Annotated in this window: 29 protein-coding genes and 5 pseudogenes; 29 read left to right on the top strand and 5 right to left on the bottom strand. The window is 36.9% G+C overall.

All coding sequences use genetic code 11. The annotated features are described in order from the left end of the window. The 5 genes and pseudogenes from FNK51_RS25300 to FNK51_RS25280 form a co-directional block, all read left to right on the top strand. On the top strand, positions 1 to 238 hold a 238-nt coding region (locus FNK51_RS25300), incomplete at its 5' end, for an excalibur calcium-binding domain-containing protein (RefSeq protein WP_181762345.1). Between the two features lie 270 nt (positions 239 to 508). Beyond that, positions 509 to 1,495: pseudogene (locus FNK51_RS25295) on the top strand (IS1595 family transposase). A gap of 210 nt (positions 1,496 to 1,705) precedes the next feature. Next, positions 1,706 to 2,191 carry a DUF2975 domain-containing protein gene (locus FNK51_RS25290; RefSeq protein WP_098372987.1) on the top strand — a complete coding sequence of 162 codons (486 nt, stop codon included), beginning with the start codon at positions 1,706 to 1,708 and terminating at the stop codon, positions 2,189 to 2,191. A 211-nt stretch (positions 2,192 to 2,402) separates the two neighbouring features. Continuing rightward, a complete protein-coding gene (locus FNK51_RS25285; RefSeq protein WP_141995112.1) occupies positions 2,403 to 3,029 on the top strand; it encodes a major tail protein in 627 nt (208 codons plus the stop codon). Further along, positions 3,029 to 3,472: a head fiber protein gene (locus tag FNK51_RS25280; RefSeq protein WP_141995111.1), complete on the top strand. Its 444-nt coding sequence runs from the start codon at positions 3,029 to 3,031 to the stop codon at positions 3,470 to 3,472. The genes FNK51_RS25285 and FNK51_RS25280 overlap by 1 nt, the downstream gene beginning before the upstream one ends. Positions 3,473 to 3,769: 297 nt before the next feature. Here the strand turns inward: FNK51_RS25280 and FNK51_RS25275 are convergent, their stop codons facing one another. Then, the gene (locus FNK51_RS25275; RefSeq protein WP_141995113.1) at positions 3,770 to 4,396 is read right to left on the bottom strand and encodes a hypothetical protein; all 627 of its coding nucleotides are present in this window, start codon (positions 4,394 to 4,396) and stop codon (positions 3,770 to 3,772) included. Between the two features lie 465 nt (positions 4,397 to 4,861). Here FNK51_RS25275 and FNK51_RS25270 point away from each other — a divergent pair, with 465 nt between their 5' ends. The 4 genes from FNK51_RS25270 (at position 4,862) to FNK51_RS25255 (ending at position 8,053) form a co-directional block, all read left to right on the top strand. Continuing rightward, positions 4,862 to 5,206, top strand: a complete 345-nt coding sequence (locus FNK51_RS25270) for a YolD-like family protein (RefSeq protein WP_141995110.1) — start codon at positions 4,862 to 4,864, stop codon at positions 5,204 to 5,206. A gap of 971 nt (positions 5,207 to 6,177) precedes the next feature. After that, positions 6,178 to 6,726 (top strand): GNAT family N-acetyltransferase, encoded by a 549-nt coding sequence (locus FNK51_RS25265; RefSeq protein WP_141995109.1) that lies wholly within the window; start codon positions 6,178 to 6,180, stop codon positions 6,724 to 6,726. Between the two features lie 231 nt (positions 6,727 to 6,957). Then, complete coding sequence (locus tag FNK51_RS25260; protein ID WP_141995108.1) at positions 6,958 to 7,314, top strand: toprim domain-containing protein; 357 nt, start codon at positions 6,958 to 6,960, stop codon at positions 7,312 to 7,314. 34 nt (positions 7,315 to 7,348) lie between these two features. Continuing rightward, positions 7,349 to 8,053: a hypothetical protein gene (locus FNK51_RS25255; protein WP_141995107.1), complete on the top strand. Its 705-nt coding sequence runs from the start codon at positions 7,349 to 7,351 to the stop codon at positions 8,051 to 8,053. A 443-nt stretch (positions 8,054 to 8,496) separates the two neighbouring features. Here the strand turns inward: FNK51_RS25255 and FNK51_RS25245 are convergent. Then, positions 8,497 to 8,876 (bottom strand): annotated as a pseudogene (locus FNK51_RS25245) (VOC family protein); the annotation flags it as partial. A gap of 411 nt (positions 8,877 to 9,287) precedes the next feature. On the opposite strand from FNK51_RS25245, the gene FNK51_RS26815 reads away from it, so the two are divergent. From FNK51_RS26815 to FNK51_RS25185, 13 genes and pseudogenes are all read left to right on the top strand, one after another. Further along, the gene (locus FNK51_RS26815; protein WP_181762344.1) at positions 9,288 to 9,464 is read left to right on the top strand and encodes a hypothetical protein; all 177 of its coding nucleotides are present in this window, start codon (positions 9,288 to 9,290) and stop codon (positions 9,462 to 9,464) included. Between the two features lie 1,084 nt (positions 9,465 to 10,548). Then, positions 10,549 to 11,664 carry a GerAB/ArcD/ProY family transporter gene (locus tag FNK51_RS25240; protein WP_141995106.1) on the top strand — a complete coding sequence of 372 codons (1,116 nt, stop codon included), beginning with the start codon at positions 10,549 to 10,551 and terminating at the stop codon, positions 11,662 to 11,664. Positions 11,665 to 11,982: 318 nt separating this feature from the next. Beyond that, entirely contained in the window at positions 11,983 to 12,780 is a 798-nt protein-coding gene (locus FNK51_RS25235) for a DUF4046 domain-containing protein (protein WP_141995105.1), read from the top strand. Between the two features lie 583 nt (positions 12,781 to 13,363). After that, positions 13,364 to 14,959 (top strand): spore germination protein, encoded by a 1,596-nt coding sequence (locus tag FNK51_RS25230; RefSeq protein WP_141995104.1) that lies wholly within the window; start codon positions 13,364 to 13,366, stop codon positions 14,957 to 14,959. 222 nt (positions 14,960 to 15,181) lie between these two features. Beyond that, positions 15,182 to 15,415: a hypothetical protein gene (locus FNK51_RS25225; RefSeq protein ID WP_141995103.1), complete on the top strand. Its 234-nt coding sequence runs from the start codon at positions 15,182 to 15,184 to the stop codon at positions 15,413 to 15,415. Positions 15,416 to 15,903: 488 nt separating this feature from the next. After that, entirely contained in the window at positions 15,904 to 17,115 is a 1,212-nt protein-coding gene (locus FNK51_RS25220) for a Ger(x)C family spore germination protein (RefSeq protein ID WP_141995102.1), read from the top strand. Between the two features lie 403 nt (positions 17,116 to 17,518). Further along, a complete protein-coding gene (locus tag FNK51_RS25215) occupies positions 17,519 to 18,640 on the top strand; it encodes a GerAB/ArcD/ProY family transporter (RefSeq protein WP_141995101.1) in 1,122 nt (373 codons plus the stop codon). Positions 18,641 to 19,896: 1,256 nt separating this feature from the next. Then, positions 19,897 to 20,082, top strand: a complete 186-nt coding sequence (locus tag FNK51_RS25210) for a hypothetical protein (RefSeq protein WP_141995100.1) — start codon at positions 19,897 to 19,899, stop codon at positions 20,080 to 20,082. Continuing rightward, complete coding sequence (locus FNK51_RS25205) at positions 20,079 to 20,585, top strand: hypothetical protein (RefSeq protein WP_141995099.1); 507 nt, start codon at positions 20,079 to 20,081, stop codon at positions 20,583 to 20,585. Before FNK51_RS25210 ends, FNK51_RS25205 begins: the two co-directional genes overlap by 4 nt. A gap of 23 nt (positions 20,586 to 20,608) precedes the next feature. Beyond that, a complete protein-coding gene (locus FNK51_RS25200; protein ID WP_286178884.1) occupies positions 20,609 to 20,962 on the top strand; it encodes a hypothetical protein in 354 nt (117 codons plus the stop codon). A 1,373-nt stretch (positions 20,963 to 22,335) separates the two neighbouring features. Next, positions 22,336 to 22,437 carry a COG4315 family predicted lipoprotein gene (locus FNK51_RS27665; RefSeq protein WP_141995098.1) on the top strand — a complete coding sequence of 34 codons (102 nt, stop codon included), beginning with the start codon at positions 22,336 to 22,338 and terminating at the stop codon, positions 22,435 to 22,437. Positions 22,438 to 22,547: 110 nt separating this feature from the next. Then, positions 22,548 to 22,664, top strand: a pseudogene (locus FNK51_RS27660) (hypothetical protein); the annotation flags it as partial. An 82-nt stretch (positions 22,665 to 22,746) separates the two neighbouring features. Beyond that, complete coding sequence (locus tag FNK51_RS25185) at positions 22,747 to 23,250, top strand: hypothetical protein (protein ID WP_141995096.1); 504 nt, start codon at positions 22,747 to 22,749, stop codon at positions 23,248 to 23,250. Positions 23,251 to 23,661: 411 nt separating this feature from the next. Here the strand turns inward: FNK51_RS25185 and FNK51_RS25180 are convergent, their stop codons facing one another. From FNK51_RS25180 to FNK51_RS25170, 3 genes are all read right to left on the bottom strand, one after another. After that, positions 23,662 to 24,489 carry a glycerophosphodiester phosphodiesterase gene (locus tag FNK51_RS25180; RefSeq protein WP_141995095.1) on the bottom strand — a complete coding sequence of 276 codons (828 nt, stop codon included), beginning with the start codon at positions 24,487 to 24,489 and terminating at the stop codon, positions 23,662 to 23,664. A 585-nt stretch (positions 24,490 to 25,074) separates the two neighbouring features. Continuing rightward, positions 25,075 to 26,250: an MFS transporter gene (locus FNK51_RS25175; protein ID WP_141995094.1), complete on the bottom strand. Its 1,176-nt coding sequence runs from the start codon at positions 26,248 to 26,250 to the stop codon at positions 25,075 to 25,077. Positions 26,251 to 26,601: 351 nt separating this feature from the next. Next, positions 26,602 to 26,913 (bottom strand): ArsR/SmtB family transcription factor, encoded by a 312-nt coding sequence (locus tag FNK51_RS25170; RefSeq protein ID WP_098373782.1) that lies wholly within the window; start codon positions 26,911 to 26,913, stop codon positions 26,602 to 26,604. 123 nt (positions 26,914 to 27,036) lie between these two features. On the opposite strand from FNK51_RS25170, the pseudogene FNK51_RS25165 reads away from it, so the two are divergent. From FNK51_RS25165 to FNK51_RS25135, 7 genes and pseudogenes are all read left to right on the top strand, one after another. Next, a pseudogene (locus tag FNK51_RS25165) lies at positions 27,037 to 27,402 on the top strand (IS4 family transposase); the annotation flags it as partial. A 725-nt stretch (positions 27,403 to 28,127) separates the two neighbouring features. Beyond that, entirely contained in the window at positions 28,128 to 31,316 is a 3,189-nt protein-coding gene (locus FNK51_RS25160) for a discoidin domain-containing protein (protein ID WP_141995093.1), read from the top strand. Between the two features lie 394 nt (positions 31,317 to 31,710). Beyond that, positions 31,711 to 31,875 (top strand): annotated as a pseudogene (locus tag FNK51_RS25155) (response regulator transcription factor); the annotation flags it as partial. Positions 31,876 to 32,220: 345 nt separating this feature from the next. After that, a complete protein-coding gene (locus FNK51_RS25150) occupies positions 32,221 to 36,411 on the top strand; it encodes a S8 family serine peptidase (protein WP_141995092.1) in 4,191 nt (1,396 codons plus the stop codon). 477 nt (positions 36,412 to 36,888) lie between these two features. Continuing rightward, positions 36,889 to 38,748, top strand: a complete 1,860-nt coding sequence (locus FNK51_RS25145) for a GAF domain-containing sensor histidine kinase (RefSeq protein WP_141995091.1) — start codon at positions 36,889 to 36,891, stop codon at positions 38,746 to 38,748. Further along, on the top strand, positions 38,723 to 39,364 hold the full coding sequence (locus tag FNK51_RS25140; RefSeq protein WP_098373780.1) for a response regulator: 642 nt from the start codon (positions 38,723 to 38,725) through the stop codon (positions 39,362 to 39,364). The genes FNK51_RS25145 and FNK51_RS25140 overlap by 26 nt, the downstream gene beginning before the upstream one ends. A gap of 272 nt (positions 39,365 to 39,636) precedes the next feature. Continuing rightward, positions 39,637 to 43,785 (top strand): S8 family serine peptidase, encoded by a 4,149-nt coding sequence (locus FNK51_RS25135; RefSeq protein WP_141995090.1) that lies wholly within the window; start codon positions 39,637 to 39,639, stop codon positions 43,783 to 43,785. Positions 43,786 to 45,454: the final 1,669 nt, after the last annotated feature.

Below are 45,454 nucleotides of genomic sequence, written 5' to 3'. Positions count from 1 at the left end.
ATTAGCTGAGGAACAAAAGAAAAAGGAAGAAGCAGCTCGATTAGCTGAGGAACAAAAGAAAAAAGAAGAAGCAGCTCGATTAGCTGAAGAAAAAAAGGAACAAAAGGCGGTCAACAGTGTTTATTATGAGAACTGTGATGCCGCACGATCGGCAGGTGCAGCACCTGTATATAAAGGAACTCCTGGTTACGACAAGCATCTAGACCGTGATGGCGATGGAATTGGTTGTGATAAGTAAAGTAAGCTAACGGGTGCTTGAGTTCCATAGGATGCACTAATGAAGACCACTTATTAGGTGGTCTCTTTTATTTGTTCAAAAATCATCATTAATCTTTAACAAAGCTTATTTTAAATAAAGGCTATGTTAAATCTTGTTGTTGATAATTGAATATTCCGAACAAAAATGGGCATAATAAAAGATATAATGATGGTTCGGAGATGATATAGCGTGGAGTTAAAGGAAATAAAGAAGCTCGCCGAAGCATTAAATGAAAGCGGTAACAGGAACTTGTATATTTCTTGCAGTCTCGAACGAAACCGATGTCGGCTCCTATTCGTGCAATTGATGAAATCCAGGAACAAAAGCATAAAGCTGGTCTTGTCTGCCCACATTGCGACAGCCATTTTGTTGTGCGATTTGGTAAATACGTTATCAAAACACGTGCTGGAGAGGTGAAACAGCAGCGTTACCGCTGTAAAGCCTGCCATCAAACCTTCAACGACCTCACAAACACGCCTCTTCAACGCACCAGAAGACCACATCTTTGGGTTCGGTTCATCGAATGCATGATTGAGGGCTATTCGTTGAGAAAATGTGCCGAGCAATTGGGTAATGAGGTGACGCATGTAACCTTGTTTTACTGGCGGCATAAAATTCTTTCGGCTCTGAAGCAAATCCCAACTGAAGCGTTCCAAGGAATCGTCGAGATGGACGAGACCTATTTCTTGTACTCTGAGAAAGGGAAAAGAAACATCTCTGAACGTAAGTCGCGTAAACGCGGTGGTAAAGCTAAATATCGCGGCATCAGCAATGACCAAATATGCGTATTGGTCGCCCGCGACCGCCAGAAGATGACTTTCTCTGGCGTTCTCGGACGTGGGCGTATTCGGACTTCAAAATTGGGTGAAGCGATTGGCGGTCATTTATCAGATTCGAACGTACTTTGTACGGATTCATGGCGGGCATTTAGTTCCTACGCCAATTCGAAAGGGTTAGACCATTACCGCTTCAAGTCCGATGGGAAACAGGGTGTGAAGGGCGTTTACCACATTCAGAACGTGAACAGGCTACCATAGCCGACTGAAACGCTGGATTGACCGCTTTAACGGTGTTGCAACGAAGTATCTGCAACATTATTTGGCTTGGTTTCGTTATGTAGACAGCAAGGAATATGAGAATACTTCATCGAATAAGAAAAATATGTTGGTCAAATCGTGCCTATTTACTGTGACCGACACGAATACCAAACTTCGGCTCTCTGCTTATTCTTGTTAAGCTAACGGGCAGTTTTGTTGAACAAGTTGTAAATTTAACATTTTAAAGTAAGAGCATTTCTTTGTAATGAGAAGTGCTTTTTATTTTTGTCAAAATTAAAAGGATATTTAAATAACAATAATAATATAAATAAAAACAATATAAATTTATTGTAAAACGATAAATATTATGCTAAAATCATGTTGTCATTAAATAAGTGAGGTCTTTTAAATGAATGTTAAACGAGGTTCAACCACTTTCTTAAAGGTAATTATTTTTCTGGCTGGAATTGCAGTGCTTGCTTTGTGTATCTGGTTGCCTGAGATAGCCGTTAGAGATGCAAGGGTACATCCAGATACGGCTTACTTCCTAATCCCCTTTTTAGTATGTGCATACGGATTCTGTATTGCGTTTTCTGTTGCGTTGTATCAAGCATATAAACTATTAACCTACATCGAAAAGAACAATGCTTTCTCTGAATTATCCCTTAAATCTTTGAAGATTATAAAGAAATGCGCTTTTACAGTCATTTTCCTCATTTTGTTAGGAATAGTAAGCTTAAGGGTGCTTGCTAAAGTTACAGGTAGTGATGATGCAGCGGGTCCTACATCATTATGTCTAATGGGTATTTTAGCAACAAGTATCATCGCAGCCATTGTGGACGCACTTCAAAAGCCATTAAAAAATGCCCCAGATATAAAGTCAAAAAATGAATGATTAACGGATATGTAAGACTTTGGATTGTCAGCCAGGTGATTTTTGGAGTACAAAAGCGACGAAGACACTCAATAAAAACAGACACAACTAATTTATTTAACTACGGGGACGATAGCTCAATGAACCGCCTTTTCACCAAGGCGGTTTTCTTATGGTCAAATATCAACATTAGAATTTAACATAGCCATTATTTTAAATAGGAGTTATTAATTTGGCAGAAGAGAAAAAAAGCTATAGATCATCTATCGGTGTGAATGAATTTTATTATGCGGTTTTAACAGATGACGATGACCATTCATTTACGGCTGGTGAAATTACCCGGATTAAATTTCTGCAAAATATTGAGGTAGTAATGCCGCAAGAAGCGATGAGGGCGTATGGGGATAATGGTACAGCTGAAATTGCTATTTCAGGTGGAAATGTAACAGTATCCACTCAATTTCACAAAGTACCTATTCAGGATAAGAATATTTTATTTGGTCTAGAAACAGTGGACGGACTTTCGTCCATTGGCGGTGAGGATGTGCCACCTTATGTGGCAACGGTATTTACTAAGACATTTGAGGACGGTTCTAAAGAGTGGGTGGGGCTTACAAAAGGAATGTTCATGCGTTCTAAAATTTCCGGTAAAACCAAAGAAGAAAACAAAGAATTTGATAATGAAGAAGTCACTGGAGAATTTATGGAGCGTTATGTAGAAGGAACCGAATCTGAAAAATCTGTTCTTTTCGGAGCTGACAAAAAAGGTGAAACAGACAGCCGGGATTCTCTATTCCAAAAGATATTTGGCAAACCTTATCCAGGAACAACTGGAGAGCAAGGTGGTGTGGAAGGATAATGACAAACTTTAAAGCTGTTGTAATTGAAGATATCCAGGTCAACAGATTAGTAGTATTAGCAGTCAAAGAAAAAGAAAATGAAATAAATATTCGTTTAGCCCAAGAAGGCGAAGTCCCTGACTTTTTAGCAACAAGAGCGATCACAGAAGGTGAAGAGGTCTATGTGACTATTAAGAATAGAGAAACATGGAAGGTCGAAGCGGGAGCAGACATTCAGGCAGGTGTTCCAGTAGGGACTGGTGAAGATGGGAAAATCGTTGAAGCTCTTGGAGAAAATGCACCAGCTATCATCGGATATTATATAAATGCGGCAAAAGCTGGGGAAGTTGTTAGTTATGTCCGGAATGTAAAAGGTGGAGGAGAAGGTATTCCGGGTCGCAAGGCTCAAAAGGCGACAAGGGTGCTGATGGATTCCCGACGGAAGAACAGTGGAACGAATTAGTAGCGAGAGTAGAGACACTAGAAGGATAAAGAGCAGGAATATTCCTGCTTTATCTTAATTTTTACTTTTAGTGAAGGTTTTAAAGAAACAATTTATTGTCCTTGACACTTCTTTCAACTGGTGAATTACTTTCATTAAAGGCTGTTTATTTAATGAAGTAAATCTTTTTGTTTCTGGGTTCAATTTTGTAATTGGTAACCAAATGGAAATATTTGTTTTTATGAGAATAAGTCGAAAATATATAAGGGTGAACAAAACCTTGTATATTTTCGACTTGATGCAAAAGTACCAGTTTTATCATTGACAACTGTACTTGAACTTAGGCTCTGTCTGAATATAAAAGGCATTTCTTACTTGCGCACTCCAATTTGCAAAGGCTGATCTCCATTCAGGAGTGTTAAAGAATTGATCTACAGTTTGAGTTTCAGAATGCCAAACTATAAATAGGTTGAGTGGGGCAATTCCTCCTGCCCAAATTCCATTATTTGCGTCAGTATCTTCTTCCCTTACTAATAATAAGGGTAGACCAAATTGAAAAGCCATTGAAGGTTCTACTTGTGAATAAACTGATCCTTCCCAGAACGGAGTGGATGGTGGAAGGGGTCCCTCATTGACGCCAACTGTCTTAATTTGAAAACGACGGAGGTTTACTGCTAACATTCCATAGCTTGATGAAACTAACCGACGAATATCGGTTAAAATGGCTTCGGGATAACTTTCGCTTAAAGGTAATGTACGTGGAAAAAGCAAAGCATTCTCAATCTCAAAAATTAGACGGTTTAGAAACTGTTGTTGGTTATCATTTAAATGAGTTGTCGTACTTAAAAATATGGGAATACGATAAGCACGGTCAATACACTCTTGGTGTGCCGATCCTATTTTTGCTTCATCTTTGCTTAAAGAGCTATGCTCATTATTACTCACTTTCTCTTCATCTTTGCGAAAAGAGCTATGCTCATTATTACTCACTTTCTCTTCATCCTTGCGTGAAGAGCTATCCTTATTTTTACTCACTTTCTCACCTTCTTTTTTATTAATTCTTCATAGTTTATGTAGATTAGTTTTTAAAGAGCTTATCTCTACTAAATATAGGCGGTTTGCTGTTTTACAAATCAATTCTGCTGTAGACTCAGAAAGCTATCACCTATAGAGTATCCGAAATTAATGATTGAATAAATTGGAAAATTTAGGGGGAGGTTAAAAACCTTCTTCAACTACCGGGTGCTTTAGTTCCATAGGGCATAAAGGAAGACCACAAAAAAGTGGTCTCTTTTATTTGTTCAAAAATCAACATTTCTCTAGCCCGAAATATTTGGGGAAGGAATTTTTTTCTGTCTTTTATAAGAACGTTAGTTCGTATATAATGGATGTAAAGGAGGGATCTTTCTGATGAGTACAATTCGTGATAGATGGCTCGTTAAATGGCAAGCAGCGTTGATTATTCCAGAACATAAAGCTTTAAATAAAAAAATGGGTGAGGTTGATTGCTTCCTTAATAAAAAACCTGTCCTTGATGAATACCAGGTTGAAGAGTTTGAAAACAACATTCATTATGCGATGGAATATCATTTACGGCTAAGTTTTTCATTGCATAACGAGGGAAGTCCTTATGATTTGCACGGGTATTGTGTGTACATACATCCTGTCACGAAAGAGTTACGTATTCAGAAGAAAGATAGTTCCTTTGAGTATATTCAATTTAATGAGATTATTGATGTGATTGTAGAGGATTAAAAAAAGCCCACCTTAAAATACAGGAGGGCTTTGTAGTGTTTGAAGAATAAACAAAAAAGGCATATAGATTTAGGAGTATACAAATGGAGATTCAGATTGGGGTTCAATTGTTTGCGAACGGTGCTAAGTTCTTACAGTCTTTTGAGACCATTTCAACACAAACTCCTCCAAAACAGTTCACACCTCCTTCCCTAGTTATAGACGATTGTACTTATAAGAAGGTTTTCTGTTTTTTAAAATTATCCCTTTGTTACTATGAAGTACAGCTAAAAATATAGAAAACATTTTAAGAATCAGTGCAGCAATAGTAGAAAATCCTTGCCTGACAACTTCCGATCAGTAAAGGTAAACCGTTTATAAACATGATAAACCGAAATCATTACTAATTTTGGTTTTTTGTCGCGTTTATACTTTTTTCAGTCTATGAATACCTTAACACTCAGAAAAGGATAGAACAGAGCCGAGCATTTATGGAAGAAAGCAAAGAGTTGGATAAGGAATATTATATTATAGCAATCGGAGTACATAACAAAACGATTAAAGTCCATGTGACGATAGAGGGAAAACCGGAATGAACTCGCCTATACTATGACTCAAATCGCCCAAAAGCATGATGGAGGATTATGAAATCATAGTTAGAGCTATAGGAGGACACCCAGTTTCCAATTGAAAGCCTTGACAACTAACTTATACATTACTGTTGTTTTTTCTTAAATTACCGATCACATTTCTCCAATAAGAAAGGTATAAAGGTCGGTAATAATCTGCTGGCTATGTCGCTCCAGATGGGGTTCAAGAAGCATACTGTAAACGTGCACTGTAGTGAAATGTTATGCTATATGTTAATAATAAAGTAGTTTAAGAAGTAATAAAGTCCTTTTAAAAATAGTTGTTTAAAAATAGAATATTTTGATATTAACCTAGGTGAAAATGTTATTATTTACATATTACGGATAAAGAGGGATGATCGAATGGGTTATGTTCGTGAAAAATTAATAATTACGACAGAAAGGCTGGTCCTTAGATTATTTCAAACATCCGATGCGGCAACAGTTGTGACTCTTTGCAATAACTATAATATTTATAAAAATACATTGTACCTGCCTTATCCGTATAGTTTAAATGATGCATTATCGTGGATGGAACACCATTACGATAATTTTATGGCGGATAATAATTATGAGTTTGCGGTGACAGACAAGGTAACCGGCGAAGTATTTGGAGCAATTGCGTTATCTAACAATAAAAGTTTTAACCAAGGTGAAATAGCCTATTGGATTGGCGAGCCATATTGGGGAAATGGCTATGCGACAGAGGCAGCACAGTCGATTTTACAATTTGCTTTTGAAGAAAAGAAACTGCACAAAGTGTTTGCACGATATTTTTCATCGAACCCTGCTTCAGGGAAGGTTATAGGAAAGATTGGTATGAAAAAAGAAGGGATTTTAAAGGAACATGTAATAAAAGACGGTAAATATGAGGATTTAGTATATTACGGAATTATTAATGAAAATGATTAATAATTAACATGCGAAACGAAGAAATGGGGGCTATAGTTGACTAAACGCCTTCCCAAATTAATAACCATATTATTCTTAATAAAAACAGAGAGTGAACGAGAAACATAAATTGTAAACAACTTTAATAACCTTCAATCGAGGTTACTTTACTTGAATGAAAAAAGTAAAAAGATAAAATGATATTCCTATCTTAATGCTATCTTATCAAAATAAGAATATCTAGAAAGTCAGATTGATATTCTCTACTATTGGTCAATAAGACAAAATGAGGTCAAGGATGCCCGAATGGTTAGCATGAATGGTGTTAAGCCTAAAACAATCGCACAAGCCCATTTGGAAGCAGCCCAAGAAGGATACAGAATTGAAAAATGGGTGCTTGCTGTTGATAATGACCAGGGCGGTTTAAATTTTATTGATAAGATGAAAACTTTAGTAAATGAGGATATTTTAGAAGTGGACATACCAGATATTAAAGATTCTGATTGGAACGATCAATTAAAAAAGCAAGTTGCTAATAAATCAGAATCCAGATATGAATATGTTTCTTCTCAATATAAAATACAAAGTAGCGCAGCTTTAGAAAGATAAATCTAATCGAAACTTGATTGTAGGAGAATATGCCATGCCCAGAGAGGATTTATTCGAAAAATGGGAATCGTTAAATGAAGATTTTTTTAATTCTCTTCGAAACGATTATGTTTATCAAATCAGAAAAAAGATAAGTAAATATAATAATTTTATATGGATAGGTACGATTATTCTAATTGTCATAACATCAATATTGTTAAATTTAATCGAAGACCAAGCTGAGTTAATACTACTTTCAAGGGGAATGCTGTTGCCTATTAGTGCAGGTTGTTTGGGGTTACTAGGATTTCTTATTGCAGCCGTTTCTTTATCTACAGATTTTAGTAAGGATACTAATGATAAATTAATTAATGAATTAACAATAATAAAATTAGAAAAAATGAAACTTCTTGCGATAAACCTTGTAATGACAACTATTTTAACGACTATTTTATTTATAGTTACCTATATACCTAAAGATTTTAATGAATTTCTTTTCGTTTTTTTCTCAATAATTTTAACATTATCATTTTACTATTCATTACTTTTTATAATACTAATCTTTGTGTTAACTAATATGTCTTATTATCTACTAAAGGATTATAGAGATAAAGTATTTAAAAAGAAGAAAGAAATTATTGAATCCAGCCAGATAACATTCCCTACGGGGATATTTTCGAAGAACGTTTCTGTAGGAGATGTTTTCACTATTGATAAAAATGGAGATGAAATTACAATTCGCTCGAAAGATTTCAATTGAATGTTAAAGGCAAGCCTTTTGGGAGGCTTGCCTTTTATTTAGGGGTACAGCCAACTATGAATTGAACATAGTCAAAAGTATGGAATGGGGTAGCGTCAGGAAAATGCGGATTTACAACGTTAAGGAAATTACCATATTAAAAAGCCCAATTTCTCAGCATTTATATTTGAGAAATTGGACTTTTTATAAAACGTCACATACTTATTTGTTACCGAGTTGTTCCGCCAAACCTATTAGAAGTCCTTCGGTTCCACGAATGTAGCAGAGCCGATATGAGTCATTATATGCAATAAACTGATGCGAAAAATTTTTAGTCCTTCCAGAACCATTTACGAATCCATTTGGCAGGAATGGCAACCAATACAGCAATTACAATAAGAACTACTTTAAGTATAAAAAATCGTTCATCTAAAGGTATCAAAATATTTCCTCCACATGTATGACGTATCCTCGTACTGAACCACTTCGCCAACGAGCTGAGCACCATACTTAGTGAGTCTGGATACCATTTCGTCAATGTCTTCAACGGTGAACATGACGCGTAGATAACCGAGGGCATTTACAGGAGCAGTCCGGTGATCTGATTAGTAGGTGGGGTGAGAAATCGCGAAAGTTCAAGTCGGCTGTGGCCATCTGGGGTAACCATCATAGCAATCTCTACGCACTGAGAACCCAATCCGGTTACGCGACCAGCCCATTCACCTTCGACAGTGGCTCACCCTTCGAGGTTCAAGCCAATCTCCTCGAAGAAAGAGATTGCGTCATCAAGGGATTCTACAACGATGCCGACATTGTCCATTCTTAGTAATTTGTTTTTTTCCATAGTTTTATCTCCTTATGTGTAAAAATTTATTATCTGATCATCTCCTTCCTGTCTGGCTTTATAAAAGTTACTTTTATGGTAGTAAACATTTATTTATGATGATTAGTAAAAAATGCAACAATAGGGAGTAAAAGATATAGTATACACCAATAATTGAAAGCGTTTTCAATAATGTTTGAACGTTGTGTGAAAATATCAATATTTTTCTGTTGGATATTTTAAACTCACATAATGGTCTTAAGCCGGGAGGAGTTGTTTCAGTTAAACAATTCGCAAAATATCAAAGGTTATATTGTAAAGTGACAAATTACCGATATGTTCTTCAACTAAATGTGAAATTTAGTTGAAGATTGATTGTATTTATTTTCATGAGAGAGAAATATATAACTAAGAACGAGAAGGAGGGAACAAATGGAAGTAAATATGAGTGTTGAAGAAGTCGTGAATCAAATTTCTGAATTAGTAGAAAAAGAAGGGAAGCTACCTAGGAAGAAAGAGGTAAAGAAGTCAGATCCTGAGTTAATGAAAAACGCATTGTATTACTTTCCTAGTTGGGATAATGCAGTAGAACATAGCATGGGATCTTAAACATAAACGATATAAACAATTAATCAATAAACGTAAAAACGCTAAAATGTTTTAATACATTGTTCGTTCCTTCTTCCGTAATGCCGATATAGCACAAGGGGACAGAAGGATGGGAATGGTTCAATTGTATCCGTAAAATATTTGGGCGTATTTAAAATTACACTGATATATATAGCTTGTACGAATTTCACCCGTGTTTTTTGGGTGTATTTAGTTGTAGAAAAGAGGTTTAGACTTTTTTTCGTAAACTTTATGACAGTAATGGATGAAATAGAACCCTCAATTATTCATAGTCGATGAATCATATTTGGAGGAGAAAACTATGACACCATTTTGGATTATCAAACTTAGATTATACTCCTTTTTAAAGTGTTCGAGCCTAATTTAATAGGGGAAAGATTGTCTACAAGAGAAGTTATCCAATCTCATTATTGAACGACTTTATGTTGAAGAATAAGAAGGGGGACTTCTAAATACAGGAAGTCCCCTTATTTTAATGCTGATAATCAATACATTTCGAAAAAGGCAAAGGAACACTGGGAATGAAAATTCTTAAATACATAGCACGAACAATAATAGAAAAGATTGGCGTTATAAGTGTGACTGTAAAATAAAATTGAACCGTTTGTAAAAAAGATGCACGGTTTAGAATACAGTTTGATCAAAAGATCCTCTCTCTTAAACCATTATTGATTTCTCAATGATAGGAGCTGATTCTGATCGAACTTTTATTAAAAACAACAAATGCAATAGGCTGTTAGGTGGCGTAGTTTGCTGCCTGTTTTTGTTTAGAATATTAAATAGATGGTGATAATTACCTAAAAGGAGAAAAAAGAAATGTTAAGAGCTGTAATGAAACTCAATATTCCTGGGTAGTCGGACTTTATTTTACGTTTCGTTTGGTAAACAAGGGCTCTTTATGTCGAATTTTAATGTTTCCATCAATTCGCTATTCCTGATTGTGACAGCTAGTTTGAATGGGATTACTCAATCCTATAATTTGGTTTGTTCAAAGGGAGTCTTTAAGGAATAAGTGGTAGCGACTCGTGATTCTTCAGTCGATATTTGCAAGGAAGTGTAGAATATGGTAAAAAACGTTAAAATCAGCCCTCGTCAATTTTGTATTTTGGTGATTTTATTTTCTATAGGAACGACCATCTTAATTATTCCAGCTGCTATCATAAAAACGGCACAACAAGATGCCTGGATCTCAGCTTTACTCGGTATAGGACTAGGTTTATTACTAGTGGCGTTAATCATTACCTTAGCAAACCGTTATCCGAATATGACATTAGTCGAAATTAATGAAAAACTTCTCGGAAGATGGTTAGGCAAGACCGTTTCTCTTGCGTTTGTTTTCTTTTCATTTATCTCTGCAGCAGGACTTTTATTCCAGGTTGGGACTTTTTTGACGACACAAATGATGCCTGATACACCCGTATTAATGATCAATATTCTTTTTGCGTGCGTTGTGATCATGGGAATTCGCCTTGGACTTGAAACCTTGGCTCGTTCGGCCGAGATTTTCTTTGCTTTTTTCATTATCCTATTTATCATTTTGGTAGTTTCTGTTGCTCCTCAAATCGATTTTCAGAACATACAGCCTGTATTCGAAGTAAGAATGAAACCCATTATATGGTCAAGCCTCATTTTTGTCAGCATTTTTTGTCTACCCTCTGTTGTATTATTAATGGTTTTTCCCGTGTCTGTAAATCAGCCAAAACAAGCCAAACAAGCCTTTTTTTCAGGAATAATCATTGGGGGCCTCTTTTTAACCATCATTATCGTTTTAGGCATTTTGGTTTTAGGTATTGATGTTGCTTCGAGACACATGTATCCAAGTTATGCGATAGCCAGAAGAATCAATGTAGGGGGTTTTATACAACGGATTGAGGCAGTAATGGCTATCATGTGGTTTATTTCAATGTATTTTAAATTGATATTTTATTTTTACGCAGCGATTACAGGTCTTGCCCAAACATTAAATGTAAAAGACTATCGACCACTTACTTTACCATTAGGGATGATTATGGTTGTCATGTCTGTGACCTTACATCCTGATATTCTTGATTATAATCAATACAATAAAGGCATTTTTATGGTACATGCTTCAACCTATGGGCTATTTCTTCCTCTACTATTGTTAGGAATAAGTGCCTTTCGAAAAAAGGAAGAGACCAAACAGAATGAAATTCCCTAAGATACCACCAAAAGATGTTGAATGACAATAAGGTGTTTAAAAACAATAAAGTCGATTAAGTGTTTTAAGTAACAAAAAAATGGTTTAAAAAAGGGTAAATCCATGAATCTCAAGAGTTTTACAGTCCAATTTTAAACAACTTTATTATCATATTTTTATGTGCAGCCGTTTTACCTCTTTCTTGTCACAGTAATCCCCCTATATCTCAAGTGGTTAGAACAAGATATGAGATGGTAAGGCCAACGCATTAGATGGAGTTAATTTGGTATTATATTAATTTTTGGATATAGTTTGCAATAGAGAAAGGAGCGATTTCCTATGGAAGAAAAAGAAAAACTAATCCAAATTTATCGGGATGTATTAGATGGAAGAAGAGCACGATTTCCTAACCACTTTTTTGTAGGAGATCAGGGAATGAAATATTTAGCCTTCCTAACATGTTACCTCATTGAAGAGTACTTAGGAATTCCTATAGAAGAAATTCCTCGAAAAGTCAAAGCGGAAACCCTTTGGAATCACCGTTTACGACCTCCTTCTCATGTTCATGGATGGAAGGGTTTTATAGTGGTAATTGAAAATGCTTACCCTGGAAAGTTTCAACCTTGGGAATTCAATCAAGTTTCCAATAATTATTGGAAAGGGGAAAACGGAAGAAAAAGGGCAATTGAAGTCGTTCGATTCGTGATTGAAGAAAAATGCAAGATACCCCATCAAGAAATCCCTTTGAAAATCAACCATCGCTTCTTTAAAGATCAAAAACTTAATGGTATTTTTCGTTCTTTTGATTATTCTCCTTATCAAGTGATTAATGCTGTGTATCCTGGTCATTTTCAACCGTGGGAATTGGCTAACGTTCCAGTTAATTATTGGAAGAACCCTGAGAACATCAAACAGACGTTAGATTGGTTTCTTTTTCAAAAGCTCTGCTTTTCTTCTTATGAAGATGCTCTTATGAGACTCAAGAAAAAGGACTTCTTCCAATATCGGTTGACTGGATTACTTCAAAGGGCCTTCGACTTTCGATTGTTTAGGGTACAACAATGGATAAGAGAACAAAACACTCATGACCATCTAACATTAATAAACGATAGGGTACAGAAACGATTTGAGGAATGAGAAACTGTATGAAATTCCTTCAAGTATAGACGGATTTAGCTCCCCTTTAACAAAACGTACTGGATATTGAAAAAAGAAAAATCTTCCTCTAATGTTATCGTGACCAAACCAAAACATTGATAGCAACTTCTCAATCCTAATGTATGTCCGCTATGTTTTAAATTGAGTAAGATCATGCCAGTTCTAACCATCGAATGCTCCGCCATGTCTGGGTTTCGAATGGAGGAACCCTCTATATTCATGTACCTGTTTACAGTCAACGGTGTGAGGACTGTGACTTCACTTGGACGGTGGAATTCCATATATTCCTGTTCAATAAAAGGTTACCCTGCACTTTATAACGATGATCGCTCATAAATGTTTCGGGCAACCGTTTGAAGGCGTAGCTTGTGAAAGGGAGGTTCCTGCTTCTCTACAAACACGTTTTATTGTGGAGAACTATTTATTTCCTTAATGTATTAAAAATTGGAAAATAGGCAGGATAATAATGAAGACATCAAACACTTCACTTCATTCGGTAACACAATAACTTCTAATAAGTCTACCTTTTAAAGAATCAAAATACTGAGTGAGGGAAAAATGTATGAGTTTTTTTAAGAAAAAAAGAAAAAACAACGGTAATCGCTTCTTATTCGAGCAAAGCGATCAAAATAAGGAAACGAACAAAGACTTGTTAAAAACAAGTCTCCAAGGAAACATTCAACATGTAAAGCAACAGCTTGGAAATAGTGGCGACATCGTGATTAGAGAAATACAAATTGGCAAAGAGGGAATCGTTAAGGCATGTATTTTTTATACCGATGGTTTGGTGGACACTAATGCCATTCAGAACTTTATCATGGAATCACTCATGTTAGATATTCATCCCGATCAGGAGCAAATGATATCGTCTCAACAGAATGTTTTACAAGTATTGAGAGATTGCATCCTTGCGGTTGGAGACATACAGGATGTTACGGAATTCAGTTCTTTATTGACTTCCCTGTTATCAGGGGATGTTATTCTCTTATTGGATGGATATGCACAAGGTTTTACAATCGGTATGCGCGGTGGAAAAGACCGTGGTGTAATGGAATCCACCACGGAAACCGTCGTTCGGGGGCCAAAGGAAGGTTTTACGGAGAACTTGCGTACCAATACGGCGTTAATTCGCCGAAAAATAAAAACCCCCCGACTTTGGTTGGAATCGAAAAGAATTGGTAAATTGACCAAAACCGATGTAGCGATCATGTATATCGATGGAATTGTGAATGACAAAGTCGTCGAAGAAGTGCACAAGCGTCTGGATCGAATCGATATCGATGGAATCCTAGAAAGTGGTTATATTGAGGAATTGATTCAAGATGAAACAAACAGTCCCTTTCCGACTATATATTATTCGGAACGCCCTGATGTGATTGCCGCCGAGCTTTTGGAAGGGAAAGTTGCCATACTAGTGGACGGAACGCCGATTGTTCTAGTCGTCCCAGCACTGTTCATCTCCTTTATTCAGTCTGCGGAAGATTATTATCAGCGTGCAGACATTAGCACCCTTATTCGTTTGCTTCGTTTTTTTTCTATTTTTATTGCTCTACTAGGACCATCCTTATATATCGCTATCACCACGTACCATCAGGAAATGTTACCAACTCCACTGCTGATCGGTCTAGCCGCTCAACGAGAAGGGGTTCCCTTTCCTGCATTTATTGAAGCTCTCATAATGGAAGGGGCGTTTGAAATCTTGCGGGAAGCTGGTTTACGAATGCCAAAAGCTATTGGACAAGCTATATCTATTGTAGGGACATTGGTGATTGGAACAGCGGCAGTAGACGCTGGAATCGTATCTGCTGCCATGGTAATCGTTGTTGCAATCACGGCTATTTCAAGCTTTGTGCTTCCTGCGTTTACCATGTCCATGTCGATTCGAATGCTCCGTTTCCCGATGATGGCGCTTGCCGCTTCTTTTGGCATATTCGGGTTAATCGTTGGCTTCATCGCACTTGTTCTTCATTTGTGCAGCTTGCGTTCCTTTGGGGTTCCCTATATGAGTCCTTTTGGTCCTTATATCCGTGAAGACATGAAGGATACGTTTATTCGGGTACCTAGATGGGGGATGTTTTCTCGGCCCCGTTTAATCAGCCAGAAAAACAATAAACGCGAACACGATTCGGCACCGAAACCACCGCGGAATAAAATGTAAGATTGATAACAAAGTTTTCTAAATGGTATCAAAATACACAAAATGCTTCTATTTAGATTGGATGAAGTCATTTATCATTGCGATTCTAAGCTACCAAAAAGGTATAAGAAGGATTGGAATAAACAATTTTGACTTGTCTGTGAATGTATAGGTAGATACAAAGATTGGACGGTACCGTATCCCATTCTGTTATAAGGAAAGTAGAGAAAGGAGTAGTCGAAAGTGGTGGCTGTTGCAGGAATCCTTGTCATCGTCGCTGTGATTATCGCGATCGATGTTCCTCATCTGTTGAGGAATAAATTAAAAAAGGAATTATGGATATTTTCCATTCTTCTACTATTCGGAACCGCGTTAAGCATTGCCCAAGCGCTGAATATCAAGATTCCCAATCCACTAGATGGGATTACAGCTATTTATAAACCGCTTTCCGACATGATTGAGACATTATTAAAGTGAAAATGGAATAGGCAAAAATGGGTATGTGATCATTTACTTTATAGATTATCGTATATAAGGTTGGCGGTTCCGTTCCTGTTCCCCCGTCCGGCCAACGACTTTTAAAACCTTGAAGGTTGTTATTTTTTTAGAAGCAATTACGTAACATGTATTCTATCTTTTATGTGCGAATTTATTCTCCAATCAGATTTACTTTTTTTTTCGAACGATCGCTAGCCCTAATAATATTAGAGAGAAAACAAGCCTACAAGTTAGAGAATAAGGAATCAATATAGTCTTTAAAGATGCTTGGAAATAAACTATATTTGGAAAACTGAAAAGAGATACGCTGATGATGATCATCCCTAGGGGAAAAGTCAACATGCGGTAGTTCTTTAATTTCAACGATTGGGCAAGAGCGAAGATGGATCATAAAAATGAAATCGTCACTTTAAAATAATCCGTAATAAACCAAATAATAGAAAAATCGAGTGAAAGGAGTTTAACCTATGAAACGGAGCTTTACAATGCTTATCATGCTGATTGTATTTCTATTATTTACTACGGGTTGCTGGAATCGTCGTGAATTAAATGAACTTGCTATAACGCTGGCCATAGGGCTAGATAGTACAAGGGATGGTCAATATCTTGTAACCGCCCAAGTGGTAAATCCAGGAGAAGTATCTCAGGGAAAGGGGGGTGGAGGTTCCGGCCTTTCACCGGTCGTCATCTATCAGGCGAAAGGGAAAACCGTATTTGAAGCTGTCCGAAAAATGACAAAGGAATCCCCAAGAAAAATATATCCCTCACATCTTCGAATGCTCGTGATTGGTGAGTCATTAGCAAAAGAAGGAATTGGAAAACCAATAGATTTTCTCTCTAGGGATTGGGAAATGCGCTCAGATTTTTATATCACCGTAGCTAAGGGAATGAATGCAGAAGATATCCTGAAGGTGCCCACAGCTTTAGAAAAAATACCTGCCAATAATTTGTTTGCTACCCTTGAAGTCTCGGAAAAAGCATGGGCAGGTACAAGTGCCGTTACATTAGATGAATTGATCGCGGATATGGTAAGTGACGGAAAAAGGCCAGTGTTAACAGGAATCCATGCAGATATAAAAGGTGATGAAGAAACATCTTTGAGCAAACAGAATGTAGAAATGATTAATCCCCCTGCTCGAGTAAAGTATGGTAACTTAGCTGCATTCAAAAAGGATAAATTAGTCGGTTGGTTAGATGAGAAACAAAGCAAAACGTATAACGTCATTACAAACAAGGAGAAAAGTACAGTTGTGAATATACCGTGTCCTAAAGGCGGAAAAGCTGTGTATGAAGTGAAAAAGTCAAACACGGAAATGAAAGGTAAGATAAAGAATGGAAAACCTGAGATAGATCTAAATGTTCGTGTAGAAGGCAATGTAGGTGAAGTAGAATGCCATATCGATTTGACAAAACCAGAAACGTTTGAAAAATTAGAGGAAATTTATGAAAAAGAAACGGAGGAAATGTTCAAAAAGGCAATAAAACAGGTACAGGAAAATGAAAAAGTAGACATTTTTGGATTTGGTGAGGCGATTCATCGAGCTGATCCTAAAGCCTGGGGAAAACTCAAAAAAGATTGGGATAAAAATTTTGAGAACTTGCCTGTAAATATAAAGGTACAAGGAGAAATCCGACGCGTCGGTACGGTTGGTAATTCATTCCTGAAAAAAATAAAATAATTGGTTGGGTTTATACAAGGAATGGGGTTACATTTGTTGTTTCCAATCGCTCGCACTTGAAGGGCAATTTCGAATGCCCCCTCCCGATCAATCTAGGGAGCAGCCATTCTCAATCCTTGTGTATTTGGTACCCAAATATAGATTGTTGGGGAGCCCCAATCGCTTCGCTACCCCTATAAGACCGTGGGCTACTCGCCCACGACCCAGCCAACGTAGCACGTTGGATTGCACTAAAAAAATCAACCTCCCTCTTGGATAGATGAGTCCGTTAACTCCTTAATGTTCCCGTCGGTCCGCTTACCATTGACAGACGCCAAATGTAGCAGCACTCCTAAGGCTAGAGTTTATTCTAACAAAACAAGGTCAACAATAGGGATAATAACCATTGATAGGATGTTGAATTATGGTAAAAGATATTAAAATTAGTGCTCGGCAATTTGCAATATTAGTTATTTTATTTTCTATAGGTACGACCATCTTGGTGATTCCTGGAAGTATGGCTCAAGAGGTAAAACAAGATGCTTGGATTGCAGCTGTAATCGGTACAGGCATAGGTTTATTGGTGGTGGCTTTATATATCGCTATAGGCAGGATGTTCCCCACTATGACACTGGTTGAAATCAATGAAACACTTCTCGGCAAATGGTTAGGTAAGGCAATTTCTCTTACGTTTGTTTTCTTTTCACTTTACGCCGCTGGAGAACTATTGTTTTATGTTGGTAATTTCTTGACGACACAGATCATGCCGGACACCCCTATTGAAGCGATCCAAATTCTTTTCGCATGCATCTTAATTATGGGAATTCGCCTTGGTCTTGAAACGTTGGCTCGTACTGGAGAAATTTTATTTCCTATCATTGTTTTTTTATTCGTAATTCTAGTGGTTTCAGTATTTTTACCTCCAGTTCAATTTAAGTTTGAAAACATACAACCCGTATTTGAAACAGGATTAAAACCGATGATACGGGCTGTTTTTCTTTTTACAAGTATTTTTTCTTTGCCTTTGATTGTATTATTAATGATTTTTCCTGTTTCAATGAATCAACCAAAAGCAGCTGAAAAAAACTTTTTTATCGGAATGCTCATTGGAGGAATCTTTTTAATCATCCTTATCACTTTAACTATTTTAGTTTTAGGTGCTGATAATAGTGCCAGACAGATGTATCCAAGTTATGCTTTGGCTAGGAAGATAAACATAGGGGATTTTTTGCAACGGGTAGAAGCCATAATAGCCATCATATGGCTTATCACTATTTATTTTAAAATGGTGTTTTATTTTTACGCGTCCGTTATCGGTCTTGCACAAACGTTGAAAATAAACAATTATCGCCCACTCACGCTACCTTTAGGGATGATCGTGGTTTCGCTTTCCTTAATTATACATCCCGATGTCGCCCATTCAGCCACATTTGACAAAGAAGTTTGGCCGCTATACGTTTCAACGTACGGACTTGTTCTCCCATTACTCTTATTAGCAGTCAACGCATTCCGGAAAAAAATAAAAAAAATTAGCGAATACGGTTAAGGTTTTTTATTTTTTTCCCGTTCCAAAGTGAACACTGATTCCCTGTACTCTGAAAAATTGGCTTTAGTATACTGCTAATAATTTGTTAAATTATCTAACCAAGTAATAAGCTTGTTCCCATTAAATTGTAAATGAATAGCGTTTGCAAAGGAGATAAGTACAATTGTCCATATTCCTCATAAAAAAACCAAAGGTCGTTTGTATTCGTCTGAGTTTGTTAAAGTTATGTTTACCTTGAAAATTAGACAGCATGTAGAAGGATGGCCAATATCTTGTAACAGCCCAAGTGGCAAATCCAATAGAAGTAGCTACAGGAAAAGGTAGTGGAGGTACCAGTTCACCTGTAATCATCTATCAGTGAAAGGGTCATCAGTAATGGAGGCTAAAATGTGGACTCTTTTGTGTATCAGGAGATGATTTCTAACTTGTGCGTGTGCGGCCGAGCCTAGGTTGTATCATATAGCGGGTGGGATTCCCGTCGAGTAAGAACTAGCCATTCGCTCGTAGCGAGTCTTGGAGGGCTAAAGGTAACTTTAGTCTTTAAGCGTAGACAGTTAGGTGGCGGGCCGAAAGCCAAACGGTTGAAGGGATTGAGCTCCATAATGTTAGTAAATTGAGAGGGCTGATGCTTTACGCACAGCAGAAAGCTACATTTTATCCTTCGTAATGGATAAAACCTCTCTGGAGTCAGAGACCTTGGCACGTTACACATCGATATGATACGGCAACTCGGGAGACCCTACCGGTCTTTTCTTGTTATAAGAGTATGGTGTACAAGCGATAAAAAGCAAGGAAACCAAATGCTGTGTAGGGAGTCGGATAGCAGCTTAGTACCAATGAAGTTGGGTAATGCCGATGGAGGAAAGGCTAGCTACCAGTTATCGCCCTTACTAGGGAAACATTTACTACACTCAGAGGTAGGGATAAATGGAAACAAAACTACTAAGGATAGCAGAATTAGCAAAATCTGAATCTGAGAGATTAGCTACATTTTGTGAATGGTAACTAGGAGGAGCCGTGTGCGTGAATAGCGCAAGCACGGTTCTGTAAGGGGGGCAGGAACACAATCTACCGTAAGGTAGAGAGGTTCCCTTCTACTCTCCTTTATTTATTAAGGTTTTTTATAATTAGGTCTAGATAATTTTGAAAAACTAACAAACATTAAAGGACCGTCAATAGACCTGTTTTTTGTACGAAAGAAGGATGGCCAACAAGTTTCGACGAATATATCAATATACTTTTTGGAGGTGTTGGATATGGGGATTTGTTGTGGAGAGTGTCACGTTGAATTAAAGAGTGATGATTATGTCACATTGGATGAATTTAGCACGCTGAGGCACACATATTGCGGTTATGATCTTATTGCCGAGCTGATCAAAGACATTGGGACTTATCGAAATATCAAAACAAAGTATTGGTTTTCCCGTCAGCGTACTAAATGAAAATCGGTAAAATCTTGGAGTTAATTAAAACTGATACACCAGCGAATATTGCCAAAAGGGCTGATGTTCATCTTTCAGAAAAATTACTAAGAAGAGCATTGAATAAAGCTGGTTATGAGTATAGAAATTCAGGCGAAAAAGGCTGGTATTTCGTTGGTGAAGGTGACGAGGAAACGGTACAAGAGCAGCTTATTTATGACTTTGCAACAGCAGGAAAAGCAAAGGCGAACGTTTCAACTAATGTGAATAAAGAACCTATTAACGATACCAACCAACGTTCTAACGTTGGCATAAAACGTGGTAAAGAACAGGTCAAACAAGCGAACGAACAATCAGCACCAACCATAGAACGAACCAACGTTATAAGAAAACGTTCTTCATTCGATATGGATGTTGAACTTATGAAGGAACTAAAAATACAAGCAATCATTCATGATAGGACGGTTTATGAACTAGTTGAAAGTGCCGTAAGGCACTATTTAGCTGAATTAAAGGGAAAATGATGTGGCTTTGAAATAAAGTCACGATGTTTATTACAGACGACATCATTAATGTAGGAGGTTCCAACAGTAATGGTATCGTAAAAGTCGATTATGAGGGGACCGGTTTAACAGCAGGATATGGAGAGGATGATATCGGCTTTGTCTATCGTCCAACATGGTTCACGGGTACGGATAATGATGAAGTCGTCGCGACCCTTGCAGATTCAGATAATTTCTTCGTAGCTGGTCACTGGAAAAATAACATAACCGCCAAGGGCCAAGCCGTAATCGTAAAAGAACAGAATAAAGATGTAACTCTTATTGGGTTAGAAGCAGGTTTCCGCGACCACCCGGATTACTTGTTCCGTCTTCTATCAAATGCAATTTTCGAAAAATAGTAGAAATAGCCAAAGCCGGATTCAGCAATGAGTCCGGCTTTGGCTATTTGAAAAATGCTAAACGCTTGCTACTGAGTCTTGAACAATTATCTAAGCAACTGCTATATAAATACTCATTACTTTTAATCATCTGTTGCAAAAACCGCTGAAGGACGATTCTTTTCAAGAAGTAGTTGCCGATTGAAAGGCGTTTTCTACCATATACCCACTATCTATTGAGTATATTAGGTTGTATAAAAGATCTCGCAATATAAGGTTTACTAAGTAGTTTGATAAAAATTAGTAGTATTCAGAATAATAAAACTTGTATATGAAGAATAAAATACTTTATAAGTATGTAAATGAAGGTTATCCTCAACAATTCAAAAAAGGAGCTGCTATGGACCAAAAAACGTTACAGCAAATTATTAAAGAGGCTTCACTCTTTATCTACGGGCCAGAAAAAAGTTAAAAAAATACCACCTTATTTTATCAAGATACAAAATAAGGTGGTATTTTTATTTGATTAGTAAACGAAAATTTCAGTTCCTAATTAAAATAATAGTACTTTCATTTTATGAATTTGATATGTACCTGTTTTAACAGACAATAACCACAAACAGTGTCATAACTTAATAGTACTGACACCGATTTCGAAGAGCTGTAACTTTAGGAGATAATTTGCACTTATTTTAAGTGCTATTTTGCACGTAAAAGAATCAACTGTAGGGATTGATCAAAAGTTCCTCCTGTACCCCCATATTAGCGTAAATAAAAAGTATCCATTTTGAAAAAAAATTATCAAAATGGATTCTTTTCTAGTGATTTAGTATACGGTTTTTATAAAATAGTTTGATTATTTTTAGTGATCCTTATAGAACTAACGCACCGGTTAGTTCGATTCTGGTGCAAGAACCATTAGGTCTAATAATTGGCCAAAAAGGGGCTGGATTTTCCGTGTATCCATAAAAACACTAGGCTTTGCCTAGTACCACAACGTAGTTGGGGTCAGTTTTTCCTTATTCTAAATCCTGAAAGTGTCTATCAACATATCAAAATCGTAATTAAAATGGGGCCATTATTCAATTTAAGGGTTCAATCTACACATGAATCGTAAATTTTAAAAAAATAATCAAACCAATATTCTCCTCTATACGTTTATATATAGTGAAGGGAGCAAAACCCCGACTAAAAATTATTAAAGGGAGGTGGTTGGGAAACCTGCAGCATATTGACAGGCATTCGATTCTCCTGTTCATCTGGATTTAAGGGAACATTTATCAAGAACATCTAGAACATAATTTCACAAGGTGAAGAAATGTTAAAACCTTCTCCTTCACTATAATTCAGGATTAGTCAAAAAAGTACAAGCTTAAAATGCTAAATCAGACGAAGTGGGAAAGTATTTAATAGACCAAAAAGGAATGACACTTTATTATTTCACAAAAAGTGATTCAAGCGTCAGTAATTGCAAAGGTCAAGGTAGTGAAATTTAGCCGCCTTTCCATGCAGATAACATCATCTCCTCTAAATGGTTGGACAAAAAAGAGTTTAAAACAATCATAGGAGATGACGGACAAAAGCAAACAACGTACAAAGGGCATCCACTTATTACTTTGTGAAAGATAAGCAGGCCGGTGATATAAATGGTCAAGGCGTAAATAATGTCTTTTGCAAAAATAAAGAATCAGGAACGCTGATAAGTAGCAAAAAAGTTGTTTAAGTTAGAAAACTTGAACACCAAAAACCATTCATTTTTTTGAACAGATGAAAGATAAAAATAGTATTTCCAGAGGTGGATTAAAATGAAAAAATTTAGTTGTTTTTTAGTGGTGATGATTTTTATGCTTTTAATGACAGCTGGCTGCAGCTCTAATGTTAACGATGAAAAAGCCAATGAAGAGCAAACAGAAATTACAGAAGACGGAGCAGACAGTGAACAACCAGAAAAGCAGACTGTGGAAGAAGCAACAGCAACAAGTGAAGACATGCCAGATTTTCTTTCAAGCGGTAGCGAAGAAGTGATCATTTCACTGCTGGAACTAAAGGCCAATATAGAAACAGAGTCTGAAAATACCGAGCAAATCCAAACAACAGGCAAAGACCTTGAAGAAAGTTGGGATTCAATAGAAAAACAAGTAGAGGAACAGCACCCTGTAGATTATAAAAACATCGAAGAAAGTCTTTATCCACTCATCGATGAAATAAAAAAGGATCAATCAGATGTGGAAAAAATAAAGCAGTTAACTAATGACACGACAGAAAAAATGAAGGCATTTAAAGAAAAAATAGCATCTGCTTCTTCATAATAGTTATTATGGTGAATTCGAAATCTATACAGAAAAAAAGCGACACGTACAGAATGACAGAAAGGTGTTTTTCCTTTCTGATCAGTCTGTAGTGCTGCCGCCCAAATATATATTTTGGGATCTCTAAAGTTTAAAATAAAAGCTGATCGCAAACCTAACTGAAAGTGAAAACATACCTTTTACCAGACAAAAACACTACTTTTTAAAATAATGTGATGCTGAGAAACGCTCTACAACGAAATTAACTACATTTAGACTTATAATTACCTATTCGATTCAAATAAATAGGGTCATACATTCCATAATTGACGTCCGGAAAATGGGGATTTCCAACGTTAAGAAGGTTTCAACCCCAAAAAAAGATCAATCTCCTGTAGAAATCGACCTTTTTCTAATAATTATACAAAAATATTAGTTTCTTGGATCCACATAATCTGGATAATCCGTAATAATTGCGTCAACTCTCATATCTAATAGGAAATCTGCTGCCTCTTGACTACGTACTGTCCATGATCCAATTTTCATATCAAGAGAGTGAACTTGATTCACTAATTCTTTAGTAACAATTCCATAACTTGGATTAAAATAGTCAGCATATGTTGAAAATTCCTGTAAGGCTTGTTCTGTTGTGTCAGCTCTTGAAGATGTTAACACACCGATTGGAACTTTAGGAACGAGATCATTCATTTTTTCCATTGATTCATGGTTAAATGATTGTAGAATGATTTTTTCATTTTGTGGTTTATCAAGATTTCGTTCTTTTAATTCTTCAGCTACACTTTCTTCAATCCCAGGATATAGCTCTGGAGCCTTTAATTCTACTAATATTCCAATTTTCCCGTGGTAACGATCAAGAATCTCATCAAATGTTGGGATTTGTTCACCAGCAAATTGCTCACCTTTCCAGCTGCCTGCATCTAGGCTTCTTAGTTCTTCAAACGTGAAATCACCAACTTTTCCAGATCCATCCGTTGTACGATCAACTGTCGTATCATGGATAAGTACTAATTCTCCATCCTTGCTTCTTTGAACATCAATTTCAATATAATCTGCCTTCATTTTTACTGCTTTATCATAAGCAGCAATCGTATTTTCAGGTGCATATGCCGATGCACCACGATGGGCAACATTATCAACCTTTCTTAAGTCTCCTATTGTTTCTGCTGCAAAAGCTTGACTTAGTGGACTGAATAACAACGTAAACGCTACCCCGGCACCTGCTAATAATTTTTTGTTCATGTTCTCCATCTCCAATCTAAAATATGTATACAACTATAATTATAGAAAAGAAATGTTGAAGCATTGTGTTTATAATGTATTGGTTTTATATGTTTAAGATCCTTTTTGATTTATCTAAGTTATGGAATAATCAACTTTTGTTAGTATAATATTTAGTTTTCTTTTTTTCACTTTGAAGAATTCAAATCCTAATGCTACTAGGTGATTGAACAGGGAAATGAGTTCGTTTGCTTGATACTAACTAGATCGCTGTACAAAACCAACTTGTTTGGCGATATCTTGTAGGACTACTAGAGATAAAAAGCATTGTTGCGAAATGATTCAGTTCACATGAACTGATGTTTAATTGAAGATAGCTTGCCGAAAAAAGGATTAATCTTAATAAACTCCCTCAGTTTATTAGATAATGCTCACGAATACTCGCTAATTCGCAGGATTAAAAAATAATATTAAATAAGAGCATGTTTTGATCAATCTTTTATCTCTAAACATGCTCTTTATATTTGAACTTATATCAAAATTGAAAGCGTTAATTAAATCAAACTTTATTTCAAAGCTACATGATCGTATGAATATAAGATTATGTTAGCTTGATAACGATGCTTTGTTACTAGAGTTGAAAAATTTTAGTTTTATGATGATCAATAAAAACGAAAGCAGTGTAAATGTGAATCCGCTCCAGATAAGCTGGTGAATGCCTAATTGAGAAATGAACGAGCCGCCAATAGAGGTTCCTAAAGCAATTCCAAGGTTGGAAAACGAGACGAATAAGCTATTGCCAAATTCCGGAGCTTCTTTTGCCTCACTTATTAACCATGTTTGACCAACAATTAAACCGCCGGAATGTACGATTCCCCAAATGAATACCATAAAAATCATTGGAACAAGATAAGACCCTAAATAATAAACCAATAAATAAACGACTGAATATAAAATTGGGAAAAATATTACGGTATTTACTATACTTTTTTGCAGAAAAACTCCAAATAAATGATTACCTAAAATCATAGTGACACCAAATATGAATAGCATGATACTGATGAGAGAGCTATTCATGTCTGTTACTTTTGCAAGGTACTCGGCAAAGTAACTGTAAACTGAAAACATGGCTGCAAAAAGAAAGGTAACAGTTGCGATATTTAACCATAATGCTGATTTACGCAATATACGAATTTGCTTGCCAAAAGACATTTTTTCTTCAACGGGCATGGAAGGAAGCAAAATCAATATTCCGATAAATGCGAGAGCATTTACAAATGCTCCAAATAGGAACGCAATTTCTAATGAAAACTGTTCTGCAAGGTAAGAAGTCAATGGTACACCTAAAGCAAATCCAACAGTAATTCCCGTAAAAACTTTTGTAACTGCTTGACCGCTATTTTCTGGAGGGACAAGTTTAGCAGCAGTTACAAGAGCGATTGAAAAGAAGAGTGGGTGAAGTGCTGCTGGTAGAATACGAAAAATGAGCATAATTTCAAATTGTGTTGTATAAGCGTAAATCATATTAGAGATAGCAAAAATAGATATTGCTGTTAATAAAAGTATTTTACGATTAATCCCAGATACGAGCAGTATTAAAAATGGTCCAGAAATCGCAACAACTAGAGCAAATATACTTACTAATAATCCGGCTTGTGCAGTTGAAATTCCAAATTTTTGAGTGATTTGTGGTAATACGCCGACAATACTCATCTCTGTTGTAATAATTCCAAATACACCTACTGCTAGCATAATAATAAGTAGATGGTTTACTTTTTTCATTTATAAAATTCTCCATTCTTATATTGATTTTAAAAGTATGTATACATAAATGCTTAAAATTTATAGGGATCCAATTCATTAACGTAAAAAATAGTTGGGTATTGTTGCAAGGGGATATCACTAAAAATGTCATTGTTCTCTTGTTTATTCAAACATACAATAACAGATATCTATATAATTAGATATGAAATCTTTAAAAAAATCCTCCTTTCTATTTGTCTTGCATGAACGAGCAGTAAGGTTCCTTTCGCAAAATGGTGAGGTGGAGAACCGGCTTCCTGTAAAAGCAGAATTCGAGAAGACTAAGAATCAGTGAGGGTGAAGAAAACTCCCACTGATTCAAGTTTCTCTTTATAATTTGTTTTGGACATAATTGGAAAATTCTTGTATTTTTTTTTCATTTCGCCGATAATACGTCCATTTCCCAATGCGTTCGGATTCTAATAATCCTGCATTTTTCATAGTTAATAAATAATTAGAAACAACAGATTGGGCTAAGCCAGTTTTGAGCTGGATATCTCCTACACATACTCCAACTTGAAAACTAATTCCTTGTTCTAAATAAGGCTTTTCGTCAAAAAACTTTTCTGGATTCTTTAGCCATAATAAGATTTGACGTCTAGTATCATTTGATAATGCTTTATAAATTAATGAAGGTTCCATAACAACAATTATATCTACTTTTATAGATTTGTAAATAGGAGATGAAATTTCTATTCTCACATATTCGTACTCAACAAATCGACTATCTCTTCGTTTCCAAGTCGTTTGGCAGCCTCAATAGGGAAATCATTCTTTCATATTCATCATTGTAAAAAGATAAAAAGAGAACGATTGGAAAGCCATTTGTATGGGCAACTGATTGCCATTCTATTCTGTTCTTCTACCATGTTTCAAATGCGGCAATTACTCCTCATGAAGAAAAAACGAGAGCTTAGTGAATATAAAGCCATATATATGATTAAAGATTATTTTCTTCTTCTATTCCAAGCTATACAGAAAGACACCCAAGAGCTATCAAAGATTCTAATTCGCTTGTTCAACCTCCTACAGCAAAGCGGGCGAAAATCCCATAGGTATGATAAGAAAACAATCTTTGATATTTTAGGCGTCGTATACAATTATTCCATGTCTCATAATCATGCAGCTTAATTTAAAAAAACAAAACCCGTTAGGGTTTATTTCGTATGCAATTCTTTAAATAATATACAATTAGTCTTTAGAAAATAGGAATCTTCTCACCTGAAATTGATTTTACATAAGCTTAGCTTGATGGGCATGTGGCGGTACCCCTTAAATAAAATATTTGGTTGATGAACTATTAAGTTTTCCTTGAATATACTAGGTACTTTTATCTATAATCTCATTATTTTATATAAGTTGAAATTTTCATACATTATTTATAAATACTATACGGGAGTGGTGCCGTAGGAGGCATTTTATAATGTAGGTAGACATTTACCTTATTCTATATTTAAAGATAGTTGCCTGCCAGATTTACTATAAATTTACTCTGAGAAAATATAAATATAATATTTTTACATTACAATACAAAAAGAGCCTATTCAAAAAGCACCATTTTTGTTTAATGAGAGCAGCAGAAGGAGAAAATCAAGGTTCCAATATTAGAAACGAAAGGGGGATTTCCGTGACGAAAAATCTCCTCTCATCCCGATCGATGGGAGGATGCCCGCCATCCTTGTAAAGCGGGGCGACCTTCTCCAGCACAATGGAGTCGTCGATATGATCGATATAATCAATATAATCAATGAGTTCCGCACCAAAGTTTCGCTACGGTGCGTTTTTATTTTTTTACATAATTTTACGAGATTTTTGAACAGGCTCTTAAAATACTAAAAATATGGAGGTTTTCTGTAATGAAAAGAATTTTATCTATTACCCTCGTATTCACGATGATATTCGTTATGTTATCGACCACCGCAGACGCACTTACAAACAAGTCGAACGACAAAATTGTCAAAATCAACAATATGCAGCCGGTTTACGGTCAAACGATCACCGCCAGTGTGATCAAGGGTAAAGGTTCAAAGGACAAAAATCTAACATTTCAATGGCAAGTACAGGAATCACGTATAAGCGATAAATATATTAATGTGAAATCGGGTGGTACATCCAAAAGCTACACCGTAACGTTAAATGATATTGGAAAAAAATTGCGCGTTGTAGTTTCAAAGCGAAATGGTGCCAGTAAAACTTCAACTTCATTGCCCACGAACGCAGTATTAAATGCCAACCACCTTATTGCATCGATGAAATTTGACAATAATTTAAAGGACGATGCAAATCAAGAGAACTTGGAAGGGAAAGGAAATTATAGTTTTGTAGACGGTGTATTACCTGGGACCAAAGCTCTGCACTTAGACAGCGGAAACGGCAATTATGTCGGTACGAAGCATAGCTTGAATTTGGGTAATGACAGTTTTACTCTATCCTTCTGGTATAAGGGCGACACGAACAAAAATCAGGTCATATTATCAAACAAGGATTTTAGTAACGGCTCTAACGCAGGCTGGGCGATTTACACATCAGCCAATTCGGTCAACATGAATTTAGGATTCCCGACCGCAAAAGAAAAGAACATTTCCTTTGGGCGCAATACGTTTAATGCTTCCGATTGGCGTTACGTGACATATGTTGTAGACAGAAATAAAATGCTCGCGTCGTTGTATATTGATGGTTACGAAATGGCTGAAACTACGCTGAAACTCGGAACTTTAGATACATCGAACCCATTAAAAATAGGTGTCGACGGATTGGGCAACCTCGGCGGTAATTCATTCGATATAGCTGATCTGAATGTTTGGAAAGGCGTATTAAGCAGTGATGTAGTTCAAGCGAATTATAATAGTTACGCTGTAAACAAAGTAGATTTGACTGCACTTAACGACACAATATCAGAAGCAAATGCAATCAAAGCAGGCGGTCTCGGCAACGGCTTCAGCGAATCCGATTTTGATTATTTGAAAAAGGTTTTGAATAAGGCAACTACTGTTGCAACAACGCAAAAAGAAAAATTATTTACACAGGAAACGATCAATTATTACGAACGTGAACTAACCAATGCCATCTTCATCTATCAAAAAAGTAATAAAACAGCAACGCCCGCCGATTTAAATATGATTGTGAACAGCGACACGGAAATCAGTGGTAATCCTGCTGCAATCGCGCGCGTGGAAGATGATTTCAGAAAAAGCCTGAAAATATTTTCGCAGGCTGACGTAATGTTGATTCCTGGCGACGTTACCGGCGGTAACAATGCGATCGAATATCTGTGGATGAATGAGCTGACAAAAGTCCACAATAAACTTAAAGATGAAGGTTTATTTGACAATATCGCGCTTTATTTGGTAAGAGGCAACCATGATATGGGCGGCGCCGAAAAATTAATTCCTGTCGGTTCGGCGGGCGCGTGGAACGAATCTACGAAATCGTACGATAACAATTTCTTTAACGATGCTTATCGGGTCAAGATAAAAGGATATAATCTTGTGGTTTTTGACGGAAATTATGACAACAACAACACGTCTGGAAAAGCCAAAAATTTCCTTGACCAAATTACAAAAGAACCGGATTACGATCCAACCAAACCGATATTTGTATCTTCTCACTTCCCTATCAGCGGAACCAATTGGGGATCGGGATGGAGCACCTCGGCAAGTAATAATGTAGGTAAATATATTGCTGACAATAATTTGTCGCAGGTAGTCTATCTGTCAGGTCATACGCATTACGATCCGACCGACGAACGTTCACTCTATCAAGGTGCGGCATCGTATTTCGATGCTGGTTCGACGAGTTATTCTAGTTATATTGATGGCGGTCCGTCCGGCGGATATATTGAAGGTGCATATATCAATTATAATACCACACCTCGCATCTCGAATTTCATAGAGGTTTATGGTACAAAAGTTATCATCAAACATTATAATTTAAGCACAGAAGAATTTGTAGGCATACCTTCTGTAGTCTACGTTGGCGAAGGCAAAGATGCCTTTACGTATAGCAAAAGCGATACAAGAGAACTCATCGCTCCGCAGTTTGATGAGGGTATTACGATCAATTCCTTCAAAAACAACGAACTTACTTTTACAATGAAGCAAGCCAATGACAATGTGCGTGTGTTGGAATACAATGTTCAGCTTATCAACAAGCTTACCGGGGAAGTTGACAAATCGTTTAACAGTCTTTCGCTGCCGCTAGACAAGCCATTCGATGAACACAGGGAATACAAGATTACAGGTTTGTCGCCGATTACTCCATATACCCTCCGAGTATTCGCTGCGGATTCCATGTATAACCGTTCGTCGCAGGACATTGACATTACGCCTCAAGGTGTTAATTTAGAGAGCATCACTGCACCTGCTGACAAAACAGGGGTGGCAATCGGAGCGGCGAAGACAGCAGACGCCCTTGGATTGCCAAAGACAGTGTCCTTGGTTACCGATGGTGGTGGTGGCGATGCCAAAGTGACATGGGATGTAGATGCTTCAAAATATGATCCTGCTGTAACGACTGTACAGACCTTCACTGTAAATGGAGCTGTAACTTTGCCAACTGGGGTAGCAAATCCAAATAACGTGCCTTTGACAACAAGCATTAAAGTAACTGTTAATAAGATCCCTCAGTCACAAATGACGGCAACGGCGACAAGTCAGGAAACAAGTGGTGAAAATAGTGCTGCATCCATGGCGATTGACGGAAACCCAGAAACGCTGTGGCATACAAAGTGGGATAAATCTGATGTTCTCCCTCAATCGATTACTTTAAACCTTGGAGGAGCTTACAAAGTCAATAAAGTCATGTATTTACCAAGGCAATCGGGGCTAAACGGAAATATAACAAGCTATAATGTATATGTAAGTACGGATGGAGTGACCTTTACCAAGGTTGCAAGCGGAAGTTGGGCTAATAACAATGTGGAGAAAGAAGCAATTTTTGACTCGACAGATGCATCATATGTCAAGCTCGAAGCAACGGCGGGTGTTAACGGCTGGGCATCGGCTGCGGAGATTAGCGTCCTTGCATCAAAAGCTGTAAAGAATTAGCTTCTAACTTAAAAGAATTTATTGTATTGAATTCTGCATTTGAAGATGAGATTGATGAGGATTAATAAACAAAACTTTCCAATACTAGCTAATAAAAAACTTATTAGTTATTCAATTAAAGAGCGCGATTGCTGAACAATGAGCAGTCGCTTTTTTACTAGGCGGATCCGAATAGTTCTATAAATAATTAGATGTAAATAATTAAGAAACCCAGCTAATCTTCTCATGTGAAGGTAGCTGGGTTTTTAAAGTTGGATGTGCAAAATAACACGAGTTTTGGAACAAATATAAAATGTATGCTTGTTTAACTTTGTTCAGCTAACGGGCCAGATAATTGAATAACACAAGGTGTTTTTTTTGTTTTAAAGGCAGACCTATATAAACTGTACCCTGTATACTGTTTGAGTTGGTCAAAGGTCTTAGCAACAAAGAAATTGCTGAAGCTTTATTAATCAGTGACAAGACCGTCAAAATTCACATCAATAAGATTTACAAAAAGCTGAATGTAAAAAGCCGTTCACAGGCAGTCATTTATGCTGTTCGAAATCAACTTGTTCCGTTTTCTTATTTAAAAATCACTTATAAAAAATGTCCTGTCCCTTATTATGCCACTCTTGGTATAGTACTTTTGTTTTATGTAGGTATAGAACCAATAACAGCAAGAGATACATCCTATGTTTAATTTTCAGAAAAGGAGAAATATGGGATGATAAGGGTTAATTAGGTTATATTTCTGAATATTGAATAAACTACTAATTAATACTAGATTAGTTGAAAAATTTTAATAACCTGATGTTGAAAGACAGATCAGCGTATTAAATGTGAAGTTAAGTCATCAGCAGGAAACCTTCACATTTTTACAAATATATTAATCTACTATTTAGTTAGGAGGGGGAGAGGTTTAATGAAGAAAAGGAGAAAAAAAGCAAACAACAAAAGTAAGGTCGTAAAAATCTTAGCTGTATTTGCTCTATCATCTAGTTTTATTTTAGGTTCACTTGGACATGTATCAAATGTTACCAAAGCAGCTGGTAATACGAATGTTGATAGTTTACTTGCTAATTTAACACCAGAACAAAGAGAAGCTCTTAACCAACTTTCAACAAAAGAAGAGACAGGTCTTCAAATTTCTTCTGATATTGATTTAACGACAACGGAAAAAACCCATGTAATTGTCGAGTTTGCAAATAAACCTGCAAAAGTTGCTAAGATTGAAGCGGCATCAGAAGGCCAACAACTATCAGATTCTGAAGCATCAAATTTAGTCGATCAAGATCATGAAATATTTCAAAAAGATTTAGGACAAGTATTAGCTGATAAAAATAGTAAAAAAGTAAATTATAAGATTAATCGCTCATATAAACATGCATTTAATGGTGTTTCAATGAGTTTACCTGCTAACAAAATTAAAAGTCTATTAAAATCAAAAGCTGTCAAATCCGTTTGGAGTAACGAAACGTTTACGATTGATCCGCCTGTTCAAGGAAAAGATAATGATCAATTAAAAGCAGATGAATTCAATATCGCAAATTATACTCCTTATGATGGATTAAACCGGTTACATGCAGAAGGCTATACCGGTAAAGGAATTAAGGTCGGTATTCTAGATACAGGTATTGATTATAACCATCCAGATTTAAAGGATGCTTATAAAGGTGGATATGATTTTGTAGATGACGATAGTAATCCGATGGAAACGACCTATGCTGATTGGAAACAATCAGGTAAGCCAGAAAAGAATGGATCGTCGGCTTATTATACTAATCATGGTACACATGTTGCTGGGATTATTGGAAGCCGTGGAGTAGCGAAGGATACAGAGTATACAACAGTTGGAGCAGCACCAGAAGCAGATATTTATGCTTACCGTGTGCTTGGACCATATGGCAGCGGACAAGCTGATGACATAATTGCAGCTGTCGATCGAGCTGTGAAGGATGATATGGATGTTATTAATATGTCACTAGGTAATTCACTTAATGATCCATTATATGCAACTTCAATTGCTGTAAACAATGCAGTATTAAGTGGAGTAACAACCGTTGTTGCAGCGGGGAATAGTGGCGATAAAAATTATACGCTAGGTTCACCAGGTGCTGCAGCCTTAGCGTTATCTATTGGTGCATCATCTGTTGCAATTGATATTTATCAATATGCAGGTGCACATAATGGGAAAAATTACAATTTAAGACAATTAGCAAAAAACTATAAAGATGATTTGTCTACATTAAAAGGAAAAACGCTCCAACTTGTTGATGTGGGGCTCGGAGATAACTATACAGGAAAAGACGTAAAAGGGAAATTTGTACTCATGAGCCGCGGAGTTTATACATTGGACTCTAAAATTGCGGAAGCCAAGGCACAAGGTGCTGCGGGCGTTATCATGTATAATGATGAAGCAAACAAGGCCGAGGGTGCAATTCAGTCTTTTTTAGGTGAATCAGTTAATGCGATTCCTTCATTCTCTGTTTCAAATGAAGAAGGATTAACGATCTTGGAAGCATTAAAAACGGGTAAAACTGATTTCACATTTGGCGATTTTACTAAGATACAAACAGCATCCGATGAGTTAGCAACATTTAGTTCTAGAGGTCCTTCTCGAATGAATTATGACATTAAACCGGAAGTAACTGGACCAGGTGTTTCGATTCTTTCAACCGTCCCATTTTACGTAAACGATAAAACAGTAGATGGAACAAAACCGGAAGATTATAAATATGCATATCAGCGTTTATCAGGAACTTCAATGGCAACCCCTTATGTGGCAGGTGTTTCAGCATTATTATTACAATCGAATAAGGATCTTGAGCCTGCAGACATTAAATCAATTTTAATGAATACGGCTGATCCACTTTCAAAAGCTTATAGTGTATTTGAAATCGGTAGTGGTCGTGTTGATGCATACGAAGCACTTCATTCTAATGTCGAATTTGAAGTAGTCGATAAAACGCCTACAAATATCAATGGAAAACAAAAGTTAATCAAAGAATTAACGGGTGGAATCAGTTTTGGTTCATATGGATTTGATGACCAAGATATTCATGATTCACGTAAGATTACATTGAAAAATAGAAGTGAAAAAGCAAAAACATTTAGTGTAAATGTTAAATTCCAAACAGGATTAAGAGGTTCCAAAGATGCAGCTCAAAATGGAGTGACCTTAACAGGTCCAACTTCAGTTAAATTAAACGGAATTAGTCAAAAATCAATTAAATTTGACTTAAACATTCCGAAAACAGCCGAAAAAGGAACATATGAGGGATATATCGTCTTTACAAATAATGCAGATCCAACTGAAACGTATCAAATTCCATTTGGCGGGCGTGTTATTAATGAAGGGATTGATACCCTTACATTACGAGATCAAATGTATTCTGGTGATACACGTTGGCCAGAAAAAGCCATGCCATTCCTTGGTTTTCAATTCTCATTAAAGTCCTTTATGAAGACTTTAGATGTAGTATTACAAGATTCAACCGGTCAAGATATTGGTTTCCTAGGGTCTTTTGATCCTCGAATTTTGAATGAAAACCAAGTTTATGGTATTCCTATTGGATTCACTGGGATTTACTATCCGTTTACAGGTGATCCGAAAAATCCGATTAACAGTGATTATGTTTATGCAAAAACCGGTAACTATAAATTAAAAATGGTTGGAACAAATGATCAGGGGAAAGTATTTACGAAAGTAGCGGATTTCATCTTCGAAAAAGGCAAACCAACAATGACTTCAAGTTTTGATTCGTTAGATCAAAAAGTTATTGAATATAAAGATAGTCAATTCGATTCAAATGGAGAATATTTATATGATTTCAATATTAATGTAAATGATCCTGAAGTGGCTGATGCTAATCGTCTTGGAATTCCAATTGATCAAACAAGCAATGCAGTGGTTTCATTTTACGATAGTGCATATTCAAGTCCAGCAATTAACACTGATAAAAATGGAAATTACAACGATCAAATACTAGTGAAAAAAAGGTCTACACCTTTAAAAGTTCAGTTTTATGGTTATGATGCTGCAAGAAACTTTACTTCAGGTCCTACGGATATGCTAAGGGTAGCTTTTGTTTCTAATACTTACCCTTACTATTACTTAAAAGCAAATAAACAAGTCGCTTCAACCGGAGATACTATAAATTATTCTATTCGTTCGAATAATATTAAAAACCTAAAAACATCAAAGATTACAATTCCAGTATTAAAAGACAATGGTGACTTAGCTACAATTAATAATGTTGTTGTTAGTGATGCAGTTAAGAAATATGGGGATGCACAAGTATCTGTAACATCAACATCTGATGATCACCTTACGACTTATACAATTACTTTTAACTATTTAGGAAAAAAAGCATTACCAAAAGATATGCAATTAGTTAATTTCGATTTAAATACAGCTAAACATCATTCGCCAAAGTCAAGTTTCTCTGTCAACTGGTTTAACATGGAAATGACTGGAACTACAATTGATCAATCAAATGCAGTAACAAATAATGTATATACTTATATGGATATTGTTAATATGAAAGAAAAATATTCAAGGATAAAAGGTAACTTGAATTTAGAAGGAACGATGGATCCTTTAACAGGCCAACAGAATTTCGCGTTTGATAATTCCAAAATTGGTGCAAAAGTAACTGTAACGTCATATGATGGTAAAACTGTTTTTGAGGCTGATCCAGTAAAAAATGGAAACTACATTTTAGATGGAATGAAAGCTGATAAAAATGCTTATACACTAAAAGTAGATGCACCAGGTCATTTTACGATGTATAAGTCGTTTGTGCTATCTGATGACGTTCGTGGAGAGTTAATCGGAAAGGAAAGAGTTTTTTCCACTCAACCTAAAGCTGGGGATGCAAATAAAGATAATGTAATTGATATAATGGATGCATTATATCTACAAACATATTGGGGAACAAATAAATCAGGAGCAGATTTGAACTTCGATGGAGTTGTTGATAAAAAGGATATGGATCTTCTTATTAAAAACTATGGATTACAAAATAGTACAGTTCCGAATGCACCTAAAGCGAAAACTTCGTATAAAGGTTCTACATTAGATACTGTGTTAAATCAGTTAGGATTAAAATAATCCTAAGCTAGTTTCTATAATCAAACGAAGAACCATTTTATGGATTACTACTGTAAATAGACAGTAATTGAATAGGATTTTAAGTAGCCTTAGCCCTGTATTTTATTGGGTTAAGGTTTTTTAATTACTTTTGAAATCAATCTCTCTGCCGACAAAAAGCATCAGTTCCATCTTTAATTCACTTAATTCCAAAAATTTATCCTTTGGTTCTTTTTCTTCAACGTCTTTTATTGGGGATGAAGTTTAGATTACTTACACTTTTTGTACTATATAATCTACAACAAAAGACCATGACATTTACAACATTTGATGAGCAGGCAAATAAAGAATCTAATAGTATACTAGTATTGTGTCTTGCCATTTAGGGTAATGGCACAGCCGGTGATTGGCTAGTGGGTATTTTGCCATTTTGCCAGTGCCGGTTTTTTGTTAGATAATGATAGACAATGATTCTTGCAAATAAAGGAAGGTGCCGTTTTGAAAAAGATAGATTCTATCACTAGGAGGGAACAAATAGCGAGTTTTTATCTTTATTCTATTTCTATTCTTGGTATGATTGCTGTAATCAATTCCATATTTAAAAGTGAAATGCCTTCTGAATTCATAATCGTTTTGTTGTTAGCTGTGTTTATGGGGATTATTGAGTATTTTCCTATCCGTATTGGAAGAGGAGGTATTACACTCAGTCTTACGCTTATTTATCCAATGAATTGGGAGTTTGGTATACATATAACGGTTGTTGCTTGTGTATGTGTGATGGTTTTTACACATACCCTTCGCCGCTTACCAATACAAAGAACACTATTTAATTGCACTCAATTTGCTTTTAGTATCACTTTGGCAGAATGGTTTTCCAACGAATGTATTTCTTTTTTTATTACGGAGATGAACCTGCCAGTTTTATATGAAGAATTAATAAGCTTGCTTTTATTTACCGTATTTTTTTGCCTTTTCAACACCCTTTTATATGATCTTTTAATGGTGATTCTGCCTCAGCAATATCCACTAGAACAGTGGCACAAGAAAAATATATTTTTATTTTTGAGCGCAAGTTTTTGTTTATGTTACGCCTCCCTTATTTATATCTTAGAACATCGATATCGAGGAGAGTTGGATGGAATTACCGTTCTGTTCTTCTTTTTCCCACTTGTAGCAATCTGCACCATCAGCTCCTTCATGAGGCAAATACGGATTGAAAAAGAACGATTATATAACCTTTTTACCATTACGACGGAGTTAAGTCACGGGCTGTCTGCCGGAAACTTAGATCAAATGAAACAATCACTTAAAGGATTCTTGGGAATACAAGCATATGCTTTATGGGCTAAAGATGAGGGGGAATGGCAGCTTTTATTAAAGGATGGAAAAGTACATTCCAATATTTCAAGTTCTTCTGATATCCATCCGAATTTTGAAGAAATATCTGAAACCTTTGTTGTTACTGATTGGAAAACAGGTATGGCCCCAGGGGATGAAGTGTTTGAAGATGTCATGCGTTCCCTTGTCTACCTGCCTCTTATAGTAAATCATGAATTGGTAGGGATGTTTGTTGCAGGTAAAAGCAGGAGGGCGAGTTTTATTACCGAAGATATACAGTCTTTATCTACGTTTGCCAATCAATTGGGCAGCTTGCTGAAAACACGGTCCCTCGTCGCCGAACAAGAAAAACGAATGATTCTGGAAGAAAGAAATCGGCTTGCCCGGGAAATTCACGATGGAATTGCACAAGTATTAGCCGGGGTCATATTTCAGCTGGAATCAGCTCTGAGGCAGTCCGCAGATCAATCAGGAAACATGGAGCAAGTGGTAGACAAAAGTATAAAAAAATTACGGAAGAGTTTAGGGGAAGTTCGCTATTCTATCTATGCTTTAAAGCCATATCCTACCCAAAGGCTAGGGTTAAAACAAGCGATTGCAAATAAAATTCAATCGATAAAACAAGAAAATAATCTAGCGATTAAATATCATGAAAGGGGCCGTTCTCGAACACTCAGTTTTACAATAGAACGAGCCATCTTCGATACTTTACAGGAAAGCTTGCAGAATATTGTAAAACATGCAAAAGCGGACGAAGTTGACATTCTTCTAAGCTATCAACGTGAACATGTGCTTTTAAAAGTGAAGGACAACGGGGTTGGCTTTTCCCTTTTTGAATCCATGATTAAAACAAAGCATGAGCCACATTATGGCATTTTACATATGAATGAACAAGCTGAACGGCTGGGTGCTACCCTTCAGATTGATAGTTCCACAGGAAAAGGTACAGAAATTACATTGTTCATTCCAGATTCAGAAACAAGGGAGGAGTATCATGATTCAAATATTATTAGTAGATGATCATACGGTCTTGCGTGATGGAATTCGGAGTATATTGGATCTCGAATCAGACATCCGAGTCGTGGGAGAAGCCGTGTCCGGGGAAGAGGTGTTGAAGAAAGTAGAGGAGTATCGACCTGATTGTATTTTGATGGACATCAATCTCCCTGGAAAAAATGGCATTGAGGTCACGTCCCTCGTGAAAAGTCAGTATCCGAATTGCCGCGTTCTTGTATTGACGATGTTTGAAGATAATGAATACTTAATGGAAGCACTTCGGGCTGGTGCAGATGGCTATTTATTGAAGGATTCGTCATCCGAACAAGTGGTAGCAGCGATTCGAATGGTGTCACAAGGGGATTCGGTTATTCATCCTCGCATGACCAAAAAGCTGATAACGTATCATCACCAGCAAACGAAATCAGAGCCAAACGAAAATATTTTGACTAAGCGTGAAAAAGAAATACTGTTTGAGTTGGCCAAAGGTCTTAGTAACAAAGAAATCGCTGAAGCCTTATTTATCAGTGATAAGACCGTCAAAATTCACATCAATAAGATTTTCAAAAAGCTGAATGTGAAAAGCCGTTCACAGGCAGTCATTTATGCCGTTCGAAATCAACTTGTTCCATTTTCATAAATCATAATTACTTAAAAGGTTAAAAGAACTGTTCAGTACCTTTATTATTTTTCTTTAATAACAGATCTGGAATAGTTCTTTAGTTATATATTGATCTAGAACCAATAGATGAAAAATTACTTCTTATGATTAATTTTCAGAAAAGTAGAAATATGGGATGATATATTGAATCTTAGTTTACTAGATATATGAATTCATCTTTAAATGAATTGTTTATGAAGAACAAATGTTTAGAGAGAAAATAGTAATTATATAGGATAAGGGGATGCGGTATGAAGAGGAAAAAAATCAGTAAGATTCTTACAGGAACGCTAGCTGTTGGCATGTTATTATCTCAAGGCGCTCCGTATAATGTATTGGCGAAAAGCCCGTTTGAGTTGAATCCAGTTGAAAATGCGGAAGAGATCTTAGCGAGCCTGTCTGCAGAACAAAGAAAGGCGTTAGAGCAATTAGATGCCAATCCAAACTTTACGATTTCTCCGGATATTAATGCAAATAGTCCAGAATTAGTCAAAGTCATCGTCGAATTTGAACAGGCGCCAGCCAAAATAGAAGTGATGAAACAAGCGGCGAAAGGAAAGAAACTATCTTCTGCAGATGCGAATGAGAAAGCGGAAAAAGCTCATAAAGATTTTAAACAGCATGTGCAATCATTTAAATCACAGAAAAACGTGACTAATTACAAAGTGGAAGATGTAAAGATCACAAGAGAGTATAAAAACGCCATCAACGGCGTAGCGATGACACTTCCTGGTGTGGCAGTTAAGGATTTGCTGCAATCTGGAGTAGTTAAACGTATTTTTAAAGATTACGAGGTAAAAGTGGAACCGCCGGTAAAAACGAAAGAAGCCATTGAGCCGAAAATGGCAGACAGTATTCCGCAAATTGGCGTGGACAAGCTGCATGCCGAGAACATTACCGGTAAGGGAATAAAAGTCGGTGTTCTTGATACAGGTATTGACTACAATCATCCTGACTTAAAAGAAGCTTATAAAGGCGGATATGATTTTGTAGATAATGATGCCGATCCAATGGAAACGACCTACGAGGATTGGATAAATGCTGGCAAGCCGGAAGAACCAGGCTATGTGTATTACACAAACCACGGGTCACATGTCGCAGGGACGATTGCAGCCCAAAAGAAAAACAATGTGGATTATGCTGTGAAAGGGGTAGCACCTGAAGTAGATTTATATGCGTATAGAGTATTGGGACCTTGGGGAGGGGGAAATACACAAGGAATCCTTGCTGGAATCGATAAAGCGATTGAAGATGGCATGGACGTCATCAATATGTCGCTTGGCGCGCAGACTAACGATCCTTTATACGCCACTTCTGTCGCAGTAAATAACGCCATGCTTTCAGGCCTGGTGACCGTCGTTGCTGCAGGTAACGCCGGACCGAACGAGAAAACTCTTGGTTCTCCGGGAACAGCGGCTTTTGGCATATCAGTAGGTGCAAGCGATGCCTCCATGTCCATTCCTGCATTTAATGGAAGCGCTTCCGCCGAGAAATTTGAAAATATGCAGCTGCTAGGCAAAGATTTTTCTGATAGATTAGAAGAATTGCAAGGAAAATCCTTACCAATTGTATTTGCGGGACTTGGTAAAGCAACTGATTTTGGGGGGAAAGATGTCAGCGGGAAAATTGCGTTGATTCAGCGCGGGGAAATTGCGTTTGATGAAAAAATCAAAAACGCCAAAAACGCTGGGGCTAAATCAGTGATTGTGTATAACAATGTCGAAGGGCAAATACCTGCCTACTTGGGTGAGGCTGTCGGGTTAATTCCTTCTTTCCGCCTGTCAAAAGCGGATGGTGAGCGATTAAAGGGGCTGGGCGAAGGTTCTTTCACATTTGAAACGTTAAATAACACAAAAACGGAAGGCGATCATTTAGCAGATTTCAGTTCACGCGGACCGGTAAATGGAAATTATGATATAAAGCCGGATGTAGTCGCTCCAGGTGTGTCGATATTCTCTACGACACCGGAATTCATCAACGATCCGCAGGACGGCATTAATTACGGGAATGCCTATGTGCGCATGTCGGGTACATCGATGGCTACACCACACGTGGCAGGCGCAGCAGCATTGATTTTGCAGGAGAATCCGGAATACACTCCTTTCGATGTAAAAGCGGCACTCATGAATACATCGGATGATTTAAAAGGGAATAATTCTGTATACGAAGTGGGTGCAGGACGAATCGATGCCTATCAAGCGGTTCATACAGACACATCCATCAAAGTATGGGATAAGACAAAAAATATCGAAAATGGAAACCTCGTAGAAATTGACGAACAAACAGGCTCCATCGTATTCGGCAGATATTATAAAAAAGGTAATGAACCAATTGAAGCAAGCAAAAAGGTGAAGGTTCAAAACAACAGCCAGGAAGAGAAATCTTTTGAACTAGAAGTGGAGTATCACGGTGAGCGTAAAGGAATTCAAGATGCCGTGAAGAACGGTGTAAAAGTGGCGGTGCCTTCATCGATTACAGTGGGAGGCGGCCAAGTACAGGAGATCCAGCCAAAAATAACGATTCCAACCAGCGCTGCGGCAGGAAGATATGAAGGGTATATTCATGTGACCAACGCGAACAATCCAGCCGAATCCTATCAAATTCCATTTGCTGTTATGGCGACGGAAAAAGGATTTGATTATGTCAAAGCGACTAGACCATCCGTGACAAATACAACACCTTTCTGGGAACTTAATGACAAACAGATCCATTTCATCATGAAGTTGAACAGCCCAATGACAACCATGGATGTGCTTGTAAAAGACGGTAAAACAGGAGAAGCTGTAGGGTTCATAGGGACAGCGAACACTAACTTTCCAATAGATAGAGAAGTGTTTCTTACGGGTGCGTTCAGCGGTACGGTCTTACCATTTACAAATGATCCGTCCCAGCCAATCAGTGATGTTCCTATAAAGCTTCCAGCAGGCGACTATATACTGGAACTGATTGCACACGATGAGGATGGGAAATCATATGTGGTAGACAATCCACTTATCGTGGACAATACAGCACCAGAAGTCAACATGGATATAAAATCGGGTGTAATCGAAATCAATGATTCTATGTTTACAGTAGAAGATGGCCAAAAAGCGGTGTGGCTGCATGGAACAGCTAAGGATGAGACAGTGGATCTATTACAATCTAAAGGGTTGGACATCGATCAATCGTCCAACACTATGGCTTACTATACAGGTGCCTCTGGATATATGGCTGGGTTCTTCCCGATTCAAGCGAATGGAGATGTGAAGTTAGGAATTGAGGAAAGTGATATTGCAAAACAACCTATGAGATTGTGGTTGAGAACGTGGGATACTGCAACGGCAGTTGGTTACCAAAAGTATTACTTCATGAAAGAAGGAACGGAATATACGACTTCCAGTTATAACAAGAAAGAGTTAAAAGTCGACGATAGCTTTACGATGACACTCAGCCTTAATAATGTGAAACAGCTTGTCTCGGGAGAATTTAATGTAGAGTACTACAAAGACTTCTTCAAGTTTTCGAACGTGAAGCTGAACAAGGCAGTCAAACAATATGCAAAGGAAAAAGGCTTACAGGTATCACTAGATAAACCTGTTGTGACGGAAGGTACATTCAATAATAGTTTGAAAATCGGTGCTTCTATTACTGGAAAAGCATTCAGAGGACTGGATGGAGATATGCCGTTCCTCGATGTAACGTTTAAAGTATCGAATGATGAAGTTTACGATGAAATTCCTGGATTTGAGGTAAAGAAGGGGTCTTATAAGAAATTCGGACAAACAGCAGACACTGCTATTCCTTTTTACGGCACTGAAGATCTTAAAATAATTCCTACACATACACAGTTGCTGGGATCCATCTTACCGGAAGCATTTTTGATAGGTGAATCAGGATCAGAATTTTTGAAAAAATGGGATTATTCAAAAATAGGAGCACAAGTATACGCTCTCTCTAGAAGTGGTAAAAAATATCCAGGAACAATTGATAAGAGTGGAAAATTCACAGTCAATGATATTCCTGCTTCCGATCAAGTATATACAGCTGTTTTCGATGTTCCGGGGCATCTTAAAGTGATGAAGAAATTCATTCCTGGATATCATGATGCAAATGGAGAGCTACGAGGGCAATTTTTAAGAATTGGTCAGAGAAGTCTTGCAGGGGATGTGAATGGTGACAAAATGATTGATATCCTCGATATCCAGAGTGTCGTTGATGCATATGGTACGAAGGATTCATCCATCGTGCCGCAAGATATCAATCAAGACGGAGAGGTGAACGAGACAGACATTCGCTTCGTTGAGAAAAATTTCTTAACGAAGGGACCGGATGCGCCTGCCGATAAACAGCCGAAAGAAAAAATTGGAAAAAAAGGTCTGGAATACTTCCTGCGCCTGATCGGACTGGAGCCAAAGCAATAGCAAGAAAAGAGGGGAAGGAATGCAGAGCATACCTCCCTTTCTTTTTTATAAAATAAGAAGAGCAGAGTTAAGAAAAGTTGATAAGACCTCTTTTTTAGAAGATATGTACGGAGTACCAGGTTTCTTCAACAAAAGGGCACCGACCCATCAGGTTAGCATAACTGGCCTCCACCCCTTGAAAATACTTTTGATGATAATTGTATAAGGTAGTAAACCTTCATGCCCTATCTAGATGTATATCGGGATGTATTCCCCAAGCCCAGGCAACTCAATAAGCTCGTTTACCCCCTCTCCTATTTGGAGGGGGGGTTTTTATTAATTTGGGAGACCTTAAAAGATAACCACAATTAGGAGGGATTTAGTGAAAACGGAAGATGAAAAAACCTAAGATGGCTTAAATGAGATCTTTGAAATTATTAATGCTAAAGGTGATACAGGAGAACTAAAAGAAATCATCCAAAAATCAGATGAACAAAAAATAAATGTAGACAAATAAACTTTCTGCGTCTATCAAATCGTAAAAGCCCTTCTCTTAAATGAGAAGGGCTAATCTGTTAATATTTTAAAACAAAAAAGACTGTAGGCAAAATCGGTTGTATCTAATTGTTAAAACAAAGTTGATTGAAACGGAAGGTGCGAGACTCCTGCGGGAAAAGCGCGTCCAAGGGAGACCCCACAGGCGCAAAGGCGCCGAGGAGGCTCCCGGACCGCCCTCGGAAAGCGAGTGCCTGGAGTGGAAATCAACGTTCGAATTTTTAAAACCCTCAAAAAAACTGTAGACAAACTCGATTTTCATCGAGTTTGTCTACAGTCTGTCTCTCTTGTTTCAAGAGAGTTTTTTGCATAAGTGTTATTTAGCTAACCAGGAGCTTTGTTTAATGACGAACTGAAAAGAGTGATATGTTTGAATAAAAAACTTTTCATTTTATCTTTAATAGATTTGCCTTTACTTTCCCCTCTTTACAGTCAGCTGTTGAGGCTTTTTTCTAGTTGATAATGAAAATAAGAGCAGGTGAATTGGACAAATTAAGACCTGATTTACAAAATCTTAACATTGGATTAATGTGGGGTTTATATTGAATGATTACGATTGAACCGTAATAAACAGTAATAAACATTAAAAATTCCACATTAAATGGGGCACTTTGTATGAATTACACATTCAAGAAGAATTGTTACAAGTCTATTCAAGCTGTGATGTTAGAAGTGAGTGTACTAGGATTAGCTGCTTGTGGAGCTACTAAAGAGGAGGCTGCTCCAGTTTTAAGGATCCAAGTTCGTTAACCCTGAAAGAATGAAGTCGCCATTCGTCCTGAAATTTTACAATTAGTTTCTGCTGGTGAGGATAGCTTGGATTTACAAGAGAACTGGGGAATTTTAATAAAGTTTGTCCTCTAGAAAAAGTCGATGTGATTGTCTGCGAGCAACCATTTCCAGAGGAATGGAGAAATCATTCAAAATTAGAGGAAATCAATTGGATTCAAGCATAGCGCATAAAAGGACATATCGAGATGGAAGAGGGAGTACTCTCTTTTTTGATTAGATTTTTATTGATAGCAGGTAAAAAAGCTAGAAAGAGAATTTTATAGATTGAATGAGAAAAGGAGCTATATAGCATGAGTTTCATTGCGATAGATTTAGACGGAACATTATTAAACGACCAGAATGA

This window comes from Bacillus sp. B4EP4a (assembly GCF_006680105.1).
Classification (GTDB): domain Bacteria; phylum Bacillota; class Bacilli; order Bacillales; family DSM-1321; genus Peribacillus; species Peribacillus simplex_E.
Note: the sequence above shows the minus strand (reverse complement) of the source record. Positions and strands in the feature narration are given on the sequence as shown.

What these genes read in the sequence shown, in the direction of transcription:
- FNK51_RS25290 (WP_098372987.1), top strand. Translation starts at nt 1,706, where the DNA reads ATGAATGTTAAACGAGGTTCAACCACTTTCTTAAAGGTAATTATTTTT.
- FNK51_RS25280 (WP_141995111.1), top strand. Translation starts at nt 3,029, where the DNA reads ATGACAAACTTTAAAGCTGTTGTAATTGAAGATATCCAGGTCAACAGA.
- FNK51_RS25270 (WP_141995110.1), top strand. Translation starts at nt 4,862, where the DNA reads ATGAGTACAATTCGTGATAGATGGCTCGTTAAATGGCAAGCAGCGTTG.
- FNK51_RS25265 (WP_141995109.1), top strand. Translation starts at nt 6,178, where the DNA reads ATGGGTTATGTTCGTGAAAAATTAATAATTACGACAGAAAGGCTGGTC.
- FNK51_RS25255 (WP_141995107.1), top strand. Translation starts at nt 7,349, where the DNA reads ATGCCCAGAGAGGATTTATTCGAAAAATGGGAATCGTTAAATGAAGAT.
- FNK51_RS26815 (WP_181762344.1), top strand. Translation starts at nt 9,288, where the DNA reads ATGGAAGTAAATATGAGTGTTGAAGAAGTCGTGAATCAAATTTCTGAA.
- FNK51_RS25240 (WP_141995106.1), top strand. Translation starts at nt 10,549, where the DNA reads ATGGTAAAAAACGTTAAAATCAGCCCTCGTCAATTTTGTATTTTGGTG.
- FNK51_RS25235 (WP_141995105.1), top strand. Translation starts at nt 11,983, where the DNA reads ATGGAAGAAAAAGAAAAACTAATCCAAATTTATCGGGATGTATTAGAT.
- FNK51_RS25230 (WP_141995104.1), top strand. Translation starts at nt 13,364, where the DNA reads ATGAGTTTTTTTAAGAAAAAAAGAAAAAACAACGGTAATCGCTTCTTA.
- FNK51_RS25220 (WP_141995102.1), top strand. Translation starts at nt 15,904, where the DNA reads ATGAAACGGAGCTTTACAATGCTTATCATGCTGATTGTATTTCTATTA.
- FNK51_RS25215 (WP_141995101.1), top strand. Translation starts at nt 17,519, where the DNA reads ATGGTAAAAGATATTAAAATTAGTGCTCGGCAATTTGCAATATTAGTT.
- FNK51_RS25210 (WP_141995100.1), top strand. Translation starts at nt 19,897, where the DNA reads ATGGGGATTTGTTGTGGAGAGTGTCACGTTGAATTAAAGAGTGATGAT.
- FNK51_RS25205 (WP_141995099.1), top strand. Translation starts at nt 20,079, where the DNA reads ATGAAAATCGGTAAAATCTTGGAGTTAATTAAAACTGATACACCAGCG.
- FNK51_RS25200 (WP_286178884.1), top strand. Translation starts at nt 20,609, where the DNA reads ATGTTTATTACAGACGACATCATTAATGTAGGAGGTTCCAACAGTAAT.
- FNK51_RS25185 (WP_141995096.1), top strand. Translation starts at nt 22,747, where the DNA reads ATGAAAAAATTTAGTTGTTTTTTAGTGGTGATGATTTTTATGCTTTTA.
- FNK51_RS25180 (WP_141995095.1), bottom strand. Translation starts at nt 24,489, where the DNA reads ATGAACAAAAAATTATTAGCAGGTGCCGGGGTAGCGTTTACGTTGTTA.
- FNK51_RS25175 (WP_141995094.1), bottom strand. Translation starts at nt 26,250, where the DNA reads ATGAAAAAAGTAAACCATCTACTTATTATTATGCTAGCAGTAGGTGTA.
- FNK51_RS25170 (WP_098373782.1), bottom strand. Translation starts at nt 26,913, where the DNA reads ATGGAACCTTCATTAATTTATAAAGCATTATCAAATGATACTAGACGT.
- FNK51_RS25160 (WP_141995093.1), top strand. Translation starts at nt 28,128, where the DNA reads ATGAAAAGAATTTTATCTATTACCCTCGTATTCACGATGATATTCGTT.
- FNK51_RS25150 (WP_141995092.1), top strand. Translation starts at nt 32,221, where the DNA reads ATGAAGAAAAGGAGAAAAAAAGCAAACAACAAAAGTAAGGTCGTAAAA.
- FNK51_RS25140 (WP_098373780.1), top strand. Translation starts at nt 38,723, where the DNA reads ATGATTCAAATATTATTAGTAGATGATCATACGGTCTTGCGTGATGGA.
- FNK51_RS25135 (WP_141995090.1), top strand. Translation starts at nt 39,637, where the DNA reads ATGAAGAGGAAAAAAATCAGTAAGATTCTTACAGGAACGCTAGCTGTT.